This is a genomic window from Pseudonocardia benzenivorans CB1190, assembly GCF_000196675.2.
GTDB lineage: Bacteria > Actinomycetota > Actinomycetes > Mycobacteriales > Pseudonocardiaceae > Pseudonocardia > Pseudonocardia benzenivorans.
In genome coordinates this window covers 6,749,071-6,806,340 of record NC_015312.1, presented here as the reverse complement: position 1 = coordinate 6,806,340, position 57,270 = coordinate 6,749,071, and the positions used below count along the sequence as shown (strand labels likewise).

At 73.7% G+C, this 57,270-nt stretch carries 50 protein-coding genes (1 of these 50 only partly in view); 23 read left to right on the top strand and 27 right to left on the bottom strand.

Annotation, left to right across the window (positions count from 1 at the left end):
* From PSED_RS32275 to PSED_RS32265, 3 genes are all read left to right on the top strand, one after another.
* Positions 1-59, top strand: partial view of an ATP-binding protein gene (locus PSED_RS32275; protein WP_013678409.1) — the end only. 2,902 nt of this gene lie to the left of the window's left edge; only the last 59 of its 2,961 coding nucleotides appear in the window; its start codon lies beyond the left edge, outside the window; it ends in the stop codon at positions 57-59.
* 66 nt (positions 60-125) lie between these two features.
* Positions 126-1,526: an FAD-binding oxidoreductase gene (locus PSED_RS32270; RefSeq protein WP_013678408.1), complete on the top strand. Its 1,401-nt coding sequence runs from the start codon at positions 126-128 to the stop codon at positions 1,524-1,526.
* Positions 1,527-1,891: 365 nt separating this feature from the next.
* Complete coding sequence (locus PSED_RS32265) at positions 1,892-2,560, top strand: response regulator (RefSeq protein WP_013678407.1); 669 nt, start codon at positions 1,892-1,894, stop codon at positions 2,558-2,560.
* 34 nt (positions 2,561-2,594) lie between these two features.
* Here the strand turns inward: PSED_RS32265 and PSED_RS35565 are convergent, their stop codons facing one another.
* The 5 genes from PSED_RS35565 to PSED_RS32235 all read right to left on the bottom strand — a co-directional run bounded on the left by PSED_RS35565 (position 2,595) and on the right by PSED_RS32235 (position 9,740).
* On the bottom strand, positions 2,595-4,499 hold the full coding sequence (locus PSED_RS35565) for a patatin-like phospholipase family protein (RefSeq protein WP_013678406.1): 1,905 nt from the start codon (positions 4,497-4,499) through the stop codon (positions 2,595-2,597).
* A 1-nt stretch (position 4,500) separates the two neighbouring features.
* Positions 4,501-5,253 (bottom strand): MinD/ParA family ATP-binding protein, encoded by a 753-nt coding sequence (locus tag PSED_RS32250; RefSeq protein WP_013678405.1) that lies wholly within the window; start codon positions 5,251-5,253, stop codon positions 4,501-4,503.
* Complete coding sequence (locus tag PSED_RS32245; RefSeq protein WP_013678404.1) at positions 5,250-5,972, bottom strand: response regulator; 723 nt, start codon at positions 5,970-5,972, stop codon at positions 5,250-5,252. Before PSED_RS32245 ends, PSED_RS32250 begins: the two co-directional genes overlap by 4 nt.
* Positions 5,969-9,046: a hybrid sensor histidine kinase/response regulator gene (locus PSED_RS32240; RefSeq protein ID WP_013678403.1), complete on the bottom strand. Its 3,078-nt coding sequence runs from the start codon at positions 9,044-9,046 to the stop codon at positions 5,969-5,971. The genes PSED_RS32245 and PSED_RS32240 overlap by 4 nt, the downstream gene beginning before the upstream one ends.
* 139 nt (positions 9,047-9,185) lie before the next feature.
* Positions 9,186-9,740, bottom strand: coding sequence for a TetR/AcrR family transcriptional regulator (locus PSED_RS32235; protein ID WP_013678402.1), 555 nt, complete (start codon positions 9,738-9,740; stop codon positions 9,186-9,188).
* A gap of 265 nt (positions 9,741-10,005) precedes the next feature.
* Here PSED_RS32235 and PSED_RS32230 point away from each other — a divergent pair, with 265 nt between their 5' ends.
* Positions 10,006-10,797, top strand: coding sequence for a zinc-binding dehydrogenase (locus tag PSED_RS32230; protein WP_202946329.1), 792 nt, complete (start codon positions 10,006-10,008; stop codon positions 10,795-10,797).
* 45 nt (positions 10,798-10,842) lie between these two features.
* On the opposite strand, the gene PSED_RS32225 is transcribed toward PSED_RS32230, so the two are convergent.
* A complete protein-coding gene (locus PSED_RS32225; protein WP_013678401.1) occupies positions 10,843-12,345 on the bottom strand; it encodes an APC family permease in 1,503 nt (500 codons plus the stop codon).
* On the bottom strand, positions 12,342-14,351 hold the full coding sequence (locus PSED_RS32220; protein ID WP_013678400.1) for a primary-amine oxidase: 2,010 nt from the start codon (positions 14,349-14,351) through the stop codon (positions 12,342-12,344). Before PSED_RS32220 ends, PSED_RS32225 begins: the two co-directional genes overlap by 4 nt.
* Positions 14,352-14,545: 194 nt before the next feature.
* Here PSED_RS32220 and PSED_RS32215 point away from each other — a divergent pair, with 194 nt between their 5' ends.
* Complete coding sequence (locus PSED_RS32215) at positions 14,546-14,902, top strand: hypothetical protein (RefSeq protein ID WP_041760187.1); 357 nt, start codon at positions 14,546-14,548, stop codon at positions 14,900-14,902.
* Between the two features lie 186 nt (positions 14,903-15,088).
* Here PSED_RS32215 and PSED_RS32210 read toward each other — a convergent pair whose 3' ends face one another.
* On the bottom strand, positions 15,089-15,292 hold the full coding sequence (locus PSED_RS32210) for a cold-shock protein (RefSeq protein ID WP_013678398.1): 204 nt from the start codon (positions 15,290-15,292) through the stop codon (positions 15,089-15,091).
* A gap of 564 nt (positions 15,293-15,856) precedes the next feature.
* Between PSED_RS32210 and PSED_RS32205 the strand changes: the two genes are divergently transcribed.
* Together PSED_RS32205 and PSED_RS32200 are read left to right on the top strand one after the other, a co-directional pair.
* The gene (locus PSED_RS32205; RefSeq protein ID WP_013678397.1) at positions 15,857-16,543 is read left to right on the top strand and encodes a class I SAM-dependent methyltransferase; all 687 of its coding nucleotides are present in this window, start codon (positions 15,857-15,859) and stop codon (positions 16,541-16,543) included.
* An 89-nt stretch (positions 16,544-16,632) separates the two neighbouring features.
* Positions 16,633-17,088 (top strand): VOC family protein, encoded by a 456-nt coding sequence (locus tag PSED_RS32200; RefSeq protein WP_013678396.1) that lies wholly within the window; start codon positions 16,633-16,635, stop codon positions 17,086-17,088.
* Between the two features lie 75 nt (positions 17,089-17,163).
* Here the strand turns inward: PSED_RS32200 and zwf are convergent, their stop codons facing one another.
* From zwf to PSED_RS32170, 6 genes are read right to left on the bottom strand one after another with little or no spacing between them, the layout of a single operon-like run.
* Positions 17,164-18,552: a glucose-6-phosphate dehydrogenase gene (zwf, locus tag PSED_RS32195; protein WP_013678395.1), complete on the bottom strand. Its 1,389-nt coding sequence runs from the start codon at positions 18,550-18,552 to the stop codon at positions 17,164-17,166.
* Between the two features lie 16 nt (positions 18,553-18,568).
* Complete coding sequence (locus PSED_RS32190; protein WP_041760186.1) at positions 18,569-18,817, bottom strand: hypothetical protein; 249 nt, start codon at positions 18,815-18,817, stop codon at positions 18,569-18,571.
* 22 nt (positions 18,818-18,839) lie between these two features.
* Positions 18,840-20,192: an NAD(P)/FAD-dependent oxidoreductase gene (locus PSED_RS32185; protein WP_013678394.1), complete on the bottom strand. Its 1,353-nt coding sequence runs from the start codon at positions 20,190-20,192 to the stop codon at positions 18,840-18,842.
* Positions 20,189-22,051 carry a glycoside hydrolase family 15 protein gene (locus PSED_RS32180; protein WP_013678393.1) on the bottom strand — a complete coding sequence of 621 codons (1,863 nt, stop codon included), beginning with the start codon at positions 22,049-22,051 and terminating at the stop codon, positions 20,189-20,191. The genes PSED_RS32185 and PSED_RS32180 overlap by 4 nt, the downstream gene beginning before the upstream one ends.
* A 16-nt stretch (positions 22,052-22,067) precedes the next feature.
* Entirely contained in the window at positions 22,068-23,144 is a 1,077-nt protein-coding gene (locus PSED_RS32175) for a cytochrome d ubiquinol oxidase subunit II (RefSeq protein WP_013678392.1), read from the bottom strand.
* Positions 23,141-24,574: a cytochrome ubiquinol oxidase subunit I gene (locus tag PSED_RS32170; protein ID WP_013678391.1), complete on the bottom strand. Its 1,434-nt coding sequence runs from the start codon at positions 24,572-24,574 to the stop codon at positions 23,141-23,143. The genes PSED_RS32175 and PSED_RS32170 overlap by 4 nt, the downstream gene beginning before the upstream one ends.
* Positions 24,575-24,836: 262 nt before the next feature.
* Here PSED_RS32170 and PSED_RS32165 point away from each other — a divergent pair, with 262 nt between their 5' ends.
* Together PSED_RS32165 and PSED_RS32160 are read left to right on the top strand one after the other, a co-directional pair.
* Positions 24,837-26,120 (top strand): chloride channel protein, encoded by a 1,284-nt coding sequence (locus PSED_RS32165; protein ID WP_158511351.1) that lies wholly within the window; start codon positions 24,837-24,839, stop codon positions 26,118-26,120.
* A 234-nt stretch (positions 26,121-26,354) separates the two neighbouring features.
* Complete coding sequence (locus PSED_RS32160; protein WP_041760184.1) at positions 26,355-26,870, top strand: DoxX family protein; 516 nt, start codon at positions 26,355-26,357, stop codon at positions 26,868-26,870.
* A 106-nt stretch (positions 26,871-26,976) separates the two neighbouring features.
* On the opposite strand, the gene PSED_RS32155 is transcribed toward PSED_RS32160, so the two are convergent.
* Positions 26,977-28,071, bottom strand: a complete 1,095-nt coding sequence (locus PSED_RS32155; protein WP_013678388.1) for a sensor histidine kinase — start codon at positions 28,069-28,071, stop codon at positions 26,977-26,979.
* An 11-nt stretch (positions 28,072-28,082) separates the two neighbouring features.
* On the bottom strand, positions 28,083-28,814 hold the full coding sequence (locus PSED_RS32150; protein ID WP_013678387.1) for a response regulator transcription factor: 732 nt from the start codon (positions 28,812-28,814) through the stop codon (positions 28,083-28,085).
* Between the two features lie 89 nt (positions 28,815-28,903).
* Here PSED_RS32150 and PSED_RS32145 point away from each other — a divergent pair, with 89 nt between their 5' ends.
* Entirely contained in the window at positions 28,904-29,563 is a 660-nt protein-coding gene (locus PSED_RS32145; protein WP_013678386.1) for a M15 family metallopeptidase, read from the top strand.
* Positions 29,560-30,510, top strand: a complete 951-nt coding sequence (locus PSED_RS32140; protein ID WP_013678385.1) for an endonuclease/exonuclease/phosphatase family protein — start codon at positions 29,560-29,562, stop codon at positions 30,508-30,510. The genes PSED_RS32145 and PSED_RS32140 overlap by 4 nt, the downstream gene beginning before the upstream one ends.
* An 80-nt stretch (positions 30,511-30,590) precedes the next feature.
* Here PSED_RS32140 and PSED_RS32135 read toward each other — a convergent pair whose 3' ends face one another.
* Positions 30,591-30,866 (bottom strand): DUF4242 domain-containing protein, encoded by a 276-nt coding sequence (locus tag PSED_RS32135; RefSeq protein WP_013678384.1) that lies wholly within the window; start codon positions 30,864-30,866, stop codon positions 30,591-30,593.
* A 336-nt stretch (positions 30,867-31,202) separates the two neighbouring features.
* Between PSED_RS32135 and PSED_RS32130 the strand changes: the two genes are divergently transcribed.
* Positions 31,203-31,814, top strand: coding sequence for a hypothetical protein (locus PSED_RS32130; protein WP_013678383.1), 612 nt, complete (start codon positions 31,203-31,205; stop codon positions 31,812-31,814).
* A gap of 30 nt (positions 31,815-31,844) precedes the next feature.
* Positions 31,845-32,396, top strand: a complete 552-nt coding sequence (locus PSED_RS32125; protein ID WP_013678382.1) for a DUF5698 domain-containing protein — start codon at positions 31,845-31,847, stop codon at positions 32,394-32,396.
* Here the strand turns inward: PSED_RS32125 and PSED_RS35425 are convergent.
* Together PSED_RS35425 and PSED_RS32110 are read right to left on the bottom strand one after the other, a co-directional pair.
* Complete coding sequence (locus PSED_RS35425; protein ID WP_083845359.1) at positions 32,383-35,067, bottom strand: helix-turn-helix transcriptional regulator; 2,685 nt, start codon at positions 35,065-35,067, stop codon at positions 32,383-32,385. The two genes, PSED_RS32125 and PSED_RS35425, sit on opposite strands and share 14 nt — an antisense overlap.
* Entirely contained in the window at positions 35,039-37,711 is a 2,673-nt protein-coding gene (locus PSED_RS32110; RefSeq protein WP_013678381.1) for a helix-turn-helix transcriptional regulator, read from the bottom strand. Before PSED_RS32110 ends, PSED_RS35425 begins: the two co-directional genes overlap by 29 nt.
* Before the next feature lie 83 nt (positions 37,712-37,794).
* On the opposite strand from PSED_RS32110, the gene PSED_RS32105 reads away from it, so the two are divergent.
* The 6 genes from PSED_RS32105 to PSED_RS32080 all read left to right on the top strand — a co-directional run bounded on the left by PSED_RS32105 (position 37,795) and on the right by PSED_RS32080 (position 44,500).
* On the top strand, positions 37,795-38,004 hold the full coding sequence (locus PSED_RS32105) for a heavy-metal-associated domain-containing protein (protein ID WP_013678380.1): 210 nt from the start codon (positions 37,795-37,797) through the stop codon (positions 38,002-38,004).
* The gene (locus PSED_RS32100) at positions 38,001-39,044 is read left to right on the top strand and encodes a flavin-containing monooxygenase (protein ID WP_013678379.1); all 1,044 of its coding nucleotides are present in this window, start codon (positions 38,001-38,003) and stop codon (positions 39,042-39,044) included. The genes PSED_RS32105 and PSED_RS32100 overlap by 4 nt, the downstream gene beginning before the upstream one ends.
* The gene (locus PSED_RS32095) at positions 39,041-42,160 is read left to right on the top strand and encodes a heavy metal translocating P-type ATPase (protein WP_013678378.1); all 3,120 of its coding nucleotides are present in this window, start codon (positions 39,041-39,043) and stop codon (positions 42,158-42,160) included. Before PSED_RS32100 ends, PSED_RS32095 begins: the two co-directional genes overlap by 4 nt.
* A complete protein-coding gene (locus tag PSED_RS32090) occupies positions 42,157-43,020 on the top strand; it encodes an ABC transporter ATP-binding protein (RefSeq protein WP_013678377.1) in 864 nt (287 codons plus the stop codon). Before PSED_RS32095 ends, PSED_RS32090 begins: the two co-directional genes overlap by 4 nt.
* A 25-nt stretch (positions 43,021-43,045) precedes the next feature.
* Positions 43,046-43,795 (top strand): hypothetical protein, encoded by a 750-nt coding sequence (locus tag PSED_RS32085; RefSeq protein ID WP_013678376.1) that lies wholly within the window; start codon positions 43,046-43,048, stop codon positions 43,793-43,795.
* 114 nt (positions 43,796-43,909) lie between these two features.
* Complete coding sequence (locus PSED_RS32080) at positions 43,910-44,500, top strand: TetR/AcrR family transcriptional regulator (protein WP_013678375.1); 591 nt, start codon at positions 43,910-43,912, stop codon at positions 44,498-44,500.
* A 16-nt stretch (positions 44,501-44,516) separates the two neighbouring features.
* Here PSED_RS32080 and PSED_RS32075 read toward each other — a convergent pair whose 3' ends face one another.
* Positions 44,517-45,140, bottom strand: coding sequence for a TetR/AcrR family transcriptional regulator (locus tag PSED_RS32075; protein WP_013678374.1), 624 nt, complete (start codon positions 45,138-45,140; stop codon positions 44,517-44,519).
* Between the two features lie 126 nt (positions 45,141-45,266).
* Here PSED_RS32075 and PSED_RS32070 point away from each other — a divergent pair, with 126 nt between their 5' ends.
* From PSED_RS32070 to PSED_RS32060, 3 genes are all read left to right on the top strand, one after another.
* Positions 45,267-46,040 (top strand): amidase family protein, encoded by a 774-nt coding sequence (locus tag PSED_RS32070; protein WP_013678373.1) that lies wholly within the window; start codon positions 45,267-45,269, stop codon positions 46,038-46,040.
* A 638-nt stretch (positions 46,041-46,678) separates the two neighbouring features.
* Entirely contained in the window at positions 46,679-47,920 is a 1,242-nt protein-coding gene (locus tag PSED_RS32065; RefSeq protein ID WP_013678372.1) for an Acg family FMN-binding oxidoreductase, read from the top strand.
* On the top strand, positions 47,917-48,534 hold the full coding sequence (locus PSED_RS32060) for a hypothetical protein (protein WP_013678371.1): 618 nt from the start codon (positions 47,917-47,919) through the stop codon (positions 48,532-48,534). The genes PSED_RS32065 and PSED_RS32060 overlap by 4 nt, the downstream gene beginning before the upstream one ends.
* 4 nt (positions 48,535-48,538) lie before the next feature.
* Here the strand turns inward: PSED_RS32060 and PSED_RS32055 are convergent, their stop codons facing one another.
* The 6 genes from PSED_RS32055 to PSED_RS32035 form a co-directional block, all read right to left on the bottom strand.
* Positions 48,539-49,438 (bottom strand): alpha/beta fold hydrolase, encoded by a 900-nt coding sequence (locus tag PSED_RS32055; protein ID WP_013678370.1) that lies wholly within the window; start codon positions 49,436-49,438, stop codon positions 48,539-48,541.
* 500 nt (positions 49,439-49,938) lie between these two features.
* Complete coding sequence (locus PSED_RS32050; RefSeq protein ID WP_013678368.1) at positions 49,939-51,309, bottom strand: hypothetical protein; 1,371 nt, start codon at positions 51,307-51,309, stop codon at positions 49,939-49,941.
* 80 nt (positions 51,310-51,389) lie between these two features.
* Entirely contained in the window at positions 51,390-51,515 is a 126-nt protein-coding gene (locus PSED_RS35825) for a hypothetical protein (protein WP_379652786.1), read from the bottom strand.
* The gene (locus PSED_RS32045) at positions 51,497-51,832 is read right to left on the bottom strand and encodes a hypothetical protein (RefSeq protein WP_013678367.1); all 336 of its coding nucleotides are present in this window, start codon (positions 51,830-51,832) and stop codon (positions 51,497-51,499) included. Before PSED_RS32045 ends, PSED_RS35825 begins: the two co-directional genes overlap by 19 nt.
* Positions 51,833-51,894: 62 nt before the next feature.
* Positions 51,895-52,089 carry a hypothetical protein gene (locus PSED_RS32040; RefSeq protein ID WP_013678366.1) on the bottom strand — a complete coding sequence of 65 codons (195 nt, stop codon included), beginning with the start codon at positions 52,087-52,089 and terminating at the stop codon, positions 51,895-51,897.
* A complete protein-coding gene (locus tag PSED_RS32035) occupies positions 52,086-52,433 on the bottom strand; it encodes a hypothetical protein (RefSeq protein ID WP_013678365.1) in 348 nt (115 codons plus the stop codon). Before PSED_RS32035 ends, PSED_RS32040 begins: the two co-directional genes overlap by 4 nt.
* A gap of 188 nt (positions 52,434-52,621) precedes the next feature.
* Here PSED_RS32035 and PSED_RS32030 point away from each other — a divergent pair, with 188 nt between their 5' ends.
* Positions 52,622-55,501 carry a hypothetical protein gene (locus PSED_RS32030; protein ID WP_013678364.1) on the top strand — a complete coding sequence of 960 codons (2,880 nt, stop codon included), beginning with the start codon at positions 52,622-52,624 and terminating at the stop codon, positions 55,499-55,501.
* Between the two features lie 285 nt (positions 55,502-55,786).
* Here PSED_RS32030 and PSED_RS32025 read toward each other — a convergent pair whose 3' ends face one another.
* Positions 55,787-57,073, bottom strand: coding sequence for a M23 family metallopeptidase (locus PSED_RS32025; protein ID WP_013678363.1), 1,287 nt, complete (start codon positions 57,071-57,073; stop codon positions 55,787-55,789).
* Positions 57,074-57,270 lie beyond the last annotated feature (197 nt).

Sequence of the window (57,270 nt, the reverse complement as noted above, 5' to 3'; positions counted from 1 at the left end):
CCCGGCTGTGGGCGCCCGCCGCCCGTGACGTACTGGCCCGCGTTCCTGCCGACGACTGAGGAACGGCTGCGGAACGCCCGTCCTCGCATCCTGTCGCGCAGACGCAGAGCGAGGAGGCACCGACGATGACCGACACCACGACGAGCACCGGCACGCTCGACACGCTGCGCGCGGGCTTCACCGGCAGCGTGCTCACCTCGGCCGACGACGACTACGCCACGGCCCGGGCACCCTGGAACGGCGCCATCGCCGCCCGACCCGCGGTGATCGCCCGCTGCGCGACGCCCGACGACGTGGGCGCCGCGCTGGCGCACGCCCGGCGGGAAGGGCTGGAGATCGGGGTGCGCGGCGGCGCCCACTCCTATGGGGGCGCGCCGTTGCCCGAGGGTGGGCTGACGGTGGACCTGAGTCTGCTGCGCCACGTCGTCGTCGACCCGGCGGCCCGCCGTGCCCGCTGCGGCGGCGGCGTGACCCAGGGCGAGCTCGACGCCGCCACCCAGCAGCACGGACTCGCGGTGACGGGCGGGACGATCAGCCACACCGGCGTCGGCGGGCTCACCCTCGGCGGCGGAATGGGCTGGCTGACGCGCCGGTGCGGCCTGGCCGTGGACAACCTGCGGTCCGCGCAGGTCGTGCTCGCCGACGGACGCTGCGTGCGCGCCGCACCCGACTCCCATCCCGACCTCTTCTGGGCCCTCACCGGTGGCGGCGGCAACTTCGGCGTCGTCACCGAGTTCGAGTTCGCCCTGCACCCGGTGGGGCCGATCGTCCACTTCGGTCTGCTGTTCTGGGAGATCGACCGGGGTGCCGCCGCGCTGCGCGTCGCCCGCGACGTCGCCGACGCGCTCCCGCGCGACTGCGGGGCCCTGATCGCCGGCTTCAACGCACCGCCCGCGCCGTTCGTGCCGGAAGCCCGCCATCACACGCTCGGGATCGCCCTCCTGATCGCCGGCCTCTCCGATGCACAGCCGCAGGCCGCACCGCTCGCCGAGGCCCGCGCCGCGCTTCACCCGCTGTTCGAGGTCGGTACCGACATGCCCTACACCGCGCTGCAGCAGATTCTCGACGACGCCGCACCGTGGGGCATCCACGCCTACGGCAAGGCGCTCTACCTCGACGAGCTCTCCGACGCCGCGATCGACGTCATCGCGGGACGGCTGCCGGCGAAGGTGTCTCCGATGAGCCTGATGCCGATCTTCCCGCTCGGGGGCGCGTTCGCCGACGTCGCCGAGGACGACACCGCGTTCGGCGGGCGGCGCTCGGCGCGCTACGCCGTCAACATCGACGCCGCGACACCGGACCCGCGGCTGCTCCCCGCGGACCGCGAATGGGTCCGGTCGACGTGGGACGCGCTGCGCCCGCACGCCGGGGACAGCGGTAGCTATGTCAACTTCATGACCGAGTTCGAACCCGACCGCGTCGCAGCCGCCTACGGGCCGGTGAAGTTCGCCCGGCTCGCGGCGATCAAGGCGAGCTACGACCCGGACAACGTGTTCCACCGCAACGCGAACATCCCACCCGCGTGAGAAGGCCGCGACGGCGGGCACGGAGCGGCGTCGCCGCGACCGCCGCGGTGAGAGCGCCGCACCGTCGGGGGGCACCGGTCCGAACGGGCGGCAGCCGTGCTGCCCACTGCCGTCCCGCGACCAGCTGAGTCTGTAGTGGACGTTCTGCATCGACTGCCCCGCAAGGCAACGGGAAGGACGTGCTCGCGGGGTGATGTCGATTTCGTCCACATCTCCCTCGGTCGTTGCGAACCGTCCGCTGTGCGAGATTCGACGGAACCGGGAGGGAAGCCGTTCACCGTTCGGGACGGCACTAAGGTCGCACGCGCACGGGGACCGTTCCGGCGGTCCGCAGAGCTTGCGGCGGTCGTGGGACGGGAGGGCGGATGCTCGCCGACGTCACGAGCCTGATCAGCACGATCCTCTGGCCCGCGGTCGTGCTGGTCGCGCTGGTGTTGTTCAGGCGGCCGATCAGCAAGCTGCTCGGCAGCGACAACGTCACGGTCAAGGGGCCGGGCGGCTTCGAACTGTCCGCGTCGAGCAGAGAGCAGGCCGCGACCGCGCTCACCAAGGCGTCGGAGAAGCCCACGGCGACGACGCTCGGGCGGGCCGAGGCGCTCAGCCAGGTGGACGTCGCGGCCCGGACGATGCAGGAGATCGGGCAACGGGCCCGCGCGCTGTGGGTCGACGACCAGCCGGCGAACAACGTCTACGAGGCCGAGGCCCTGGAGGCCGTCGGTATCGACGTCGAGCTGAGCACCTCCACCGCCGACGCCCTCGCCCGGGTGCAGCGCAACCCGCCCTACGACGTGATCATCTCCGACATGGTCCGCGCCGACGACGAGCAGGCCGGGTACGACCTCCTCGACGCCCTCCGGTCCGCGGGCGACCTCACCCCGGTCGTGATCTACGCGGGCTCCCGGTCGGCGGAGCACTTCAACGAGGCGGTGCGCCGCGGGGCTGAGGGTTCCACGAACCAGCCGCAGGAGCTCGTCGGGCTGGTGCTGCGCGCAGTGCGGCGCCGACGGGACGCGGCGGCGAACAACCGCTCGTGATCGACGCGCCCGGACGCGATGTCCGGCCGCACGGTCAGACGGGTCCGAGGAGATCCGACCCGGAGAGCATGTCGTGGCTGTACCGGTAGGCCGGCTCGACGAGGGCAGGCCCCGCCTTGAAGTCGAGCAGCCCGCCGGCGCCGACGGGCGGTCGGAGCAGCACCGTCCCGGGACTTGCGGCGAGCCGGGTGCGGTCCCCGCGGGAACCGGCCAGCATGAGCCCGCGGACCAGCACGTCGGGCAACGGAGGTGCGTGCAGCGGTGCCCGCCCCCGGCGCAGGCGCTCCGCGAGCACCCGCCACCCCGACAGCGTCTCCCCGAAGACCGGCGTCGGGCCCGGGTCCTCCTCGGGCGCGAGGTCCACCGCGAGGAGCCGGCCTGCGCGCAGCCGGGTCCGCATGACGTCGACGGGGATGTTGTTGAGCACCCCGCCGTCGACGAGGAGGTCGCCGCGGTCGGGGACGGGCGGGTAGACGCCGGGCAGCGAGATGCTGGCCCGGATCGCCCGCCACGTCGGACCGCGGTCGTGGACGACCTCGCGGGCGTCGCGCAACGAGGCGGAGATGCAGAAGTACGGGAGCCAGAGGTCCTCGATCTCCCACTCGAAGACGGGCACCTCGCGCAGCAGCCGGGTGACCTTGCGTCCCGACGAGTAGGAGACCAACGGCAACGTGACGGGGACCATCGAGCCCTGCCGGACCATGGCGCCCACCGAGGTCTCGAGCCGGGCGTCGTGGTCGAGCCCGGCGGCGCGCAGGCCGGCCATGATGGCACCGATGCTGGTCCCCGCGACGGCGTCGATCTCGATCCCGAGGTCGTCGAGCGCCTTCATCACGCCGAGGTGGGCGAAGCCCCGCATCCCCCCGCCGCCCAGCACCAGCCCCCGGGCCACGCCGGCGACGTGGCGGGCGAGCCTGGCGAAGTCGGCCGCCCGGCCCTCCCGGACGTGGTGGTGGACCTCGATCCGCCGGGCCGCGAGCCAGCGGGCGGTCCCCGTGGGCCGTGCGGTGCCCGGCGGGTGCAGGAGGACGAGGTCGGCGGGCCGGTCGTCGAGCCCGGCGGCCGCCGCGCCCGCGGCCGGGTCCGCGCCGGCCCGGCCGACGACCAGCACCCGGTCGGCCTGCCGCAGGCAGCGGCGGGTCCAGGCGCCCGCGTCCGCGTCGGCCACGTAGACGACGAACCGGTGCCGCTGCTCGGCCTGCTGCAGCCGGGCGACGACGGCGCCGTTGCGCGGGTCGGCCGGCTCGACGTCGGCGGCACCCCGGCCGAGGGCGTCGTCGATGCGGTCGCGGGACAGCACGGCGACCGTGCCGTGCCGGGCCAGGGCTTCGACGAGCGCGGGCACGAAGTCGGCCGGGACCGGATCACGCCCGGCCGCGAGCACCGCGACGGTTCCTGCCGACCGGACGTCGGGCCGTGGCTCGTCGGTCCGAGCCGACAGCCGTACGAGCTGGCGGCACAACCCGAGCAGCGCGGCCGGCCGGCGCTGCGCGAACGCCTCGAACGCGGTGGCGGACAGGGCGAGCAGCATGGAGTCGCGCAGGGCTCGGACGCGGGTGCCCTCCTCCCGGCCGCCGAGGAGAGCCGCCGCGTCGACGACCTGGCCGGGGGCGCGTTCGGACCGTGTCCCGTCGCCGCTCACGACCTCGACCCGGCCGTGCCCCACGAGCAGCAGCGCCGACCCGGTCTCGACGTCGTCACCGGCCTCGACGTGCACCGGATCCAGGTGGGCGAGCAGGCTGCGCAGCGCCTCGCGGTCGAGGCCGCCGAACACCTCGGTGGAGGCCAGGAAGTCCAGCGCCGCACCGGAGTCGGGGCCGTCGGGGTCGGTGAAGCTCTCGACGAGGAAGAGCATGGTGCGCCGGCGGCGGCCCCGGCCGCGCCCGGACACGATGTTCTGACGGTCGAAGAAGTCCGTACCCGACGTCTCCGGATCCATGTCAGGACATCAGCTCGGCGGCGAGGCCGCGGTAGCGGTCGGTCACCGGGTGGTCGGGGTGGTCGACGGCGAACACGCCACCGCTGGAGAGCGCCATCAGCTCGTCCGAGTGCGGCACGACGGTCGCGACGCGGCAGTCGTAGGCCTTCTCGACCCGTTCGCGGACCTCGTCCTCGTCGAACACCGCGGGCGTCTTGTTGACGACGAGCACCATCGTCGGGACGGCCAGCTTGCGGGCCACCGTCACGGTCACCTGCGTGCCCTCGTAGTCCTGGTGGTCCGGCCGCAGCACGATCGCGAGGGCGTCGGACATCGCGATCGCGAGGAGCGTCTCCTCGTTGAGCCCCGGATGGGTGTCGAGGATCAGGACGTCGAGGCCCAGCTCGTCGATCAGGGTGCGGAACCCGTCGCCGAGGCGCCCGACGTCGTAGCCGTCGTGCATGACCCGCGCGATGTCCTGGGCCGCGACGCTGGAGGGGACCAGCCAGATCCGGCCGTCGCCGCCCAGCGTGGCCGGGGTGACCTCGTAGGCCGCCTCCGGCATCGTGCAGCGGCCCCAGAGATAGCTGTTGAGGCTGTTCCCGACCGCGTCCTGGTCGAGTCCGAACAGGACGTGGATACCGGGCGAGAGGATGTCGGTGTCGACGACCCCGACCCTGCGTCCCTCCGCCGCGAGCAGCGCGGCGACGTTGGCGGTCGTGTTGGACTTGCCGGTGCCCCCGCGGAACGAGTGGATGGAGACGATCCGGCTCACGTGCTCTCCGTCCCGCGCTCCCCCGAGCGCAGGCTCGCGGCCTTGCGCTGCAGGTCGGCGAAGTAGTCGGTCTCGGTGATCTCGGCGACGCGGCGCGCCGCGCGGGCCTGGTCGATCTCGATGCGCATGGCGCCGACCTGCCGTTCCAGCCGCTGCTCGCGGGCGCGGACCTCGCGCGCCATCGTCTGGAACGTCCGGGCCAGTCCGCCGAGCGCGTCGTCGCGCGTGGCCACGGTGTCCAGCGACGCCGCCTCGAAGGTCCCGGCCTCGACCTCGCCGGCTGCGCGGACCACCAGCCCGACCTGCTCGAGGTAGTCCTGCTCGACGTCGCGCAGCCACTTGCGCGACAGCCCGGCGCCGATGCGGGCACGCAGCAGGACCGGGTCGAACGGCTTGGGGAGGAAGTCGTCGGCCCCGAGCTCGATGCACCGCACCGCCTCGGCGGTCTCGTCCGCCCCGGACACGACGATGACCGGCACGTGCCGGAGCCGGGAGTCGGCGCGCATCCTGGCGAGCACCTCGTGCCCGTTCAGCCGTGGCATCAGCAGGTCCAGCAGGACCAGGTCGATGCCCGGCCGGGCGAGCCGCTCCAGCGCCTCGACCCCGTCGGCGGCCGTCTCGACCCGGAGCCCCTCCCGTTCGAGTCCGCGCCGCAGCAGCAGCCTGTTGGTGGGGTCGTCGTCGATGACGAGGACCGTCCCGGTCCGTTGCTCGCTCACGTCCTGCCCACCCTGTGCTCCTCCGTGCCGTGCTCCCGAGGTCCGGGCCCGGACGGGTCGACCGTGGCGCGCAGCGCGGCGACCAGTGGTGGGACCATCCCGGTGATCTCGTCGACCTGCGCTGCCGCGCCCTCGAGGTCGCCGTGCGCCGCGTGCTCCTCGAGTGCCGCGCAGCGGGCCGAGAGGTCCCGCGCCCCGAACATCGCGGTGTTGGACTTCAACGTGTGCGCCGCCCGCCGGACCCGTTCCGCGTCCGCCGCGGCCACCCCGTCCTGCAGGTCCGACAGCAGCACCGGTGTGTTGGCCGAGAACTCCGCCACCAGCTCCGCGACCAGCCCGGGACCGTCGTCGCCGAACGACGCGACCAGCCCGTCGAGCACGGTGCTGTCGAGCAGCGGCGCCGTGGGCGCCGGTCGCGACGGACGGGCGGGAGCGGCCGGCCCGGGATCCGGCCGGCGGGCCAGCGCGGCTTCGAGGTCGGCGAGGCGGACGGGCTTGGTGACGTAGTCGTCCATGCCCGCGGCGAGGCACTCCTCGCGGGCGCCCGCCATCGCGTTCGCGGTCAGCGCGACGAGCCACGGCCGCGTCCCGGGTGGGCGGGTCGCGCTGATCCGCCGGGCGGTCTCGAGCCCGTCGAGCTCGGGCATCTGGACGTCGAGCAGGACGACGTCGTACTCGCGCCGCTCCAGGGCCGCCAGCACCTCCAGCCCGGTCGTCGCGGTGTCGGCGTGATGGCCCAGCCGCTGGAGCAGGAGCAGCCCGACGCGGCGGCCGACCGGGTTGTCGTCGGCCAGGAGCACCCGGAGGTCGTCGGCCTCCGGCGCGGACGGCGGCGTGTCGACGGTCATGGTCCTGGGCAGAGGGGCGCCGAGCAGCCCGACCAGCGTCCGTTCGAGCACGCCGCGCCGGACGGGCTTGGTCAGCCACACGTCGACGGGGGCCTGCGGGTCGCGCGCGGCGCCCAACGACGACAGGCACACCGTCGGGATCCGGCGAAGGGCGGCCATCTCGGTGGCGAGTGCGGCGCCGTCGAGACCGGGCATGAGCAGGTCGGTGACGAGGACGTCGGCCTCCCCGCCGTCGCGGACCCACGCGAGCGCCTCCTCCGCCGCGGCGGCCGTGTGCGCGGTCATCCCCCAGGCGCTGCAGTGCGCGGCGAGGATCCGCCGGTTCGCCGCGTTGTCGTCGACGATCAGCGCGGTCCGCCCGCTCAGCAGATCCGGCCGGTCGTCGGCGGCGAGCCGGTCCGGTGGGCTCGCGGCCTCGCCGACCAGCGTCACGGTGAACACCGACCCGCGTCCGGGCTCGCTCGCGACCTCGACGGTCCCGCCCATCAGCTCGGCGAGCCGGCGGCTGATCACGAGGCCGAGGCCGGTGCCGCCGTGGCGACGGGTGGCCGACTCGTCCACCTGGCTGAAGGAGCGGAACAGTCGCGGGATCTGCTCCGCAGGAATGCCGATGCCGGTGTCGGCGACGGCGATGCGCAGTCGCCACCGGTCGTCGTCGGCGCGCACCGCCGACAACGTCACGACGACCTCGCCACGCTCGGTGAACTTGACCGCGTTGCCGACGAGGTTCACCAGGATCTGGCGCAGCCGGCCCGGGTCCCCGAACACCGCGGCGGGCGGGACGCCGTCGGCGGCCGCCACGAGCTCGAGGCCCTTCGCCGCGGCGCGCGGCGCGAGCAGGCCGAGCGCGTCCTCGATCACCTCGCGCGGGTCGAACGCGTCGCGGTCGAGCTCCAGCTTGCCCGCTTCGATCTTCGAGAAGTCCAGGACGTCGTTGATCACGGTGAGCAGCCCGTCCGCGCTCTGCGCGATGACGCCGGTGTAGTCCTGCTGTTCCTCGGTGAGGCTCGTCGCCGAGAGCAGCTCGGTCATGCCGATGACGGCGTTCATCGGCGTGCGGATCTCGTGGCTCATGTTGGCCAGGAAGGCACTCTTGGCCTCGTTCGCGGCGTCGGCGGCGGCCCGGGCCGCCTGGGCCTGCTCGAACAACCGCGCCCCGGTGATGGCACCCGCCAGCTGGCCGGCGACGGTCTCCGCCAGCGCCAGCTCGGCGGCGGACGAGCGCCGGTTCTGCTCGCCGGTGTCGAGCAGGACGACGCCGACGACCTCGTCCCGCGCCAGCAGCGGGGCCGCCACCAGAGCCCCCGCGACGCGCCCGCGGCCCATCAGCCTGCGCAGCAGCCCGTTCGACGTACCCGTCGCGGCCCAGACGGCGCGCCGGTCGGCGATCGCCCGCGCGACCGGGCCGTCGCCGTGCCGCGGGATCTCCGTCCCTGGTGCGGACCCCGGGCGCCCGCCGTGCTCGGCCCGCACCCGCAGCCGGCCGTCCTCCGGGTCGACCAGTGCCAGCACGACGGCCGGGACGCGGAACAGGTCGGCGAGATCGTCGGCCGCCCGCTCGAGCACCGAGCTCAACGTCGGCGCGGACGCGACGGTCCGGGCGACCCGGCCCAGTACGGCGAGCTGGCGCCGGTCCTGCGTGACGCTCTGCGCGATGGCACCCGCCACGCTCGCGATGATGCAGCCGATCCCCATCCGGTACGTGATCGACACGATCAGGAACGGATGCCCGTACACGACCGCCCCCACGGCCTCCCGGATCGTGTACACGACCGTCAGGGCGCCGATCGTCAGCATGGCCCCGCGGAGCTGGAACCGGATCGCCGCCTCCATCGGCAACACGTAGAGCACCGCCCAGATCGCGGTCTCGGTGTCGAACGTGTAGACGGCGACGAGGCCGACGAAGACCGCCCCGTTGAGCAGCAACGCGAGCACGCTGACCCGCCTGGCCCGGCGCAGCGTCGTCATCGACGGGATCGCCCACCAGAGCGCGATGTTGCCGACGGCGAGCAGTGCCGTCAGGCCCAGCGCCGCCTCGAGCAGGCCGGGCGGGTAGGGCAGGTAGTAGGTGAAGACCTGGACCAGGGCGAAGGCCACACCGCCCCACCGCACCCGCACCATGATCCGCTCGGCGCGGACCAGGCGGGCGAGCTCGGCGGTCTCGACGGTCTCGAACTCCGCGGCGTCGAGGGACGCCACCACGTCCGACCGCCGCAGCCTCGTCATGAGGAGATGAAATCAGGACTGCGGCACGCATGTCACCCGGTAGCCGGATATCGGCGTAGCCCTACCGGCGCAACGCGGACCGTCCGGTCGGCGGTCTCCTCTGCGCCCGGTGGTGACTGCCGCGAGTCGGCGGTCCGGCTCAGCCGAGCGAGCGTGCCTCGGCGGCCGACTCGGCGATGAGTCTCTCCAACTCGGAGGCCGATCGTCCGTCCCAGGATCCGAGCGCGTGGCCGAACGACGCCATGCCGATCCGGCCGGCGAGCAGCGCGCTGGGCCGAGGGAGGCCGCGGGCCGCGAGCGCCGTCGCGAGCGCCTCGGTCAGCGCGGCCGACTTCGCGTGTGCGCGTTCCTGGAGGGCGGGGGTGGCGACGATGATCTCCTGGCGACGTTCGGCCACGCTGCGTCCGGCGACGAACAGCGGGACGGCCGCCGTGAACGCGCGCGTGAGCACGGCCAGCGGCGGCAACTCGGGAGGTGCGGCGGCCACCGCGTCGACCAGGACCGTCCGGAGGTCGTCCTCGCCGTCGAAGAGCACCTCGCGCTTGTCGGCGAAGTGGCGGAAGTAGGTCCGCTCCGTCACGCCGGCGCGCTCGGCGATCTGTGCGGTCGTGGTCGCGTCGTAGCCGTGCTCGCGGTAGAGGTCGAGCGCCGCCTCGCGCAGTCGCCGGCGCGCGTCGGCACCGCTTCTCGGCATGAGCTCATCGTATGGATGCGTCAGTGACTGACGCAACCGTGGTAGCGTCAGTCACTGACGGAACTCGGTCGACGGGTTCCCGCGGTCGAGGAGGCCACATGTCCACCGTCCCGTCCCGGGTCATCCGCTTCCACGAGTTCGGCGAGCCGCTCGACGTGCTGGTCGAGGAAACCATCGGGATTCCGGACCCTTCCGAGCGCCGGGTCCGGATCCGGGTCGCCGCGGTGGGGCTGAACCCCGCGGACTGGGAGCTGTGCCGCGGTTCATGCCCGGGACCCTCCCGCGTGGCATCGGCTACGACACCGCGGGGACGGTGGACGCGGTCGGTTCAGGCGTCGAGGACGTCGCCGTCGGCGACCTCGTCGTCGGTGCCGCCGACTTCGCGGGGCAACCGAGTGCCGGGGCTGCCGACGTCGCGATCCTCGACTCGTGGACGAAGGTGCCCGCGGGGGTCGACCCGGTCGAGGTCGCGGTGCTGCCGATGGTGGTGCGGACCGCGGTGTGGACGCTGGTCGGGATGGGGGTCGGACCGGACACGACGCTGCTCGTGCACGGGGCCGGCGCCATGGCCGGTTACGCGGCGGTGCAGGTCGCACTCGGGCTCGGGGCCCGCGTCATCGCCACGGCCGGGCCGACCTACACCCCGGACCTCGAGGCGTTCGGCGCCGTCGTCATCCCCTACGGCCCGGGGATGGGAGAACGCGTCCGCGACATCGCCGGCGGTCCTGTCGACCTGGTGCTCGACACCGCCCCTCCACAGGAGGGCGTCGTCGCGGTGCTGCTCGGCGTGGTCGGTGCGGCCCAGGACGTCGTCACGATCAGCAACCACGACGAGGCCCGCGGGCTCGGCGCACGGGTCAACCTCGACATCATCGCGGCGGCGGGCGACCCGCTCGCCGACCCGCTGCCCGAGTACGTCGCGCGGGTTGCGGCCGGGAGCTTCCGCCTCTCCGTCGCCCGCGCCTTCCCCCTCGGTGCGTGGCGCGAGGCGGCGAAGCTCAGCCTGTCCCGGGCGCCGCGCGGCAAGGTGGTGCTGCTGCCGGCCGAGGATGCCTGAGGAGCCTCACCAGAGGCTCGACGCGCACCCCGGACCGGCGCCGCGTCACCCCGGCCCGTCGCCTCCCGGTGGCCTGCGTCCGGTCGAGCCCGGGTGCGGGTGCTCGGGGTGGACGGTCCCGGGCGGGACGGGTTCCTCCTCGAACGTGCCGACCTCCTCGGCCACCTGCGGTGTGCGGGCCCGTATCGCCGCGTACCACGCCAGCCCGATCAGGACGAGCGCCAGGAAGATCCAGGGCATCAGGTTGAGCGGGTACTCGGGCACCGGGATGACGTTCTTGTAGAAGACATAGACCAGTGCCGCGACGACGACGACCGCCAGCACGGCCGAGAGCGCGTTGAACTCGCCGCGCCTGCGCAGGAAGGCCGGCAGGGCGATGGCCATCAGCACGTAGCTCAGCATGTAGCCGAAGGTGCCGATCGTGCCGGTGTAGGTGATCATCTGCAGTGGCGTCACCCCGGTCGCCGCCAGGATGATCGGCACCACGAGTACCACCGGCGCGATGACGGCGATCGCCACGTGCGGGGTCTTGTGCGTGGGGTGCGCACGGCCCAGCGCCTTGGGCAGGATGCCTTCCTCGCCCATCGTGTAGAGGATGCGGGACGAGGCGTTGATGCAGGCGATCGTCACCGCGAAGAACGACGCGGTGATGCCCAGGTCGACGATCCAGGCGACGCCACCGAGCCCGTACTGGCCGGCGAGGTCGCTGATCGGCGCGGTGCTCTGGCCGAGGGTGTTCGGGTCGCCGAAGCCGCGCACCATCGTGTACGCGGCGAAGATGTACAGGATGCCGACGAGCACGGCGCTGCCGAGCACGGCGCGAGGGATGGCGCGGTGCGGGTTGCGTGCCTCCGCGCCGAGGCTGGCGGCGCTCTCGAACCCGACGAAGCCGAGCACCCCCAGCACGATCCCGAAGGCGACACCGTCGAACGACAGGCCGGAGAACGTGAACTGCGCACCGTTCGAGCCGGCGGGGTTCCCGGCCAGTACGGCGATCAGCACGAGGAGCACGGCGGCGACCGAGATGATCTCCAGCACGAGCCCCACCCGCGTGGAGATCCTGATGCCGATGATCGCGAACGCCGCGGCGCCGATCGCGACGATCGCCAGGATCACGCAGACCACGAGCGTGCCGCCGGCCGGTACACCCACTCCGGTGAGGAAGGCGCCGAAGTAGAGGCCGGCACCGACCACCCCGATCATCGCGATGAACCCGTAGCCGATGATCAGGCCCCATCCGGCTGCGAACGCGCCGGTAGGCCCGAGGCCGCGGGCCACGTAGCTGTACAGCGAGCCCGACGAGGCGAACCGGCGGCCGAACTGGGTCGCGACCAGGCCGACCAGGATGACGACGACGGTCGCGCACACGTAGGACAACCACGCGCCGTTCCCGGCGTACAGGGCGATAAGCGCCGGTGTGGTGGCCATCGCCGCGCTCGGCGCCATGCCCGCGACGGACTGCGCCAGCACGTCGATCTGCGTCATCGACCCGTGCGCGAGCCCGGTGTCGGAGTGGACCGGCCGCGGATCGGCCCCCTGAGCGCTCACTCGGCCACCCCCCGCTGCGGGACCGCGTGCCCGGCACCGTCGTGTGCTCCGGCGCCGTTGTGGCACGCCGCCACCGAGCGCGGCATGTCGAGCGCGGGGTTGCCGTCGAAGAACCCGACGGGCTTGAGCGTGAAACCGATGTAGGTCGCCGGCATGACCGGCCAGTCCTCGGGGCGGACCACGTGGTGCGCGCCGAAGCTGTACCAGACGACGACGTCCTCGTTCTCCAACGGCCGGTCGGCCTTCTGGTACTCCAGCAGCCCGCCGGGTGAGCCGTGCTGGTTTGGGTAGTCGCCCGCGGCGTAGCGCTCATGCGGGTCGAAGCGCGTCACCCACAGGTGCTTGTACGCGAACTGGGCGCGGGCGAACGCCTGCGACCCCTCCTGCTGCAGCGGCAGCACGTTGTCGCCGGGCATGAGCTTGTACGCGGTCGGCTGGCCGAGCTCGGTGATCTCGTTCGGGTTGACGACGTACCAGACCCGCGCGATCAGCGGATCGATCAGCCGTCGAGCCTCGCTCTCCCGTTCGAGCAGCGTCTTCTTCGTCACCCAGGCGTTGCCGTACGGGTTGTCCGGGCCGAGCGGCACCGCGGCTGCGTCGACCTCGTAGACCGAGTTGCGCTCCCCGTCGACCTGCATGTCCAGGCGCACGTTGAAGAAGTGCTGGTGGTGCGGCCCGTACAGCCCGGGCGCCACGACGACGCCGTGCCGCGGCTCCGCTCCGTCGGCCAGTGCACCGGTCGAGAGGACGCCGGTCAGCTTGACCTCGTACTGGATGCTGCCGTCGGTGTAGAGGTACCAGAAGAAGCCGTACTCGTAGTTGCCGACCGTCGCGACGCAGGAGATCACCAGCCGGCGGGAACGGCGGACCTCGACCTTCTCGGTGCGGAAGTCGGTGTGCTTCCAGCTGATCCCGTAGTCCTCCTCGTGCATGCAGATCGCGTTCGGGATGGTGACCGGCCCGCCGTCCTGGTCGTTCGCGGTGGCGTCGAAGTAGAAGATCTCGCCGAGGCAGTCGCAGCCGAGGGTGAGCGGGTTGAGCAGCATCCCCACCCCGTACTCGCCCTCGTCGAAGACGTTCTTGATCCGGTGCGTGGGAGCCGGGTCGCCGTACGGGATGTACATCTCCGACAACGAGGCCCGGTACAACACCGGACGGAGCCGGCCACGGTCCTCGTAGCCCACCTGGTGCAGGACCAGGCCCTCGCGCGGGGTGTAGCCGACGCGCAGCCGCCAGTTCTGCCAGCTCACCGCGTGCCCGTCGACGGTGAAGCTCGGCCCTTCCGGCTGGGTGATCTCCAGCGGCTTCACGTCGTCGCGCAGCGTCGTGAAGGCGGGCCGGTTGTCGTCGTCGAACATCAGCTCCGGCGCGTAGTTCCCGGCCTTGGGCGGCAACGGGACGACGCCGTGGTCGCAGACGTCGATGACCTCCATCCGGTCCATGTCGAGCAGCACGACCAACCCCTCGACGGGCCGCGCGTAACCGTTGTCGTCCTCGCGCGAGCGGACGAACGTCAACGGCCGCAGCAGCCGTCGTCCCGCGGGGTCATCGATGTCGTAACCGGCCGCCCACGGGTCGATCATCGCGAGCGAGAAGTCGGTCACCCCTCGTTTGCGCATCGCCTCCTGCCATCGCGGGTCGGCCCGGGTGATCTCCTCCGCGCTGAAGAACTCCTCGAGCATCACGCTGGGTTGCACGTCCTCGACGACCTGCCACGACGTCACGTCGCCGCTGGTCAAGGAGACGACGGCTTCGACCGTCCGTTGGTGCCCGCGGTCGTAGAGCACGACGAACGCGGCCCGCTCGGGAACCGGGCCGCCGTTGCGGTCGTGGTCGAGGACCTCGCGCTTGTCGGGCTCGTGCAGCGACACGGTCACGAAGCGGACCTGCTCGTCGAGCTGCCGCTGCTCGCGCAGAATCTGCGCCGTGCGCCGGACCTCGTCAGGGGCGAGCGGTTGCAGCGGGTTGGTCGTAGCGGTGCGGACCTCGGCTGACTGGACGGACACGAGCCCTCCTCCGGGACGCGGCGACAGGGGACTGACCTGCAGGCCTGCCAGAGGGGGGACGCTAGCGCTGCGCACCGGGCCGAACAAGAACACGAGTTCCCGCTAGTCGCGATGGAGTAATGGCGCCCGCGGGTCATGTGCACGGCGGGATCGTCCGTCGTGCCGGTGTTCGCGAATCGCTCTACGATCCCGATGTGGCCCTGAACGAGAACGATCTCGGCCGAACCGATGGCCTGCCCCTCACCGAGGAGCAGCGCGACGAGCTGGTCGCCCGACAGAGGCGGCTCGACGAGGCGCGAGCGGCGGTCGACGCAGCGCAGCGCGAGCGCGACGCGTACCTGATCGAACTGGATGATGCGGGCGTCGCGACGACCGAGCTCGCGAGGGCGCTCGGGCTGCACCGGGCCAACGTCGAGCACGTGCTGACGGATCATCGCAAGACCGAGGTCGCGCAACGCCTCGCGGAGGAGGCGCCGCGCGCCGCTACGCAGGCGGCACTCGACCGGGCGCAGGCACGCGTCGACCAGGCCTGGGAGGAACCGTCCGAGTAGACCGCCGCCGGGCCGCTCCTGGCTCGTCCGCGGACGTGCCTCCCGGGGCGCGGGCGGCCGAGGGGTGTGGCCGGTGAGCATCGCTCACCGGCCACGATCGGTGTGATCCGGTCCGATGCCGGACCGGACACGTCCGAGAAGCTCCCGAGGGGAGCAGGCTCCCACCGAACCCGGCGGGGAGGTGCGTCAGAGGGGCCGGACGCCGGTGGCCTGGGGGCCCTTCTTGCCCTGTCCGACCTCGAACTCCACCCGCTGGCCCTCGTCGAGGCTGCGGAAGCCGCTGGCGTCGATCTCGGAGTAGTGGACGAAGACGTCGGCGCCGCCACCGTCCTGCTGGATGAAGCCGAAGCCCTTCTCGCCGTTGAACCACTTCACGGTTCCCTGTGCCATGTGCTGCTCCTCGCAGGTCTTGGGCTCGTCCGCACGATGCGGGCCCGGCCGACCCTGGTGGCAGTGCACGACGTCCATGTCACGCCGTCCACAGCGCCACCGCGTGTTCTCGCGAGCGTGCAGGACACGGACCTCGAAAACCGAACGACCTGGACGTAGAACGTCGAACGGCGGCAAGAAGTTCCCGGCTGCGGGAACTTTCTCGACAGATCTTTCCCGGCCGCGGAACTTCCTTTCGCGATCCACCTTCGCGGCTGACCGACGACGGCAGCGTCTCCCTCGGCGAGCTGCTCGCCGACGCGCACGCCGCCCAACCCCTCACGCTCGCGCTGGACGCCGATCGCCGCGGCGAGATCGTCGAGGTCCTCGCCACGCTGTCGGACCGGGAGGCCCACATCGTGCGGATGCGGTTCGGCGGCGACTGCGGGGTTCGCCGGACCGCGCGGCACGACCCGCCGCGTGTTGTGCGTACAGTCGAGATCTCAGCACGTCCGTCGAGGCGCGTCGTCCGATCGCCCGACGAGTCCCCGCGCCGGCCGCCCCCACCAGGAACCCGAGGCCTTCATGCCCTCCGCCACAAGCGGATTCACCCTCTACGGCGACGCACCCGGCGCGGGCGCGGACGCCGACCCGCACGACGTGGGGCACAGCGTCGTCGAACTGCCGACCGGACGCATCGAGCTCGCCCACCCCCTGGACGCGCTCGACCGGATCTACCGGCTGAACTTCGGCAAGGACGGGACCGAGCCGCCGTACTGGGCCCAGCCGTGGCCGAGTGGGATCGAGCTCGCCTCGGTCGTCGCACGCCGGGACGTCGGCGGTGCGCGGGTGCTCGAGCTCGGCTGCGGCCTGGCCCTGCCCAGCCTCGCCGCGGCCCAGGGCGGGGCCAGGGTCCTGGCCACTGATCACGCGCCCGGCGCCCTCGCGTTCGCCGCCCACAACGCCGAGCGGAACGGAATTCGGCTGGAGGTGGCGCGGTGCGACTGGTCCGATCCCTGGTCGGCGGTCGCGGGGGCCCCGTGGGACCTGGTCCTCGCCGCCGACGTGCTCTACGACCACGGCTCACTGGTGGCGCTCGCCGACCTCCTGCCCCAGCTGGTCCGCGGCACGGGCGAGGTGTGGATCGCCGACCAGGACCGCCCGCCGGCCCGTGAGTTCCTGGACGCGTGCCGGCAGTGGGCCACGGTCAGCACGATCGACACCGCTCACCCCGAGGTCCGCGTCCACCGGCTCCGCCGGCGCGACTGCTGAGTGCGCGGGTCGGCAGCCGGGCGATGAGTTCCGTGGGCCCGGCCGGTCGTAACGGCGTACCCATCGAACCGTCTCGACTGGAGCCCATCATGGCCGTGCCCGCCCACCCCGGACGGATGCTGTTCGTCAACGTCCCCGTCGCCGACCTCGAGCGCAGCAAGGCGTTCTTCGCGCAGCTCGGGTTCGGCTTCGACCCCGCGTTCACCGACGAGAACGCCGCCTGCATGCTCGTCGGTGAACAGGCGTACGTGATGCTGCTCGGTCGCACGACCTTCGCGCAGTTCGCGAAGCTGCCCCTCGCCGATCCGAGGACGCACACGCTCGGCCTCTACTGCTTCAGCGTGTCGACGCGGGACGACGTCGACACGGTCTCGGCCGCGGCGCTCGCCGCGGGCGGCACCGAGGCGGACGGCGCCGAGGACCACGGCTTCATGTACTCGCGGAGCTTCTTCGACCTCGACGGCCACGGATGGCAGGTCATGTGGATGGACCCCGCGGCGCAGCCGTCCGCGGTCTCTGCTGCGGACAGCGCCGCCCCGGCCTGAACCGGCTGACGAGGGTCGTGGCGGCGCAGCGTCGGGTGCGCACCTGGCCTGCCGTGCTGCGCGGAACCCCGGGGATCAGCCGGTCGGGTCGTGCCACTCCTGCCCGTCGGGCAGCAGGGCGTCGGCCTCCTTCGGGCCCCAGCTGCCGCGTGGATAGGTGTGCACGGGCACGACGTCGTCGAGCACCGGGTCGACGACCCGCCAGGCGGCCTCGACGGCGTCCTGCCGGGCGAAGGGCAGCCGGTTCCCGTCCAGGGCCGCGCCGATGAGCCGGTCGTAGGGCCGCATGTCCGATCCGGGTTCCTCGGCGAAGGACAGTTCCTGCAGCTGCGGGACCCGGCCCGCGCCCGGCTTCTTCCCGGCGAGGTCGAGCGAGATGCGTGCCTCGGGCCAGATCCGGAACCGCATCGCGTTCGCCATCGCCGCGCTCCGGACGCCGAAGATGTCGTGCGGTGGCGGGCGGAACCGGATGGCGACCTCGGTGGCCGTGACCGGCATCGTCTTCCCCGCCCGGATGAGGATGGGGACGCCGGCCCAGCGCCACGAGTCCATCGTGAGCCGGACGGCGACGTAGCTCTCCGTCGTCGAGCCCGGCTCGACGCCCGGCACGTCGAGGTAACCCTCGTACTGGCCGCGGACCACGTCGGCGGGCGTCAGCGGGCGCAGCGCGCTGATGACCCTGGTCTTGGCGTCGAGCCACGAGTCGACGCCCTCCCCGGTCGGCGGGTCGGCGAGCACGCTGGCCAGCACCTGCAGCATGTGGTTCTGCACCACGTCCCGGATCGCGCCGGTGCGGTCGTAGAACCGGCCGCGGTCGGCGACGTCGAAGGCCTCGGCCATGGTGATCTGGATGCCGGCGACGTGGGTGCGGTTGAGGAGCGGCTCGAGGATCGAGTTGGCGAACCGGGCCACCAGCACGTTGTTGAGCGGGTCCAGCCCGAGCCAGTGGTCGACGCGGTAGACCGCGTCCTCGGGGAAGAACCCGCGCATCGTCTCGTTCAGCTGCCGCGCACTGGCCAGGTCGGTCCCGAAGGGCTTCTCCACCATCACCCGGGCCCCGTCCGCCCGCCCGGCCTCGGCGATCCCCTTCGCGATGCGCGCGAACAGGACCGGGGGCACCTCGAGGTAGAACAGCGCCCGGGTCCCGTCGCCGATCTCGTCCGACATCGCGGCGTAGGTGGCCGGGTCGTCGAGGTCGCCGTCGACGTAGCGCAGCAGCCCGATCATCTTCCTGGCCGCGGCGCTGTCCGGGTCCATGTCGTTGAGCCGCAGCGACGCGACGGCGTACTCGCGGAACCGGCCGACGTCCCACCCGCTCCTCGCGACCCCGATCACGGGCACGTTCAGCACTCCCCGGTCGACCAGGCCGACCAGGGCGGGGAACGTCTCCAGCTTGGCGAGGTCTCCGGTCGCGCCGAAGATGACCAACGCGTCCACCCGGTCCGGTCCGGCTGTGTTCGTCATGTGGGCGTCCTCTCCGTCATCCGAGTCGTTCGATCAGGTGGTCGCCCACCCGCAGCGCGTTGGCGATGGCCGTCAGTGACGGCATCTCCGGGGCGAGCCGCCCCGCCCGGTGCGGGGCGTCGGCCCGGATCTGCCCGGCGTCGGACTTGCCGCCGAGCGGGTAGTCGACGTCGTCGCTGCCCACGAAGTCGTCGCTGCCCACGAAGTCGTCGCAGCCCAGGGACCAGTCGATGAGGATCACGTCGTAGTGCCGGTCGTCGCTCACGCCCGTCCCCCCGTCCGTCGTCTCATGTCGTCGCCGCCGTCCGGGCCGGCCCGGGACGGTCCAGCGAGATGTGCGGGACGTCCTCGTCGTCGTCGCCCCAGGCGATCCGCCGTGGTGTCGTCGACACCTCGACGGTGGCGGCGTGGTCGCGGTCGAAGTAGTCCCAGGCCCAGGACAGGAACGCGTCGGTCCTGCTGTGGACGCCGCTCAGCAGCATGGCGTGGACCCCGAGCCACGCCGCGAAGGCGATGGGTCCCTCGACCTGGTGCCGATGCCTGCCGATCTCGGCGACGGCGGCGTTGCGGCCGATCATCGCCATGATCCCCTTGTCCTTGTACCCGAAGGGCTTCGTGGGTTCGCCCCGCAGCTCACGCAGGATGTTCTCCGCCGCCCACCGGCCCGACTGCTGTGCCACCGACCCGAGCTGCGGCAGCGCCCGCGCGTCCCCGTGCCGCGCCGGGATGTTCGCGACGTCGCCCACCGCGTAGACACCCGGGTGGCCGTCGACGGTCAGGTCGGGGCGCACGTCGATCCGGCCACCGTGGCCGACGACGGGCCCGAGCGCCTGCGCGACAGCCGATCCCGACTCGCCGCCACCCCACACGACGGTCCGCGCCGCCACCGTGGAGGAGTCGTCGAACTGGACCCGGTCGGGGTGCACCACGGTGACGCCGGCCCGGAGCTTGACCTGCACGCCGACGTCGGTGAGCTTCCGCAGGGCGTAGGCGTGGGCCTTGTCCGAGAACTGGCCGAGCAGCGTCGGCGAGCGGTCGACGAGGGTGATCGTGCCCGCGGGGTCGAGCCTGCCGGTGTGCTGCAGGGCCTGCATCAGCTCGGCGAGCGCGCCGGTGGTCTCGACCCCGGTCGGGCCCCCACCCACGACCACGACGTCGAGCGCTCCGGGCTCCGCGGAACCGCCGCTGTCGACGGCCGCCTGCAGCAGCCGCTGCAGGTGCAGCCGCAGCCGCTCGGCGTCGGCCACCGAGTAGAGGGGGAACGCGTGCTCGGCCGCGCCGGGTACGCCGAAGAAGTTCGGCCGCGCTCCGGCCGCCATCACCAGGAACGAGCCCGACAGGGTCTTCCCGTCGCCGAGCACCAGCGTCCGCCGGGACAGGTCGGCGGTGTCCACCTCCGCGGTCCGCAGCTCCACCGACGGGTAGTCCGCGAAGATCACCCGGTGCGGTCTGGCGACGTCCTCGGCGGGCAGCTGGGAGCTCGCCACCTGGTAGAGCAGCGGTTGGAACTGGTGGTAGTCGTTGCGGTCCACCAGCAGGACGTCGACCCCCTCGTCGCCGAGCGTGCGCGCGCACTCGACCCCGGCCATCCCGCCGCCCAGGACGAGCACGGGCGCGGTGACCGAGCGGGTGGTGCTCATCCCGACCACTCCTCGAGCCGGTCGGCGAGGATGATCCGGCCGGCGGCCTCGATGAGGGCGAGGTGGGAGAAGGCCTGCGGGAAGTTGCCGAGGTGGCGGGCGCGGTCGACCTCGAACTCCTCGGCGTAGAGCCCGAGCGGCGAGGCGACCCGCAGGAGGCGCTCCATGAGGTCGGTCGCCCGGCGCATCTCGCCGACCATGGTCAGCGCCGACACCAGCCAGAAGCTGCAGATGAGGAAGGTCCCCTCCTTCCCCGAGAGCCCGTCGTCGGTCTCGTCGGTGACGTAGCGCAGGACGAACCCGTTCTCGGTCAGCTCCGAGGAGATCGCGTCGACCGTGTTCCGGATCCGTTCGTCGCTCCCGGGAAGGAAACCGAACAGCGGGGCGAGCAGCGTGGAGGCGTCGAGCGCGTCGGTGTCGTAGTGCTGACGCAGGACGCCGCGGTCGCTGACGCCGTTCGCGAGGATGTCGGCCCGGATCTCCTCCGCGGTCTCGTGCCAGGACGCCTGCAGCTTGTCGTCGCCGCGGATCCCCGCCAGCTTGGCGGCCCGGTCCAGGGCGACCCAGCACATCAGCTTCGACGACACGTAGTGCTGGGGCTTGCCGCGCGCCTCCCAGATCCCCTGGTCCGGGTCCCGCCATGCCGCGACGGCACCCGCCGCCTGGGACTGCACGAGCGGCCACAGCCGCCGGGGCAGGTGCCGGCTGCGGCGGGTGTGCAGCAGCAGGGAGTCGAGCACCGCGCCGTAGACGTCGTTCTGGCGCTGGTCGAAGGCGCCGTTGCCGATCCGGACCGGGTGCGCGCCCTCGTAGCCCGACAGCTCGTCGCGTGTCGACTCGGTGAGGTCCCGACGGCCGTCGATCCCGTACATGATCTGCAGGCTGCCGTCCTCGGTCGGTTCGACGTCGGCGACGAACTGCATGAACTCGTCGGCCTCCCAGTCGAGCAGGAGGAAGTGGAGTGCCTGCAGGGTGAAGGTGCTGTCGCGCATCCACGTGTAGCGGTAGTCCCAGTTGCGCTCGCCGCCGGGCGTCTCCGGGAGAGAGGTCGTCAGCGCCGCGACGGTCGCGCCCGTGGGCATGTAGGTCAGGCCCTTGATCGTGAGCGCCGCCCGCTCGACGGGGTGCCGCAGCGAGTGGTCGGGAATTCGCGCCCTGGCGAGCCAACTGCGCCAGAACCGCACCGTCGTGTCGATGCGGGCGCTCGCGTCGTCGGTGTCCGTCGGAGCGGCGAGGCCCTCGGCCCACGACAGGGAGCAGAAGGCGCGCTCGCCCTGGGTGAGGACGTGCCGGGCCCGGGCCGATCCCTGTTCGATCCCGATCGACAGATCGGTGCTCAACCGGATCGTCGACCCGGCTCCGGTGGCGTCGGCGGCGTGGCCGTCCCCGTCGATCAGCGTCCACTCGGCCGGCTCCCGGCCGTAGTCGAACGCCGGCTCGCAGACCAGTTCGATCTCGACCGAGCCCTCGAGGCACTCGACCGTCCGCACGAGGAGGTGCTCGCCGTCGTCGTCGGTGGGTGGCCTGGTGTGCGGCGTGACGGTGTCCGGTCCCCGGCGCGGCCCCATGGTCAGGGCGTCGTGGACGAGCAGCCACCCGCCGGGTGTGTGCCAGGTCGTGGTCATCACGTTGGTGCCCGGTACGTAGTTCCGGGCGGTCGGCACGTTGATGCCGTAGGGCCCGAACCGGAAGGAGCCCGCGCCGCGGTCGAGGAGGTTGCCGAACACGCTCGGTGAGTCGAAGGCCGGCACGCACAACCAGTCGACAGAACCGTCCGGGGCGACCAGCGCGCCCGTGTGGCAGTTCGACAGGAACGCGTAGTCGGCGATCGGCGGGAAGGGCGAGCTCGTGAGGCTCATTTCCTGACTCCTTCGATCATGCGCCGTCGTGACCGGACGAGTGGGTCCGTTGGCGGGGGCGCTCTTCCAGGACGTCGTCGGCCTCGTCCTCGAGTCCCTCGGCGGGCAGGAGGCCGCGCCGGTCGAGGACGAACAGCAGCACGAAACCGGGCACCACGACGACGACGGCGAGCACCGCGGCCACCAGCACCGCGGTCAGCGTGCCGGTCGGAGCCGCCGCCGCGGAAAACGTCAGGCTCTCGGGCAGGACGTACGGCGACTGCGCGAGACCCCATGCGGCGACGGCGGCGGCCACCGCGACGACGCCGAGTGCGCGGGCGCCGCGGGAGGCGTCCCGATGCAGCAGGACGAGGGCGCCGACGCCGCAGACGCCGCTGACGATCACCGCGGGCAGGGCGCGCGACGTCAGGCCGTCGAACAGGTGGCCGGCGTCGGCCCGGAGCACGAACGCCCCGGCCGCGGCGATCACCGCCACCGCGACCGCCGACACGAGCGCCCGGCGGCGGAAGTGCTGAGCCATGTCCGGCTCGTCCAGCCTCCGGGCGTCCTGTACCAGGTAGACCGCGGCCAGGTACGCCGCCGCGGCCACGGCCAGCACCCCACCCACCACGGACGTCGGGTTGATCCAGCTGCGCGCGGGATCGCCCGCGACGCCTCCGGCCGGTACCCGTCCGGACGCGATACCGCCCACGATCGCCCCCATGCAGTACGGGACCAGTACCGACGAGGCGGCGAACGCCGCACCGAAGATGCGCCGGTATCGCAGGGCGACGACCGTCTTGCGGAACGCGAAGCTCGCTCCCCGCAGCACGATGCCGAGGGCCGCGATCATCATCGGGACGAACAGGGTCAGGGTGATCGAGGCGTAGGCCTCCGGGAACGACGTCCACAGGATGACCAGAATGAAGATCAACCAGACGTGGTTGGCCTCCCAGACGGGCCCGATCGCGCGCTCGACGAGGTCGCGCGGACGCGCGCCGCGCTGCGGGCCGCCCGCCGTCAGGTCCCAGAAACCGGCCCCGAAGTCCGCGCCGCCCAGCACCGCGTAGGCGATCACCGCCACCAGCAGCACCACGGCGACCGCGGTGCTCACCGGACCTCCTCCTGCTCGGGCACCGAGGGCGTCGGCGGTTCGCTCGGTGCGTACGGCGCGTCGTGGTCGACGAAGCCACCCGCCCTGCGGAACCGTCTGCTCATCGCGCGCAGCACGAGGACGGTGGTGATGCCCACCGCGAGGTACACGAGGGCGATCACGATGAACGAGAGCCAGACCCCCGTGTTGCCCGTGACGGCGTCCTCGACCTTCATCAGCCCGTAGACGATCCACGGTTGGCGGCCGACCTCGGTCACGATCCAGCCGGCTTCCATCGCGATCACGGCGAGCACACCCGACGTGGCCGCCGCGACCAGGAACAACCGGCTCCTCGGCATTCGGCGCCGGAAGAGCCAGGTCAGGCCGTACCAGGCGGCCAGCAGGAAGAGCAGCGTCCCCAGCCCCACCATGACGTCCCAGCTCAGGTGGACGATGTTGACCTGGCCGACGGTCGGTCGCGCGTCGGGGGGCACGGTGTCCAGCCCCTGCACCACGGTCGCACGCCCGGTGCTCGGGTCCGACAGCCACGACGCCAGCCCGGGGATCGGGATGCCGCCGCTGACCGTTCCGTCCGCGTCGAGCCGGCCGAGGAGCGTCTCGGGGACGTCGCTGCTGGTGGTGGGTACCAGTTCGATCGCCGCGAACTTGACCGGCTGGTTGTCGTACACCCAGCGGGCGAGCGAGTCGCCGACGCCCATCTGGATCGGTGCGGCGACGGCCGCGACGCTGAACGAGATGAGGAAGGCCGACCGGTGGTACCGGTCGGTGCGGCCCCGCAGCATGGCCGTGGCGTACACGGACGCGACGAGGAATCCCCCGACGAGGTAGGCCGCGACGAGCATGTGCGCGGCCTGCAGCGGCATGGAGTCGTTGAAGATCACCCGCACCGGGTCCACCGCGACGACGCTTCCGTCGGAGCCCGTCGTGAAGCCGGCCGGCGCATTCATCCACGCGTTGGCGGCGACCACCGAAATGCTGCCGAATATCCCGGCGACGACAATGGGAACGCCCGACCAGAAATGTGTCCACGGGGTGAGGCGCCGCCATCCGTAGATGTAGATGGCGATGAAGATCGCTTCGGTGAAGAAGAAGATTCCCTCGAACGCGAAGGGGACGCCGAAGGCCTCGCCCCACTGGTCCATGAACCGCGGCCACAGGAGGCCGAATTCGAAGCTCAGCACCGTACCGGTGACCGCACCCACCGCGAAGGTGACCGCCATGTACTTCGACCAGCGCTGCGCCAGCATCAGCGCGTCCCGGTCGTGGTGCTTGAGGGCCCGGTAGTTCGCGATCAGCGTCATGAACGCCCACGACACCCCGAGCGGCACCAGGACGATGTGGAACATCAGGGTGAGCGCCATCTGCGCGCGGGCCCATCCGAGCGGGTCGAGGGCCGTGATCGCGAGGGGGTCGAGCGACGTCGCGAGCACGTCCGGCCGCCTCCCCGTGGCTCTTCTCCGAAGGACGTTCGACCGTCACCAGAGCCGTCGTGAGACGCATCACCCGCACCGGGTGAGCCCTCCGTCCGCGTGTCGACCCACTCTTGTGGCCGCGGGCAGCCGACCGAAAGTCGACTGCACCATTCCGGGGCTGCCGGAAAACGTCCGGTGCCGACAAGGGCCCGCCCGGGAATCTGACCGACGCCGAAGGAGCCGAGCGCGATGACATCGGGTAAGGTCCGCGATGAGTGCGATGTCTGATTCCGTGCCGGCGCCGCCGTTCACCCAGAATCGCGAGTTCTGGGTCCTCGTGGGATACGGAATCGCGCTCGGCGTCTTCGGTGCGTTCGTCAGCCTCGTGTTCATGGGTGTGATCGATCTCGGGGGGCGCTGGTACGACGATTCGAATCACGGCTGGTTCGGGGGCCACTGGTGGTGGGTGGGGGTCACCGCGGCGGCCGGGCTGGTCGTCGGCGTGCTGCGCCGGCTACTGCGGCTGCCCGAGCAGCTCCCCGGTCTGATCACCGACCTGCAGGAGGGGAAGGTCGACCCGCGACTGGTACCGGGGGTCACGCTCGTCTCGGCCGTGTCGCTGATCGGCGGGGCGAGCCTGGGCCCGGAGAAGGCCCTCGGCACCATCGGGGGCGGGGCGGGGAGCTGGATCTCCCGGCGACGCCGGCTCAACGACGAGGACTCGCAGCTCAACACCCTGTCCGGGTTCGCAGGAGCCTACGGCGGGCTGTTCTCCAGCACGGTCATCGTGGTCATGTTCATCATGGAGCTCGCCCGCCCCGGTGGGCAGCGGTTCGGCAAGGCACTCGTCGGGCAGATCGTCGCGTCGAGCGTCTCGTTCGGCGTCTACTTCGCCATCGCCGGTGCGGTGTTCCTGGACGCCTACCGGGTGCCGCAGTACGGGTACGAGGACTGGCAGCTGCTGGCCGGGGTCGCGCTGGGCCTGTTCGCGGTGGTCGTCGTTGCGCTGCTGGTGGCGATCATGCAGCTGGTCTCGCGGGTGTTCGAGACGGTGAAGCTCCCCGGCGTCGTCCGGACCACGCTCGGCGGGACCCTCTTCGGGGTCGTCGGTGTGATCCTGCCGCTGACGATGTTCACCGGCAGCGACCAGCTCGGGACCGTGCTCGACGGTGCGGGGACCCTGGGCATCGGGCTGCTGATCGTCCTGGTCCTCGCCAAGCAGTTCACGTTCGCGGTGAGCCAGGCGAGCGGGTTCATCGGGGGGCCGATCTTCCCGGCGTTGTTCATCGGCGGAACCGCCGGGGTCCTCGTCCACGAGGTGCTGCCGGGCATGCCGCTGGGCCTGACCTTCACGTGCCTGCTCGCGGCCGTGCCGGGTGCACTCGCACCGGCCCCGTTCTCGATGGTGCTGCTCACCGCGTTCGTGACACAGATCGGCGCGCTGCAGACCGCGCCGGTCCTGATCGCCGTGGTCACCGCGTTCCTGGCGACGGAAGCGGTGAAGTACGTCGTCGCCCGCCGCCGGGCCGATGCTGCCGAGGGGAGCCCGCCGACGGCCACGTGAGCTTCGGGGGCGCGCGAGCGGTGCGCGTCGCTCACCTGGGCCGACGTCGAGCACCCGGGCCCGACCGCTCGGCCGCGTGACCACGGTCCACCGGCCCGTTGCTGCGCGCACGCGCCCGTCCGGTCCGACCACGCGGTGTGACGCTCGCGACGAACCCGGTCGTCCGGTGGTGGAGGTCCTGACAACATGGATCTTTCGCCCGACCGGGCGGACGACGAGAGCGTGAGGACTTCGATGGGCGCTGGGCATGTGCGTGCTGTGGGTGGCGACGTCGCGAGCGCGGTGTTGCGGGTGGCGATCGGCGGGACCATGATCGCCCACGGGTACAAGCACGGGACCAGCCTCGAGGGCACCGCACGGTGGTTCGGGTCGATCGGCTTCCGGAACCCCGCGCTGCAGGCGCGCGCCAGCGCGGCCGTGGAGATCGGGTCCGGTGCGCTGCTCCTCGCGGGCGCGGCGACGCCGCTCGCGGCTGCTGCCGTCGTCGGGACGATGGCCGTCGCGGCGCGCAGCGTGCACGCGCGCAACGGCTTCTTCATCACCGCCGAGGGCTGGGAGTACGTCACGAACCTCGCCGCGGGTGCCGTCGCACTGGCCGGGATCGGGCCGGGACGGCTCAGCGTCGACCATGCCGTCGGCCTCGACCGGCGGGTCGGCGGCGGACGGGCGGCCGCGCTCGCGGCGACACTCGGGCTGGCCGGGGCGGCCACGCAGCTGGCCACCTTCTGGCGGAAGCCGGAAACTCGGTAGCCCGCGCCGCACGCGGCGCACGCGGCGCACCGCCCCGTCGGCGACGGGCGGGGACCCCGTGCGGCCCGGGTGACCGGCAGCGGTCCCGGGCGCCGTCGTCACGGGATCACGCGGCCCTCGCGGGTAGCCGTACCGCGACGCGCAGCCCGCCGGCGGCCAACGGGACGAGCGTGAGCGTGCCGCCGTGCGCGTCGCAGATGCTCCTGGCGATCGCGAGGCCGAGACCGACGCCCGGGTGGTCGGCGCGGACGCGTTCGGTGCCGCGTTGGAACGGCTCGGTGAGAGTGGACACCAGGTCGGGGGCGAGCCTGTCGCCGGTGTTCTCCACGGTGAGCGTCACCCCGTCGGGCTCGGCGCGGGTCACGACCTGCACGCTGCCGTGGGCGGGCAGGTTGTGGACGATCGCGTTGTGGACGAGGTTCGTCGTCAGCTGCAGCAGGAGCGCGGGGGAGCCCGTCGTCGGGGCGGCCGCGGCGTCGGCGGTGACGGTGACGCCACGCTCGTCGGCGAGGGGCAGGAGCGTCTCGACGGCTTCCTCCGCGACGAGCGACAGGTCGAGGGGTTCGTCGTCGAAGGACCGCTGGTCGGCTCGGCTCAGGACGAGCAGTGCCTCGGTGAGGTCGATGGCCCGTGCGTTGACGGCGTGCAGCCGGTCGACGAGCAGACCCGTGTCGTGGTCCGGGTCCTTGCGGGCCACGTCGAGGAGCGTCTGGGTGATCGCCAGCGGGGTGCGCAGCTCGTGGGAGGCGTTGGCCGCGAACCGTCGCTGTTCGGCGACGTGCGCGTCGAGCTGCGCGACCATCGCGTCGAACGCGTCGGCGAGGTCGCGGAACTCGTCGCTGCGGCCCGGTAGCCGGATCCGGTGCGAGAGCGATCCGCGCGCCACCGCGCGGGTGGCCTCGGTGATCCGGTTGAGCGGGGCCAGCATGCGGCCGGCGAGCACCCACCCACCGACGAGGCCGAAGACCAGCAGGAACGCCATGACCGCGGCCGCCGCGGTGCCGAAGACCGCGGGACCGAAGCTGGCGGGCTCGATGATCCGCGGCAGGTTGTCGAGGTTGGGCACGAGGAAGCGGAGGCGGACGTCCCGCAGCAGGAAGATCCACACCACCCCGAGGAGCAGGACACCCGCGAGCACGAGGAACGCCGCGTAGCTCAGGGTGAGCTTCAGACGAACGCTGAGTCCCGGCGTCCTCTGCATACCGCGTCCCCTCAGCTCCGGGTGTCGTCTGCTCGCTCCGGCAAGCTGCGCTCGGTGTCGTCTGCTCGCTCCGGCAAGCTGCGCTCGGTCCCGATCCGGTAGCCGACGCCCGTGACCGTGGCGATGATCGGCGGGTCGCCGAGGCGCTTGCGCAGCGCCGAGACGGTGATGCGGACGGCGTTGGTGAACGGGTCGGCGTTCTCGTCCCACGCCCGCTCCAGCAGCTCCTCCGCGCTGACGACGCCGCCGTCGGCGGAGACGAGGACCTCGAGCACGGCGAACTGCTTGCGCGTGAGCGCCACGTAGCGACCGTCGCGGAAGACCTCGCGCCGGAACGGGTCCAACCGCAGCCCGGCGACCTCCCGCACGGGCGGCCTGCTGCGCGTGCGCCTGCGGTCGAGCGCCCGGAGCCGGAGCACGAGCTCACGCAGGTGGAACGGCTTCGTGAGGTAGTCGTCGGCACCGAGGCCGAAGCCGCTGGCCTTGTCGTCGAGCCGGTCGGCGGCGGTGAGCATCAGGATGGGCGTGCCGCTCCCGGAGGCGACGATGTGCGCGGCGACCTCGTCGCCGGAGCGGCCGGGGACGTCGCGGTCGAGGACCGCGATGTCGTAGGCGTTGACGCTGAGCAGCTCCAGGGCGGTGTCGCCGTCCCCCGCGATGTCACCGGCTATCGCCTCCAGGCGCAGACCGTCGCGGATGGCCTCGGCCAGCAGGGGCTCGTCCTCGACGATCAGTACGCGCACAAGATCCCGATGCTACGAGCCGGGACGTATCGTCGGCATATCGAGATCCGGATACGCGCCGGCAACACGACGCGGTCTTGCCTGGAGGCATGACCTACCCCGGACCCGCACGAACATCCGAGCGCCCACCCCGGCCGGGGACCGTCACCGCGGCCATCCTCGTCGTCGTGGTGGTCGTCCTCGGTGTCGTGTCGCTGGTCGTGACCGACGGCGCCGCGTCCGATGCGTCCGCGCGACCGTCGCGTGCCACCGGCCCCGTGGCCGACGTCCCGCGCGGGTCCCCTCCGGACGCGGCCGCCGACGAGGACGACGGCGTCGTCCCCGACGGCACGACGATCTTCGACGACGTACCGGCGGTCGCGAGGCTCGATCCGGGGCTGCTCGCGTCCGTCCGGCGGGCGGCGGCGGACGCCGGGCGCAGCGGGATCGGGTTCTCCGTCAACAGCGGCTGGCGTTCACCGCGGTACCAGGAGCAGCTGCTGCGCGAGGCCGTCGCCACGTACGGTTCCGAACGGGAGGCCGCGCGGTGGGTCGCCACCGCGGACACCTCGCCGCACGTGTCGGGCGACGCCGTCGACATCGGCCCGGCCGAGTCCGCGGCATGGCTGTCCGCGCACGGCGCCGGGTACGGGCTGTGCCGGGTCTATCGCAACGAGCCGTGGCACTTCGAGCTGCGTCCCGCCGCCGTCCACAGTGGCTGCCCGCCGCTCTACGCCGACCCCACGGACGACCCGAGGATGCGGGAATGACCGCCGTCCTCACACGCAGCGCCGGCGGGACGTGGCGACGCGGCCGGGTCGTCGCGACGCTCGCGCTGCTGCTGGGTCTCGTGCTCATGCTGCACGCGTGGGTGCCGAACCGGGTGGGGAACCTCGGCAGCCTGGTGGAGACGTTCCTGCCGTGGTTCGGGCTCTTCGTGCCCCTGCTGGCGATCGGGGCGCTGCGCGCCCGATCCGCCGCCGCCGGCGTCGCCCTGCTGCTCCCGGTCGTCGTGTGGCTGAGCCTCTTCGGCGGGTTGCTGATCGACAAGTCGCACCCGGGCGGTGGTCTTCGGGTCGTCACGCACAACGTCGACGCCGCCAACACGGACGCGGCCGGCACGGCCCGTGACCTGGTCTCCTCGGGCGCGGACCTGCTGGCACTCGAGGAGCTGACCCCGAAGGCGCTCCCCACCTACGAGCACGAGCTGGCGGCGGCGTACCCGTTCCACACGGTGCAGGGCACGGTCGGACTGTGGAGCAGGCTGCCGCTGTCGGACGTGCGGCCGGTCGACGTCGCCATGGACACGACCCGGGCGCTGCGCGCCACGGTGACCACGGACCACGGCCCGCTCGCCGTGTACGTCGCGCATCTCGGGTCGGTGCGGGTGTTCCCCCGCAACGGCTTCTGGACGGAGAGCCGCAACGCCGGTGTACAGACGCTCGCCGAGGCCGTCGCCGCCGAGCCCGACCAGCGGGTGGTGCTGCTCGGGGACCTGAACGGCACAATGGACGACCGCGCGTTCGCCGGCCTCACCTCACGGCTGCGACCGGCCCAGGAGGCCGCCGGACAGGGGTTCGGCTTCACGTGGCCGTCGGCGTTCCCCGTCGTGCGGTCCGACCAGATCCTGGTCCGTGGTGTGACGGCGCAGGCGTCGTGGGTGCTGCCGTCGACCGGCAGCGACCACCGGCCGGTCGGTGCCGAGGTCGCGTGGTGAGTCCTCGGCCGCAGGCCGCGCACGGACGGCAGGGCCGGGTCCGGTCACACGTCGGGTGACCGGTCCCGGCATCCGCGCCGTCACTCCGTCGCCGTCGCCGGCCCGAACCGGTCGGCGATCTCGACGACGACGTCCGCCGGGAAGCCCCCGCGTCGCGCGTGCTCCCGCACGGTCTCGGCGTCCTCGGCCTCGTGCACGCAGTAGATCTTGTCGCCGGCCACGTAGCTGAAGTTCCACGTGTAGTCGGTGTCCAGACCGTCCACGACCGCATTGGACGTGCGGGCGATGTCGCGCGGCTGCTCGCGCGTGAGCTGTGCGGCGCCGGGGATGTTGCGCTCGATCAGGAAGGTGGGCATGACGGGCTCCGTCCTCTGGGTGTCGGGTGGGTTCGTGAGCAGGCCGGATGGTCCAGCCGTGAGCGGCGACCGTCGCTGTGGCGACCATCGCCGCTCACGACCAGAACGGTAGGAGCGCGACCCCCGCGGCCACGTCGGAGGATCTCCCCATCCTTCGTCGCGGACCACCTACGTCCGGGCCGGGTCCCTACCCCCGGCCCGGGAACCCCTCCCGGCATGGGTGGTCCCCGACGAGATGGGGGTGTCCTTCCCGACGAACCCCGGGGTCGGCGCTCCTAGCGTCCCGGACATCGCGACCCGCGCCACGACGGGTCGACCGAGCCGAGGAGAACGACGATGACCCCGACGACGACCCCGACGACGACCCCGACGACGACCGACACGATCGACGACCGCGCCCTCAAGGCGCGCCACCGCGCCATGTGGGCGCTCGGTGACTACCCCCGGGTCGCGGCCGAGCTGATCGCGGAGCTCGGCCCCGCGATGTTCGCGCCGCACCATCAACAGGCCGTGGACGAGCTGGTCAGGGCGTGCCGCCCCGGTGGCACGATCGCCCTGCTGAACTGGACGAGCGACGGGTTCGTCGGAGAGATGTTCCGCGCGCTGGGGCCCTACGCCGCGCCGCCGCCGACGGGTGCGCTCTCCCCGGTCCGGTGGGGCGACGACCGCTACGTCCGCAGGCTGCTCGGCGACCGCGTCACCGACGTCGCGGCGACGCCGGGGGTGCTCCGCGTCGACCGGTTCCCGACCCCGCAGACCTGGCGCGACCACTGGAAGACCGTCGACGGGCCCACCATCGCGACCTACCGTGCGCTCGGCGCCGACCCCGACGAGGTCGCGGCGCTGGACCGGGACCTGGCCGCGGTCGCCACCCGCTTCGACCGGGGCACGTCCGGAACGGTCCTGCCGTGGGAGTACCGCATCCACACCGCCCGCAGGGTCGGCTGACCCCGCCCGCGGCGGGGGGAGGAGATCGACATGTGGACCACGGTAGGTCAGCCGGTGCTCATCGCCGTGCTGGTCGTTCTCGAGGTGGGTGTGTGGCAGGTCCGGATGACGGTGGCGGCGCGCGGACGAAAACGGGCGGCCGCGGCGCTCGGGGCGCTCAACGCCGTCATCCAGGTCGTCGCGCTCGGTCAGGTGGTCACCAACCTCGACCGGCCCGCGAACATCGCCGGCTACGCGATCGGTGTCGCGATCGGTGTCTACCTGGGCGTGGCGGTCGGTGGCCGGCTCGCGGGCGACCCGGTCGAGCACCGCGTCGTCGTCCCCGGCGACGGCGTGCCGCTCGCCACCCTGTTGCGCGACCGCGGCTGGCCGGTGACGATCCAGCCCGCGCTCGGGCACGACGGCCCGGCCGCCGCGCTGACCGTGGTCGTGGACGGCCCGCGGTCCACGGAGGTCGAGCGCGACCTCGCGCGGATCGGCCACGACGGCCTCCACACGAGCAGCCTGCTGCGGACGGCCCGGTGGGTGCCGTCGCCGGCAGGGCGCGGTACGTCGGGCGGCGCGCGACTCAGGTCCGCGTGACCGCCGGCCCGCCGGCGATGCCCAGCCGGCGGGCCGCAGCCGCCGCCTCGGCGCGGGAGCCGACCCCGAGCTTCGCCAGGATCGCCGACACGTGGTGGTCGGTGGTCTTCGGCGAGATCACCAGCCGCGACGCGATCTGGCCGTTGCTCAACCCGTCGACGAGCAGTTCCAGCACGTCGAGCTGGCGGGCGGTCAGCCCGGCCGGGTTGGCACGGGTGGCCGGCAGCCGGCCGCGCGGGACGCTGCTGACCCCCGAGGCCCGCAGCCGGGCCCTGACCAGCGCGGCGACCGGCTTGGCCGCCAGCTCGTCGAGCAGCGGGAGCGCGGCGAGCAGGTCGTCGGTCGATCCGGCGTCCCACAGCTCCAGCGCGCGGTCGTACGGCCGGTCCGCATCCGCCGGCTGCGGCGCCGCGGCCGGGACGTCCCCGCACTGCTGCACGTCGCTGTCGGCCAGGCGGCGTGCCCACAGCCCCACCGCGGACAGGGTGGTCGGCCGGCCGGTGTACTCCCGGGTGAACAGGTCGGTGACCAGAGGGTCCCGGAGCCGGTCGTCGGGTCGGCGCGTGATCCAGGCGTTCTCCATCAGGGCCGCCGCGGCCGGCGCGACCATGTTGGGGCTGTCGAGCCGGCGCACCAGGCGCCACAGCTCGTCGAGGTGCGGGTTGGCCGCCGGAGCGTCCCGCCGGGCCAGGAGCAGCGCCAGCACCAGGTGCGGCCAGAGCTGGCTGAGCGGTAGGTCGAAGGAGCGCAGCACGGTGCGCGCGTCCTGCTCGGCCTCGTCCCACCGGCCCTGCAGCAGGCGCAGCCTGGCACGCACGCCCAGCTGGTACGCCGTGCAGATCGGGGTGTCGCGCTGCTCGCTGATGCGCAGCGCGTCCGCCACCGATTCCTCGGCCACCGCGAGGCGGCCCTGCTCGACGTCGAAGCTGCACAGGTTGCTCATCGGGGTGGTCGCGAGGTCGTCGAGCCGGTGCCGCAGCCCCACGTCGGTGGCGGCGAGCAGGTCGGCCCGGCCGCGGACGTCGCCGTCGACGAGACGCGCCACCGCGATCCCGACCGCTGCGGTGCTGCTGAGCACCGGGTCCCCGCCGAGCTCGGCGGCGATCTCGGCGGCCTGCGCACCGGAACGCCGCGCCGCGACCGCGTCCCCGCGCCACGCCGCGAGGAACGCCTGGCGGGAGAGCGCGAAGCCGAACGCGCGACGGTCGTCGACACCCGCGAGGATCTCGATCGCGGCCTCGGCGTGCCGCTCGGCGAGCGCGCGGTCGGCCGCGTACCAGGCGTACCCCGCGAGCGCGGTGTGGCCGATGCCGACCGCGACCTGTTCACCCAGCTCGCGCCGCACCTCCAGGGCCTGCTCCCTGGCCGCGATCGCCTCCCGCAACCGGTCGGTCAGGTAGAGGTCGAGCGAGATGCTCTCCAACAGGGCCGCCCGCACGACCGCCTGCTCCGGCCCGGTGTGTGCGAGCGCGGCCTCGTAGAAGGCGACGGCCTCGCGGTGCGCCCCGGACCGCGACGCCTCGGTGGCCGCGGCCGGCGCGTAGCGCAGCACCCGTTCGACGTCACCGGCGGCGACCGAGTGGTGCGCCAGCGCGCTCGCGTCGCCGTCGACGGCCTCCAGCGCCGCGATCATCTCCGCGTGCAGCGCCGGCTCCGTGCCCGGGACGGCCGCGTCGAGCACCGCGGAGCGGGCGATCTCGTGGCGGAACGCGACGCCGCGCCCCCGCCGGTCGACCAGACCGGTCGCGGCGAGGCCGGCCACCGTCGCCGCCGACATCCCCAGCGCGGTGAGCACCTCGCCGCTCACCGGCTCGGGCGCGCACGAGAGCAGCTCGAGGCAGTGCCGGGCCTGCGGATCCAGGCCGGCGGCCCGCGCGAGCACGGCGTCCCGGACGTTCTCCGGCAGCGGTGAGTGCGGCTGGGCGAGGATCTGGCTGACGAAGAACGGGTTGCCCGCGGTGCGGCGGTGCACCCCGGCCGGGTCGAGGCCGTGGCCCTCGACGAGCTCGGCGACGGCGGCCCGGGTGAGCGGCGCGAGCTGCAGCCTGCGCGTGCCCGGGGCCGAGACAAGATCGCCCAGTACGGCGCTCAGCGGATGGTCGACGCCGAGCGAGTCCCGGTAGGAGAGCACGAGCACGAGCGGCAGCGCGCGGATCCGGCGGGCGAGGAACCGGACGAGGTCGAGTGTCGCCTCGTCGGCCCAGTGCAGATCCTCGACGACGAGGACCCGCGGCCGCGTCCGCAGCGCCTCCAGGACCGCGGCGAAGATCTCGTGCTGGGCGGCGCTGCCGCGCAGCAGGGCGGGCAGCGCAGGGTCGAGCTCGCCCGCGACGTCGCGCAACGGACCCAACGGCCGGGGTGTGCTCAGCGAGTCGCGCATCCCCCACAGCACCGGCAGCGCCCGGGTCCGCTCGGCGAAGGCGCGCAGCAGGACGGTCTTGCCGATCCCCCCGTCGCCGGCGACCAGCACCACCCCACCCCACCCGGCCCGGACGGGTCGGGGCGCGCTGCCTCCTCGAGCACCGCGAGGAGGTTCTCGCGCTCCAGGAGTCGCATCCGGCCAGCGTACGAGGGTCGGGCCCGGTCCGGAACACGATCGTGTCGACGCGACCGCTCCTCCCCGGGCAGCGCGGGGGACGTGCTCAGGACAGCGCCAGGCCGCCGAGCTCACGGCGCGAGCTGATCCCGGTCTTGGTGAAGATGTTGCGCAGATGGAAGTCGACGGTTCGGGGGCTGACGAACAGCTGCGCGGCGACGTCGCGGTTCGCCATCCCCTCGGCGACGAGCTTCGCGACCTGGAGCTCCGTGGGGGTCAGCCGGACGGTCTCGGCGCCGGTCCGCCGGCGCGCGGTCGCACCCGAGGCGCGCAGCTCGCGCCGGGCGAGGTCGTACCAGGTCCGCGCGCCGAGGGCGTCGAAGGCCTCCATGGCGGCGCGCAGGTGCCCGCGGGCGTCGACCCGCCTGCCCGCCCGGCGGAGGTGTTCGCCGTAGGCCAGCCGGGTGCGGGCGGCGTCGAACGGCCGGGTGGACCGTGCGTGCAGGTCGACCGCCCGGTCGAAATGGGCGGTGTCTCCCGTGAGGAGGGCGCGGCCGTGGGCGGCGACGGCCGCGGCCCAGACCGAACCCGTCCCCTCGGCGAAGTGCTCGAGCTCGGCGGTCCACTCGGCGAGCGGGCCGTCGGCGGCCGAGGCGGCCTCCAGCCGGTCGACGGCGGCGCTGCGCGCGACCATGCTCGGGCCCAGCCGGCCGAGCCGGGCGAGCGCCGTCGGGGTGCGGACGCCTGCCAGCTGCGCGCGGGCCCAGTCGAGCAGGTCCCGGACGGTGGTCGCCACCGTCCCGAGCGAGAGGGCTGCGGCGGTCTCGCCGATCCGGTCGAGGTCGGCCTCCGAACCGTTGCCGCACAACGCGTCGAGCAACGCGAGCTGGGCCTCGGGGAAGCTCTGCAGCTCGGGGCGTCCGGTGGCCCGCGCGATCTCCACGGCCTCGGACAGCGAGGTGCGGGCGGCGGTCCAGCGGCCCGCCGGGACCTCGGCCAGCGCCCGCCGGGTGAGCGCGTACAGCACGATGACCGTGGCGCCCGCGCTGCGGGCGTCGGCCAGCAGCCGGTCGTGCAGGCGCAGGGCGTCGTCGTCGGCCTGGAGGTGGAGCGCCGCGATCCCGAGGTTGGGCAGGACGTCGACGTCACCCGGCGGTATCGCGTGGGCGAAGCCGATCGCGGTCTGCAGCGCGGGGGCGGCGCGGCCCCAGTCCGCCGCGGGGATGGCGTGCAGGCCGTTCAGCAGCGCGTCGACGCACCGGTCGCGGGCCGGCGCGTCCGGGGCGGCACCGGGCACGACGGTCGTGGGGTCGATGCCGGAGTGCGCGCCCACCGTCGCGAGCCCGGCGCCGAGCACGGCGAGCTCGCGGGCCCGGGACGGGTCGAGGTCCGCGAGGCCCTGCGCCGCCTCCAGCACCATGCGCTGTCCGACGTCGAGCGACCCGGTGTTCCATTCGGTGCGGGCCCGGGCGGCCAGGGTCTCGGCGTGCAGGACCGGGTCGTCGATCTCGGCCAGGGCCCGGTCGGCGAGGTCGGCCGCGGTCTGCGGCCGCCCGGCGAGCCACGCCGCCAGCGCGGCCTTCGCCCGCCGGGCACCACGGACGGCGGGATCGGGGGTCAGGTCGGCGGCACGGGCGAACGCGGCCGCCGCCCCGCTGTGCCCACCTCGGGCGCGGGCCCGCTCGCCGGCCTCGACCAGCGCCGCGGCGGCGGTCTCGTCCGTGCCGTCCGCGGCCGCGGCGAGGTGCCACGCCCGGCGCTGCGGGTCGGTGACGACCTCGGCGAGTGCGCGGTGGGCCCGACGACGCTCGGTGGCCGTCGCGCCCGCGTAGACGGCGGACCGGACCAGCGGGTGCCGCAGCACGATCTCGCCGGCCGCCGTCGTGAACAGCCCCGTCCGCTCGGCCGCCTCGAACGCCGCCGCGGGAAGGCCGGACCGGGTCGTCGCCTTCTCGACCACGGCCACGTCGCCGGTGTCGTCCGCGGCGACCAGCAGGAGGACGGCGGCGGCGTCGGGATCCAGGTCGCGGGCCCGGTCGAGGAACGCCGCCTCCACCCGGGCCGACAACGGCAGCAGTCCCGGGAGGTCGGTGGCGCCGGAGAGCTGGTCGGGGCCCAGCGTCGTCGGCAGCTCGGCGAGGGCCAGCGGATTGCCGCCGGTCTGGGCGAGCACGACGTCGAGCACCGCGTCGGGCACCGGGGCCCCCGCGCGCTCGGCGAGGACGGCGGACGCGGCCGCGCGGTCGAGGCCGGCCAGGGGCAGCACCGGGAGCTCGGCGGGATCGAACCCGGACTGCTCGCGGGCGGCGAACAGCAGCGCCACCGGGTCGTCGGCCAGCCGGCGCGCGACGAACAGCAGCGCGGCGGCGGTCTCGTCGTCGAGCCAGTGCGCGTCGTCGACCACCAGCAGGAGCGGCTGCTCGGCGGCCGCCTCGGCGACCAGGCTCAGCGCACCGAGGTAGACCAGGTAGGGGTCGGGTGCGTCGTCCTCCTCCCCGAATGCGGCGCGCAGCGCGCGGGCCTGCCGGGCGGGCAGCCGGCCCATGTGGTGGCGCAGCGGGCGCAGCAGCCGGTGCAGGGCGGCGAAGGCCAGCGGCGACTCCGCCTCGACCCCCTGGGTGCGCAGCACCCGCAGCCCGTCCAGCGGGCTCGCGGCCAGCAGCGCCGACTTGCCCGCGCCCGGCGCTCCGAGCACCACCAACGCCCCGCCGCGGCCGGCGAGCGCGTGCTGCTGCAGCTCGGCGAGCGCGGCCTGCTCGTCGTCCCGGCCGTACAGCACCTGGCGAGCTTATCGCCGGGTTCGTCCGATCCCGGCGATTGCACCGGCGCGATGCCGGTGGTGCGGGCGGCAGCGTTGGCCGCATGACGACGAGCACCACCCTCCATATCGACGGACTGAACTGCGCCAACTGCGTCGCCGCCGTCCGGGCCGAGCTGCTGGCCGTGCCCGGCGTGCTCGATGTCGAGGTCGACCTGCCCACGGGGCGGGTCTCGGTCATGGCGACCGGCCCACTCGACGCCGACTCGGTCGAGGTGGCGGTCTACGAGGCAGGACACGAGGTGGCCCGGTGAACCCGCTGGACGTCGCCGTCGTCGGCGGTGGGCAGGCCGGCCTCGCGATGGCCTGGCACCTGCGCCGCCGGGGCCTCAACTGCACCGTCCTCGACGCGGGCGAGCCCGGGGGGAGCTGGGCGGCGCGGTGGGACTCGCTGCGCCTGTTCACCCCGGCCCGCTACGACGGGCTGCCCGGGATGCCGTTCCCCGGCGACCCCGACCGGCACCCGACGAAGGACGAGGTCGCCGCCTACCTGCGGAGCTACGCGGCCACGTTCGACCTGCCGGTCCGCTCCGGGCACCGGGTCACCGAGCTGCGCCGCGACGCGGCCGGGTTCGCGCTCGACGGCGCGGGCGAGACGATTCTCGCCCGCCAGGTCGTCGTCGCGACCGGCCCGTTCCAGACACCGTGGGTCCCCGCCCTCGCCGAGGGCCTGTCACCTCGGGTCGCGCAGCTGCACAGCGCGGAGTACCGCCGTCCCGACGATCTCCGGGACGGCCCGGTGCTCGTGGTCGGCGGCGGCAACTCCGGCCGTCAGATCGCGCTGGAGCTGGCCCGTACCCGGCGGGTGGACCTGGCCGTCGGGAGCCGCGCCGCGGTGGTCCCGCAGACCGTGCTCGGCCGCGACCTGTTCTGGTGGCTCACCCGGTCCGGGCTGGTCACGGCGTCCGGCGACTCCGTACTCGGCCGCCGGATGCGGGCCCGCGGCGAGCTCGTCGTGGGCACGTCCGACGCCCGGCTCCGGGAGGCCGGGGTGACACTGCGCGGGCGGGTCACCGGCGCGGCCGGGACCGCGGTCACCGTCGACGACACCGTGCTCGAGGTCGACACCGTCGTGTGGGCGACCGGCTACCGGCGCGACGACTCGTGGATCACGATCCCCGGCGCGCTCGAGCACCGGCGGCGGGGCGAGACCGCGGTCCCGGGGCTGTACGTGCTGGGGCTGCCGTGGTTGCACAGCCGCGGCTCGGCGCTGCTCGGGTTCGTCGGCGCCGACGCCGCGCACCTCGCCGAGCGGATCGCCGCCCGCGACGCCCGGACGGGGGTCCCCCGGTGAGCGCGCCGACCCTCGCCGTCGAGACGCTCCGCGTCACCGGCATGACCTGCGCGTCCTGCGTCGGGCGGGTCGAGAAGGCGTTGCGCCGGGTGGACGGGGTGGCCGACGCGCGGGTGAACCTGGCCACCGGCACCGCGACCGTCGAGCACACCGCCGTCGACCCGGCCGCGCTGGTCGCGTCGGTGGAGCGGGCGGGGTACGGCGTCGCGGTCGCCGATCCGCGGCCCGCGCAGACCGAGCCGGACGGGCCCGAGCCCGCCCTGCCCTGGGTGGTCGCCCTGACCGCCGGGCTCGCGCTGATGGTCCTGATGTACGTCCCGCTGTCCGTCGACGCGATGGACCCGCTGATGCCGGCCCTGCTCGCGGTCGCGACGGTGGTGCAGTTCTGGGTGGGACGGCCGATCTACCGCGCCGCGGTCGCCGCGGCCCGCCACCGCACCGTCACGATGGACACGCTCGTCGCGCTGGGCACCCTGATCGCGTACGGCTACAGCGCCTTCGTGACGCTGTGGCCCGGCCAGGCCGAGCGGTGGGGCCTCCCGCTGCACGTGTACTTCGAGACCTCGCTCGTGGTCGTGGCCCTCGTGCTGCTCGGCCGGTGGCTGGAGGCCCGCGCCAAGGGCCGGACCGTCGCCGCCGTCGCGGCACTGACCCGGCTCGCCCCGCCGACGGCTCGGGTCGTCAGGGACGGCCGCGAGTTCGAGGCCCCGGTCGCCGACGTGGTCCGCGGCGACGTCGTCCGGGTCCGGCCGGGGGACCGGGTGCCGGTCGACGGCGTGGTCGTCGAGGGCGGGTCGAGCGTCGACGAGAGCATGCTCACCGGGGAGAGCAGGCCTGTCCCGAAGGCCGAGGGCGACCAGGTCATCGGCTCGACCCTCAACGGCACCGGGACGCTGCTCGTCCGGGCCACCGCGGTCGGGTCCGACTCCACGCTCGCCCAGATCGTGCGCCTGGTCGAGGACGCGCAGGGCTCGTCGGCGCCGGTTCAACGGCTCGTCGACCGGGTGGCGACGTGGTTCGTCCCGGCGGTGCTGCTGGCCGCGGCCGCGACCTTCACGGTGTGGGCGCTGACGGGCCCGTTGACCCTCGCCATCGGCACCGGGATCGCCGTGCTGATCATCGCGTGTCCGTGTGCGCTCGGGCTGGCCACTCCGATGGCGGTCATGGTCGCCGCGGGCCGGGCGGCGGAGCTGGGCATCCTGGTCTCGGGCGCCGAGGCGCTGGAGACCGCGACCCGGGTCGACACGGTCGTGCTCGACAAGACCGGGACGATCACCGAGGGCAGGCCGGTCGTGACCGAGGTGCGGCCCGTCGGCAGGACCGCCGACGAGCTGCTCGCGCTGGCCGCGGCCGTCGAGACCGGTAGCGAGCACCCGCTCGCCGCGGCGGTCGTCGCCGCACACGACGGGCCCGTCCGGCCGGTCGTCGGGTTCGAGGCCGTCCCCGGCTGCGGGGTGTCGGGGACGGTCGACGGCCGGCACGTCCGGATCGGCACGGCCCGCTGGGTCGGGGTGCCGGCCGAGCAGACCGAGGGGACCGCGCTGCACGTCACGGTCGACGGGCGGGCCGCCGGCACGATCGTCGTCGCGGACGCCGTGCGGCGCGGCGCGGCCGAGGCCGTCGCGCAACTGCGGGCCCTCGGTCTGCAGGTCGTCATGCTGACCGGCGACTCCGCCGCGGTCGCGCAGGCGGTCGCCCGCGAGGTCGGCATCGACCGTGTGGTCGCCGAGGTGCTGCCCGCCCAGAAGGCGGACCGGATCGCGGCGTTGCAGGCGCAGGGGCGCGTCGTCGCGATGGTCGGGGACGGTGTCAACGACGCCCCCGCGCTGGCCACCGCCGACCTCGGTGTCGCGATCGGCACGGGCAGCGACGTCGCGCTCGCGGCCTCCGACGTGACGCTGGTCGGCGGGGACCTGCGCGGGCTGGTCTCGGCGATCGCCCTGTCGCGGCGCACCGTCGCCACCATCCGGCAGGGCCTGACCTGGGCGTTCCTCTACAACGTGGCGCTGATCCCGGTGGCGGCCGGCGCGCTGTACTGGGCGGACGGGCTGCTGCTCGACCCGGTACTCGCGGCCGCGGCCATGGCGATGAGCTCGGTCAGCGTCGTCACCAACGCCCTGCGGTTGCGCGGGTTCCGCCGGCCCGGGTCGGCACAGGAGATCCTGCGGCCGTCGCTGCGGGAACGGACCGGCCGGTGGAGCCACTTCGCCGCCGTCGCCGCCGTGGCGCTGCTGGTCGGCGCGGGGCTCACGGCACTCTCCCGGACCGACGCCGCCCGCCGCGGCATGAACGGCACCCTGGCCTGGAGCCAGGCGGTCGGCATGCCGATGCGCACCGACATGAGCGTGATGATGGCGGCCGACGTCGAACCGGTCGACGCGCACCGCGCCGGGCTCGACGTGGACATCAGCGCGCCCGGGGCCCGGGCGGGCGTCCCCACGCGGGTGACCGTGCGGGTCACGGCGGACGGGGCGCCGGTCGACGACATCGCGCTGAGCCACGAGGCCTGGACGCACCTCATCGTCACCCGCTCCGACCTGGGCACCTTCGCGCACGTCCATCCCGTGCCGACCGGGGTGCCCGGCGAGCTGGCCGTCGACGTCGTGTTCCCGACCGGCGGCAGCTACGCGCTGCACGCCGAGTTCCGCAGGCAGGGCGAGCTGGCGTCGGTCCTGGCCCGGTCCGAGGTGGACGTCGCCGGGGACCCGGTCGAGCAGGAGCGGGTGCTCCCGGGGCCGCGTGAGACCGTCGTCGACGGGGTCCGCGTCGGTCTGCGCGGGGACGTCGTCGCCGGCGAGGCGAGCGACCTCACCGTGACCCTCGCCGACGCCGCCACCGGCCGGCCGCTCGACGACCTGCAGCCCTACCTGGCGGCGCCCGCGCACGTCGTCACGCTGCGGGCCGACGGCCGCGGCTTCGCGCACGGCCACGCCGAGGTGATCGACGCCGACGGGGATCCCGTCCTCGCCACCCCGGGGACCCGCTACGGGCCGGAGCTCGGCTTCCACCCCCGCCTGCCCGCCCCGGGCACCTACCGGATGTGGGTCCAGGTCCGCGTCGCGGACGGCCGCGTCCTCACCGCCCCGTTCACCGTCACCGCCGAGGAGCACCGATGATCACCGTGCAGGGACTCACCAAGAGGTACGACGACCGCACCGTCGTCGACGACGTCACCTTCCGTTGCGAGCCGGGCACCGTCACGGGGTTCCTCGGCCCGAACGGTGCCGGCAAGAGCACGACCTTGCGAATCCTCGCGGGTCTGGCCGCGCCGAGCGCGGGGACGGCGTCGATCGACGGCCGGACCGTCCGGCAGCTGCCGAACCCGGCCGCCGTGGTCGGCGCCCTGCTCGACGCCTCGGCGGTCCATCCCGGACGCACCGGCCGCGGCCACCTGCGGCTGCTGGCCGAGGTGATCGGGGTGCCGCGCGGGCGGGTCGACGAGCTGCTCGACGTGGTCGGGCTGACCGGAGCCGCCGGCCGCCGGATCGGCGGCTACTCCCTCGGCATGCGTCAGCGGCTCGGGATCGCCGCCGCCCTCCTCGCCGACCCGCCGGTGCTGATCTTCGACGAGCCCGCGAACGGGCTCGACCCCGAGGGCATCCGCTGGCTGCGCGGGTTGCTGCGCGGCCATGCCGACCGCGGCGGCACCGTCCTGCTGTCGAGCCACCTGCTCGCCGAGGTCGAGCACACGGTCGACCACCTCGTCGTCATCGGGGGCGGGCGGCTGGTCGCCGACGCACCCATCGACGAGCTGCTCGCCGCGGACGTGACCGTCGTCCGCGCCGTCGATCCCGCCGCCCTGGCCACGGACCTGCGGCGGGCCGGCCATCCCGTCGAACGCGACGGCGACCGGCTCACGGTCGGCGGCACCCCCGCCGAGGTCGGCGCCGTCGCGGCCCGCTGCGGGCACGCACTCGTCGACCTGCGGCCCGCCGGCCGCGACCTCGAAGACCTGTTCTTCCAGCTCACCGCCTGATCACCTGTCCGACACGGAGGACCTGATGGCCCTGCAGACCCTCGCCCGCCCCGATGCCCGCCTCGCCGGCTCCGCCCCCGGTCTCGGCCGGCTCGTCCGGGTGGAGCTGGGCAAGTCCCTGTCGACCCGCTCCGGAAAGGCCGTTCTCGCCGCGACGGCGCTCCTGGCCCCGCACTGGGTGCCCGTCCTCGTCCTGACCGGCGGGGACGTCTCCGACCCGCCCCGGCTCCTCGCCGAGCTCGGCGCGTTGACCGCCCTGCTCGTGCTGTCGCTCGGGGTGCTGAGCAGCGCGGGCGAGACCACGCACCGGACGGCGCTGGGCACCTACCTCGCCGTGCCGCGGCGGGGACGGGTCCTCGCGGCGAAGACGCTCGCGCTCGCCCAGCTCGGCGCGTACGCGACCGCCACGGGCGTCGTCACCTCGGCCGCGATCCTCGCCGTCCTCGGCGTCCCGGTCCCGCTCGGGCCGACCGCGGTGGTCGCGGCGGTGGCGACCCTCGGCGGCGCGGCGTTCGCCGTGACCGGGGTCGGGATCGGTGCCGCGATCGCCCACACGCCCGCGGCGCTGACGGGCAGCTACCTCGTCCTGTTCCTCACCCCGCCGCTGCTGCACGGCGTCTGGCCCGCGGCGGTCGAGGCCGTGGACCCGCGGCAGGCGGTCATCCTGCTGGCGACCACGACACCGTCCGCCGGGCCGCTCGTCACCCTGCTCGCGTGGGTCGTCGGGCCGCTGGCCGTCGGGTTCCTGATCCTGACGCGGCGCGACATCGCCTGAGTCCGCTCGGGCCGCTCGGGCGGTGCCGGTGCGACCGTGTTCGCGGACGAGCCGCCGCATCGCGCCGGGACGCCCTACGCTGCACGTGGAAGCTCTGCGCTGGGGGTAGGTCGCATGACGGCACGAGACGACCGTGGCCGCAACGGCACCGAGCGGATCCGTGAGGCTGCGTACGAGCTGTTCACGCGCCACGGTGTCCGCGCGGTCGGCGTCGACACGGTCGTCGAGCACGCCGGGGCGGCGAAGATGACGCTGTACCGCAACTTCGCCTCGAAGGAGGAGCTGATCCTCGACTTCCTCCGGCGCCGTGAGGAGATCTGGACCGAGAGCTGGCTGCAGGCGACGACCCGGTCACGGACCGAGCTGCCGGGCGGTCGTCTCCTCGCGATCTTCGACCTCTTCGACGAGTGGTTCGGCCGCGACGACTTCGAGGGGTGTTCCTTCCTCACCACCATGATCGAGGTGCACGATCCCCGCGACCCCGTCCACCAGGCGAGCGTCCACCATCTCGCCCGGATCCGCGCGTACCTGCGTGAGCTCGCGGCGGCGGCGGGTATCGACGACCCGGACACCTTCGCCCGCCAGTGGCACATCCTGATGAAGGGCTCGATCATGGCGGCCCACGAGGGCGACCGGGGAGCCGCCCGGGCGGCTCGGGAGGTCGGCAGGACGATGTTGGTCGCCCACGGCGTCGCCGTCGAGTGACGCGCGGAGACGACGGTCAGCCGGAAGACATCCCGCCGACGGCGTCGTCGATCAGTCTCACCGCGAGTTCGCGGGCGTCCTCGAACGGGTGCGCGTCGTTGACGGACGTGGCGAGGGCGCGCGCGCCCTCGAAGAGGACAGCGAGTTGGCGTCCGAGGGCCTCGGGATTCTCGGCTCCGGCGGCGTCCGCGGTGGCGATGAGATTCGCGATCAGTTCTCGCTTGTGACGCTCGACGAAGGCGGCAGCGTCCGCCATGCCGCCCGCCGCCTCGACCGCTGTGTTGTGGAACGGGCACCCGCGTAGCACCGGCCCGGCCAGAGCATCTCCCGCGGGCGTGGCGAACAGCGCGATCAGACGGTCGCGTGGCTCGAGGTCGTCTCGCGTGAGGACGGTCTCGATCTCGGCAGGCCCGTTCGGATCGGACTCGAGTCGTTCCAGATAGGCGCTGACGAGAGCTTCCTTGCTCGGGAAGTGCTGGTACAGGGTGCGCGTGGAGACGTGCGCGACCTCGGTCACCTTCGCGATCCCTGTCGCATGAATGCCGTCACGGGCGAAGAGCTCGACACTGGCCTTCAGGATCCGTTCCCGCGCCCCGCGCCCACCTCGCTTCGTGGGCCCGGCCTCCGGCGTGGCGCTCATCGCCTAAGTATAGCGATCGCTGTACTTTGTGGCCAGCTCCCGATACGCTCCAAGTACAGTGATCGCCTTACTTTAGCGACGGTCGGTCACGTTCCCCGACATCCATGTCACGGACGGAGTAGGCCGATGACCCGCACCAACCCCTCGTCCGCCGAGAGCAGCGGAAACTCGCAGCTGACCGAGCTCGGCGTCGCGGCCGCGGCCGCTGCGATCCGCCGCGGTGACGTCACCGCGGAGTCGTACACCTCCGCCCTCCTCGACCAGGCACGCGCCCAGTCCGAGATCCATGCCTTCATCACCATCGACGAGTCGGCGGTACTCGCTGCCGCTTCCGCCGCCGACGAGGCACGCGCGGCAGGAGCAACCGCACCTCTGCTCGGAGTCCCGCTGGGCGTCAAGGACAGCTACCAGACCCGGGACCTGCCGACATCCCTCGGCCTCGGCTCACTCACAGGATTCACCCCCAGCACCGACGCCGAGATCGTCACGGCCATCGAGGGCGCGGGCGCGATCGTGTTCGGCAAGAACAACCTCGTCGAGATGTCCTACGGCGTCACCGGCCACAACGCCGATCACGGGCAGGTTCTGAACCCCTACGACCAGGGTCGGCAGCACCTCCGTGGCGAAGTAGTCCAGCAGGTGGTCGCCGCCGCGCGCCGGTGCGGTGCCCCCGCCGCGCAGCGCCAGAGCGGTCAGTTGCAGGCCCGCGGCCCAGCCCTCGGTCCGTCCCCACGCGGTCGCCGCGACCGTCCCGTCGAGCGGCGCCCCGCAGACCCCCTCGACCAGGGCGGTCGCCTCGTCGAGGGTGAAACGCAGGTCGGCCGCGCGCAGCTCGGTGAGCTCGCCCCCGGGCGCGCAGCCGCGCGAGCGGTAGCGGCGGGTCCGTCCGGCTCGCCATGACGACCCGGGTCCGCGGGGGCAGGTGCGTCACCAGGAACTCGACGCCCTCGTGAATCCGGAGATCGGTCAGCACGTGGTAGTCGTCGACTACCAGCACGTGCTCGCGGGTGCTCGCCGCCAGTTCGTTGACCAGCAGCGCCAGCGCGACGTCCGGCGCCCCGTGCAAGAGCTCGTCCAAGGGCTCGCGGCCGATCTCCGCGTCGGTCACGCCCAGTGCGACGAGCACGTAGCTCCAGAACCGGACCGGATCGTCGTCGCTCTCGTCGAGCGAGACCCAGGCGACCGGGGTGGACCGGGCGCGCGCCCATGCGACGAGCAGGCTCGTCTTGCCCCACCCCGCCGGGGCGACGACCGTGGCGAGCCGGCTCGTACTCGCGTCCAGCGCGTCGGTCAGCCGGGCGCGGTGCACCGCCGTGGGGCGTGCCGGGGGGACCGCGTGCTTCACGGTGAGCAGCGGCCGGGCAGGTCCGATGGCGGTCATGTCCCTCCCGTCCCGTGCGCCGGGGCCGTACGAAGTGTGCCCGCCGTCCGCTTCACCCGGAAGGACCCACCCCGGGTGGGCACGGGCCCGGGGTGGTGCGGCGCTACCCGGGCCGTCGGTTGACTCGGCGTTCTCCACCGACGGCAGGAGCGCTGACGTGACGCCGCCTTCATCGACCTCGCCGGGTGCTCCGACGTCGCCGACCGTCCCCGCGTCGGCGCCGCCGCAGCCGCCCGCGCACGCGTTCTCGCGCCGATCCCTGCTGCGTGGCGTCGGTCTCGGCGCGGCGACGGTCGCCGTGGCGGGCACCGGTCTGCTCGGCTACCGCGTCTACGACAGCGCGGTGCTCGACCCCGGCGGCGGGCCGGCGTTCGCGCCGTGGCGGGACTGGCGCTCGGTGCCCGGGCCGCTCGGCGCGGTCGCCGCAGCGGTCCTCGCCGCGAGCCCGCACAACACCCAGCCGTGGTCGTTCGAGATCGGCCCGGCCGGCATCGACGTGTTCGCCGACCCGGCGCGCACCACGGGGACGGTCGACCCCTACTCGCGGGAGCGCGACGTCGGCCTCGGCTGCGCGGTGGAGAACCTGGTGATCGGCTGCGGGCCACGCGGCCTCGCACCGTCGGTCGAGCTGCTGCCCGACGGCGCCGGCGGCGCGCGGGTCGCGCACGTGGCGCTCGTCGCCGCCGCGCCGCGGACGGACCCGCTGCACGACGTGATCGACCGCCGGCACACCAACCGCGGCCCGTTCCTGACAGGGCCCGTCGACGTGTCGGCGCTCGCGGTGCCGCCCCCGCCCGGTCTCGCGCTCCACTGGATCACCGACCCGCAGCCGCGCGCGGCGCTCGGGACGCTCCTCGTCGACGCGGCCGAGGCCCTGTGCAGGGACGAGCAGCAGTCGATCGACAACTTCGCCTGGTTCCGCGCGACGAACGACGAGGTCCAACGCCATCGGGACGGCCTCGTCCTCGACGGCCAGGGTCTGAGCCCCGTGGAGCTCGGCGTCGCGAAGCTCCTGCCGGCGTCGTCGCGGACCGCGGGCGACCGGTTCTGGATCGACCGGACGCGCGACGTCCACACCGCGACCGCCGCCGCGTACGGCGTGATCACCGTCGCCGACCCGGACGACCGCCGCATCCGCCTCGACGCGGGCCGGCTCCTGCAGCGCGTGCACCTCCGCGCCACCCTGGCCGGGATCGGCCTGCACCACATGAACCAGGTCACCGAGCGGATCGACCGCGAGGCCGCCACCGGCGCGACGCCGACCTTCGGTCCGCGGTTCGCCGCTCTCCTGCCGGCCGGCGGCCACCCGCTGCTCACCTTCCGCGTCGGGCGTCCCGTCCGCGACGGTCGGCCGACGCCGCGCCGTTCCGTGGCGATGGTCGCCGCGGTGACGTCGTGAGGCGCCGCGTCGCGGCCGGGCTCGGCCTCGCCGGCGGCGGGCTTCTCGTGGCGGCGGGGATCGTGCAGGCGACCCTCGGCACGGTGATCCCGGACTGGACCGGGGACAAGCTCGCGCCCGTCGCGCTGACGGTGGGACTCGGCGTGATCGCCCTCGTCTCCGCGCGGTGCCTGCGGACCGGCTCGGCGCTGTGGGCGCTCGGCCTGGTCGGGCCCGGCCTGCTGAGCCTCTCGACGGTGGGTCGGCTGGCCTGGCTGCCGGCCGCGGTGCTGATCGTCGCGACGGGATTCGCCGCCGCCGACGGCGGGCGCGACGCGCTGCGGGTGCTGCGGGCCGAGCCGGTCCGCGTGCTGCTGACGGTGCTCGCCGCCACGGAGCTGCTGATGGCGGCGGGCGCTGCGCCGGTGCCGATGATCGTCGGCGCGCTGGGTGGGCTCGCCCTGCTCGCGGCGACCTGGTTGCGGCGGCTTCCGCGCGGCCCGCGCATCGGGCTCGCCCTGCTCGGCGTCCTGCCGTTCGCGGGCGTCGGCTGGACCGCGCTGGTCCCCGTGCTGCTGGCATTGGTGGCGGCACCGCTGCTGGTCGTGGCCGTCCGCCGGCCGCGCGTCGGGTGAGGGATCAGCGTTCGGCGCCCGCCAGCAGGAACTCGACGACGTGGGTCTGCGCCGCGGCCGCGTCGGGGTGGGTGTAGAGGGCGAGATGGGTGCCGGTGTCGAGGCTGAGCAGCTCGGCGCCCGGGATGGTCCGGGCGGCGTACCAGCTGTGCTCCGGCGGCAGGTCGGCGTCGGCGGTGCCCTGCACGACGAGGGTGGGGACGGTGATCTTCTCGAGCTCGAGGGTGGTGATCTCGGCGAACCGGTCGAGGTCGTTGCGGTAACCGGCACGGCGCCTGCCGTCGGGCAGGGCGGTGGGGCCGAGGTCGGTGACGAAGCGCTGCTTGGCGGGGTCGGCGAGGATCTCGTCGACGCGCTGGGCGACCTGGTCGGGCGTGAGGTCGCCCTCGTCGGCGATCACGCCCTGGGTGTACTGCCTGCCGCCGTGGGCGGCGAGCACCCGCAGCAGCCACTGCCCGGGGGCGGTGGTGAACATCAGCCGCGTGGCGAGATCCTGTTCGGGCAGCCGGTAGGCCTGGCTGCAGGCGGCGTTGGCGACGAGTGCGGTCACCCGGTCGGGATGGCGGACGGCGAACCGGTAGCCGGCGGGGCCGCCGCCGGACCAGGTGTAGACCCCCGCGCGGGCGATGCCCAGGTGGTCGAGCAGTGCGGCCATGAGGTCGGCCTGTGCGTCGACGGTCGTGCGGCCGTCGAGCGGGGTGCCGAGGTACCCGGGGCGCGAGAGCAGGATGGCGGAGACCCCGTCGCGAGGCAGGATCCGGGCCATCAGCTCGGCGGCGTCGATGCCGCCCGGGGTGCCGTGGACGACGAGCACCGGGGCTCCGGTGCCGACGACGGCGAACTCGATCGGGCCGAGGGCGGTCTCGGCGACGGTGGCCTCGTAGGCGGTCTCGTGGACGAGCACGTCGGTCTCCTGGTTCCGTGGTGGCCGCTGACGGCCGGGCAGCGGTCGGCCGCCCGGGGTCGTGGACACCGACACCATGACGGCGCCGTTTCCAACTTCGCTCCAACTGCGCGAGTATTGCGTCCGGTCGTGCGCTCACGCACGAGCCTCGTCGCGGGCCGACGGGAGAGTCGGGGACGGCGAGCCGGACGCCCGCTTCGTGGACGCCGTGTGGGGTGACCGGGCCACGGCCGCGTCGATGTCGATCCTCCAGGCGCCCGCCTGCTCGTACCGCCCGAACAGGCACTGGAGCCGCACGCCCATCTCGCCGAGGCCGCCGAGATCCGCTCGGCGGCGGGCAACCGGGAAACCTCGTGATCGACCACCTCGACGAGGCCCTGCGCTGGGTCGAGCGCGGCGTAGAGTCCGCGACCGTTCGCTGACCGGAGGTGGCCGCGCCCGGTCGGCAACCCGGCCGCGCGGCGTCTGCGGGGCGCGCGGCCGGGGCCATGTTCCGGGGCTCAGGTCGTCGTGATCTCCCTGCCGCGGACGAGCGGCCGGAAGACGCTGAACGCCAGGGGATAGAGGTTGCAGCCGAACTCCGGAACGCCGCGCCACCGGCAGATTCCCGGTGTGCGGTCGATAGGCTCGAACGACAACGGTCCATCGGTCTCGCCCGCCGGGAGCACCTCGCCGACGAAGTCGAAGAACCGTGCCGCCTCGACGAGCTCGGGGAAGGCGTGCGCGACGGCACCGCCCTCCACGAGGTTCGCCCCCACCTCGTCGGCCCGCAGGTCCGCTCGGGCCTCGTCGGGCGAGGTCGGGTCGTCGAACCGCTGGCCCCAGCGGGTGAACCACGCCGCGTACGGCGCGTCGCGGTGGGCCGAGTCCGGTCCGGTGGGCACGGGGGCCGGGAAGACCGCGAGGATCGGGGAAACCCGGATCCCGAACAGCTCGAACTGCCGCCGCCACCCGATCCTGGTCTCGACGAGCACCGGTGCGTCGAGCCGTCCGGCGTAGGTCGCCGGCTGGGGTGTGAAACGAGGCAGGGATGCGGCGTAGCTCTCGGGGGTCAGGCCCAGCTCGGCCGCGACGCCGGCGGCGACGAGCCGGTCGACCTGGCGCCGCCACTCCGCGTCCAGGTCCACCGCGCCCCGCTGGGACACGTGCACGCCCCGGGCCGGAGCAGGCGGCTCGGCCGGTAGGGTCCTGGCCCGTTCACTGCGGGCCACCCCGAACGAGCGCCCTCCGGTGTAGGGGGCCCGGAAGTCGTGGTGGAGGTCGTAGGCGGTCAGCAGGGCTCCCGGCTGCGGCGGTTCGTCGCCCAGTCCCTCGGCCATCTCGTCCCCGTCGAACCGCACACAGACGATCCGGCCCGTGACCCGGATCCCGATGCGGGGCCACGTGCGTCGCTCGTCGAGGTAGTGCCCGGTGAACAGCCTGCTGTCCTGCGCCGCGACGATGTACTGGTTCAGGCTGATCAGCTCGCGGCCGTCGGCGGCGACGCGCTGCAGGAGCTCGGCCTCCGTCGTGTCGCCGTAGGGTGCGTCGATCGCGGCCTCGTAGTCGAACCAGCCCGGCCGACTGACGATGTTCTCCACCTCGTTGTCGGGCTGGAGGCTGTAGCAGTCCATCGCCGGGAACATCGCGCCGAGCACGTGCCTGGTCGAGCGGGTGGCGACCTCGGGTGGGAGGTACCCGACCCGGCGGCCCGCACCGTCGAGAGCGGCGAGCTCGTCGACGGTGTAGGGGCACGGCGGCACCGTGACGTCGAGGCCGACCCGGTTCCCGCGTTCGGTCCAGATCGTCTGGTGGAGCTGGGTGAGCACGTCCGGAGTCAGGGCCGCAGCACGCGGCTCTCGCAGCGATCCGGGGGAGCCGGCTTCGTCCATGCGACTTCCTTGCCCTCGATGGCCTCCAGGAACTGGATCCTACGACAGGATAAATGGATACAACAAGTCCTCGGGTCCGGTCAGGCCCCTGCAGGCGCGGGGAGGGCTCCGATCTGGCTCAGGAGGGTGAGGTCGTCGAGGCGGTTCCAGCGTTCGACGCACCGATCACCGACGAACCGCAGGACGGTCAGCCCCTCGACGTCGATCGCCGCGCCCGACCCCGCGACCCCGAGCAGCTCGCGCGCCGGCGATCCCCGGCCCGTGCCGACGCGATCGCGGCGGGGACCGCGAGGGTGATCCGGCAGCCCGGGCAGGTCTCCAGCGGGCTGCGCACGGCGCGCTCGGCCTCCTCGACCCGGGCCAGCGCGACGGCCGGGTCCCCCGCGGCGGCCGGGTCCCCCGCGGCGGCGATCCGCGCACCGTGGATGCGGTCGAACAGATGGAATCCGACGTCGGACTCGCGCGCGACGGCGAGCGCCTCGTCGAGCAGGTCGGCCGCCGCGGCCGGGTCACCCCGGTGCACGGCCACCTCGGCGCGGCGCTGGACGGCCGGCGCCTCCCCGACCGCACCGCCGCCGGTCCGGCTCAGCTCCGTCGCCAGCCGCAGGTCGTCGTCGGCGGCGTCGAGGGCACCGAAGAGCAGTTCGCCTCCCCGCGCAACGTCAGTGCGAATGCCCGGCCGCGGATGGCTCCCGGTCGCTCCGCCTCGGCGAGGAAGGAGTCGGCGAACGCCACGACGTCCGGGTAGGGGCGGGCGCCGTGGAGGAGCCGTTGGGTCATGCAGAGGTGCCCGTCGAACACACTGATCGCCAGTTCGCGCAGCGCGTGCGTGTCCAGGAGGTCCTCTCAGATGCTGCGTGCAGGTCGTCGCGTTCGTGTGCGGCGGCTGCCTGGGCCCACGACGCCACCACCAGCGTCGACCGCTCGCCCGTGGCCAGGGCGAGCGTGCGGCACTCCGCGGCCTTGACGGTGCCCAGCGCGGGATCGGCGAACCCCATCCCCGCGGCACCGCTGAGGGCGAGGGCCTGCGCGAGCCGGCCGGGCACCGACACCGGCTGCAGGCCGTCGAGGGTCTGCAACGCGCGCGCCGGGTCGCCCTGCTTGATCTCGGCGAGTGCCTGCATCGCGCGCAGGTCGTGGGCCTCCTCGAGCCCGACGACGGCGGCCGCGGCGGCGTAGGCGGCAGGGGCGCGCCGGTCGCCGCGGTCCGCGGCGGCGCACCCGGGCCTTCCGGCCGGTCGGAGCCCTGCGGCCCTGGTGGGGCCGGGCCCGGCGGCGCTAGGGTCCCCGGCCCGCCCTCAGGAGGCACGCGATGTCCGTCGTCGGCTCGGGACGTCCCGGACTGCTGCAGCTCGCCGCTCCGGTGGTGGCGCAGATGGCGCTGTGGCGGTGGCGTACCTCGCCCGATCTGCTGTGCACCCCGGGGCCGGTGTCGCGGCGTGCGACGGGGGTGCGTCTGGTGCGGGCGGCCCGGGCGGGGGCCGACCGCGCGGTGGTCGGCCTCGACACCTCCGAGGGGCGGTCGGAGGACTCGGTCCCGCCGGCCACCGCGCTCGGCGGCCGGCTCACCGCCGACGCGTCCGACGGGCTGGGCGAGCTGCTCGACTGGTTCGACCTCGAGCTCGACGGGCTGGCGACGCGGGTCGTCGACGACGGGCGCGCGCTCGCGCTCGGCCTCGGGTTCGACGGGGTGTCCGAGGACCGGGCGGCCTGGGACGGCTTCGACCGCTCGCTGCTGGCCGACGCCGACTGGTCGTTGACGCTGGACGGCGCCGTGCTCGCCCGACGGCTGAGCGAACGGTTCGCCGCGCGGGCCGCGCAGCTGGGGGCGACCCTGCACGCCGGATCGCCCCGCGTCGAGTGGGGCGAGCGCATCTACGTCTTCGCCACCGGCGACTTCACCGTCCCGGGGTACGGGAGCCACAACTTCGAGCTGGTCGTCTGGTACCGGTTCGTGTTCGAGCGGGGCATGCTGCGGGTCCGCCGGTCGCCGCTGGCCAGCGGCGACGCGAGCGCCGACCGGCCGGGATGGTCGTCGGACTACGGGGTGGAGAACTTCGGGCGCGAGCTCGCCGACGCCGCCTTCGACGCCGCGACCGACCCGGACGAGCTGTTCCCGCCGATCCGGCTCGCGTTCGATCTCGGCGGCGGGCACCTGACGGCGCGGTCGCTGATCCACGGCGCCCGCACGTTGCGGATCAGCGGCGATGCCGACGTGCCGGCCGAGGTCGTCGCGCCCCGCCTGGAGGTCGACCAGTCCACCCGGACGTTCCACGAGGAGGCGTTCTCGCAGTGCGGGACCGACCGCGCACCGGCGTTCTCGCTGCAGCGGGTCGAGCTGCGTGCCGGTCCCGGTGGCGTCCGGCTGTGCGGTGCCGTCGTCGAGGGCGCCGGCGGGCTGCGCATCCTCACCGTCGACCGTGACGCCCTCCATCCCGCACCGGACGGACGGTCGCTCGCCGACACCCCGGCCGAGCTGGCCCCGAACTCGTCGACCACGCTCATCCTCGGGTACGTCGGTGACCGTGCCCCGGCCCACGGCGGCCTGCGCATCGTGTCGACCGACCCGCGCGGCCTGCTGCGTACCGTCCCGTTGCAGCTGGTCGCCGGCGGGCGGGCTGCGGCCGAGCTGCATCCGGACGTGCTGGACATCGTCGTCGGCAATGCGGCCGACGGGCGGCGCGCGACGCTCGGGTCCGACTGCTTCCCGATCGAGACGACGCCGGCGCCGTCCCGCCCCGACGCGCCGGACGGTCGTCTCGTCCTGGAGAACACCGGCGAGGCGCCGGTCGCCGTCTGCCAGGTCCGAGCGGAGCACGACCCGGCGGACCCCGCGTCGCGCTACGTCTTCGACGCCTCGTGGTCGGGGAACTACGTGGTGCTGCCGCGCCACAGCGGCACCGTGGAGATCCGGTTCTACCCGCCGCAGCCCCGGGGCTGGACCCCGCGCGACCTGACGACGCCGCCGCGGGTGACCGACCACGTCTTCCGGGCGACGATCGTCGTCGAGCTGGGCGGCGCGTTGCGCGGGCACCCGTTGCGGGCGCAGGTCACGGGCCGGGTCGAGCCTCGGCCCGTCACGCGCGAGATCCCGGCGCGCGGCGGCGGGATGCGGGCCGGTTTCGACCCGCGCCGCGACGCCGTCTGCATGCCGAGACCCGACGTCGACCTGTGCGATCTCGAACGGTACTTCGAGCCCGTCGGCCCTCCGGAGGCGCTCGTGGTCGCGGACGTCCGGGTGCGCGGTGCCGCCGACGGCGCCGTCGTCACGCTGCTCGACCACGACGACGGCGTCCACGTCCGTGATCTCGGCGAGGGACCGGAACGCCGGTTCGACGTGGGCCCCGGCCCGACCGGGCGCCGCGCGTGCACACCGCGTGTCGACGGGGGACGGTCGCCGCGGATCGAGGTACGCCATGCGGTCGTCGCGCCCGGACCCTCGGCGCCGGTGCCGAACCCGCGATGCGTGGTCGAGCACGCCGGGCGCCTCTGGGTCGGAACCCGCAGCGGTCTGGTCGTCCTCGACGTGGACGAGCTCGCGCCGGGCACGGAGCAGGCGATGGGGCCGGTCCATGGCCTCGCCGCCGCGGGCGGGCTGGTCTGGGCGGCGCTCGACGACCGGCTCGTCGCGATCGATCCGGCCCGCCCGGACCGGATCGTCACCTCGGTCGAGCCGGGTGCCCGGATCGGCGCGGTCGCCGCGTCGCCCGCCGGTCTCGTCGTCGCCACCGGGAGCGAGCTGCGGACCGTCACCCTCGATGCGGAGCCGGCGTTCGGCCGGCCGACGGTGCTGCCCGAGCCCGCGCGCTGGCTGGTCCCGGTGCCGGCCGCGACGGTCGCCGTCGGCACGAAGTCGGTCTCGGTCGCGCGCGCGGGCCGGGCGCTGCGTACGCACCCGACGACGTTCCCGATCACCTCCGTGAGTGCGCTCGGCAGCCGGGTGCTGCTCCACGGCGACGGGATCGCGCTGGCGGTCGTGGCCGACGCCGCCGTGGTGCGGCCGGTCGCCGAGTACCCGCTCGGACACTGGCAGGCCCCGTTCGCCCCGGAGCCCCGCGGCGGGCTGTACGAGCTCACCGACGAGGGGCTGCGGCGCTGGGAGATCGGGCGCCGCCGCCTCGACGCCGCGGTGCTCCCGGAGGCCTACGCGCCGCGCTACCTGCGGATCCGACCTGACGGCCTGGGAGAGTGAGCCGAGTGCTCTCGGACGGTGTCGCGGACGGGTAGGCCTCGGCGGTTCGCGCAACGCGCGGCAGCTCGACGTCCTGCCCGCACAGCTCGTACTCCGACTCGACGTCCACGAACGTCGCACGCGCGTCCCCTGAGTTCGTGATCCTCGCGGTGGCGCCGGCCGACGACCCGGCCCGGCTCACGTGGGCGGCCGCTCGGTTGCAGCACCACCTCGACCGTGCACCGGTCCGGATCATGCCGAATCGACGTCGACCGGCCGGGCGGGACTCGACCGCGTAGACCCGGCCTAACCGAGGTCGACGACCTCGAGATTCAGTGGGAGCTGTCCGGTGTGGGCGCCCGCGAGTCTGGACGTGTCCACCGGGACGACCGGCGCCTGGGCGGGAAACGGCGCGATGATCTTGCTCTCGTCGGTGACGACGCCGGTCCCGGTGAACCGGGTGAGCACGAACGGCAGACCGTTCGACTCGAGCGGCGACGGCCCATCCATGATGTGGAAATGCAGGTGGGGGGCGTCGGTGTTGCCGGTGTTGCCGAGCAGCCCGAGGACGTCCCCGGTCTTGACGCGATCGCCCACCTTGACCTTGAGCGAGCCGGGCTGCAGGTGGGCGTAGAAAGCGTACCGGCCGTTGCCGATGTCGACGACGACGTAGTTGCCGTCCGCGCTCTGCAGCGTTTGTCCCTCCGGCAGCTTCCCGGGGATCTGCTCGGGGTTTCCGTCCAGGACCCGGACGACCGTCCCGTCCGCGGCCGAGTGGACCTGCACGCCGAAGAAGGGGAACGACGTGTTGCTTGCCGGGTCGCCGGTATAGAGGGTGCCGGTGGGTCCGATCTGGACGAAGTCGATGGCGAAACGCTGCGCGACGCGGATGGTGCCGTCGACGGAGAGGGTGGCGCCGCGGTGCGCGGTGATCGCGTCGCAACACCCGTTACCGGCGACCCAGCCGCCGCCCTGCAGAGGCGGCGCGACCTCGACCGCCTGCTGGTCGGAGACGTCCACGGAGACGCCGGTGAAGGTCAGGTCGGTCGGCGGCGCGGGCGGCGGGGCGTCCCCGGAGGGGCCCGCGTCGGTGGGCGGGGTCAACGTCACCGTGAAGCGGTGCTGGACCGAACGCGGAACCGTGGACCCCGCGGGCAGGGTGGCGTCGAGGAACAGGTCGCCCGCCTGACCGCCGGCGAGGCCGTCCCCGCCGCTGCCACCGGCGGCCCGGAACACCTTGCCGAGGTCCGCACCCTTCAACGAGGTGATGACCGCGCCGGACGGGTCGAGCGTGTCGACACCGGTGAGAACCGCCCGAGCCCGGCCCTGGTTGATGATCTGCAGCTCGTAGGCCAGGTGGATGCGGTTGTCCGCGCCGAGCACCGGGGCGATGTCGGACAGCGGGGAGATCGCGAGCGGGGCGAGCGCCGCGTTCGCGTCGGAGACCGCCGGCGGCGCGACCGAGGTGGCCGGCGCGCCGGACGCGGCCTGCGACGACGAGCATCCCGTCAGTGCCAGCACCGCCGCGACGACCGCGACCGGCCCGAGCCTGGCCCACGGGCCACGTCGGACACCGAGCTCGGGCACATTCATCACTGCCTCCGGCATACCGTTCGACGTCGGGGCCCCGTGACGGCGGCGGACGAGCGAATTCTGTGCGCCGCTAGCCGGTCGGGGAATCGGCTTGGGCCCAGCCCGGGACATGGACCCAGGTCCACACCCGGCGAGTCCGACGCGGTCTGCGGCGTCCCGCTGGACCGGCGCCGACTTGTGGACGACGATCCACCGCG

What these genes read in the sequence shown, in the direction of transcription:
- PSED_RS32270 (WP_013678408.1), top strand. Translation starts at nt 126, where the DNA reads ATGACCGACACCACGACGAGCACCGGCACGCTCGACACGCTGCGCGCG.
- PSED_RS32265 (WP_013678407.1), top strand. Translation starts at nt 1,892, where the DNA reads ATGCTCGCCGACGTCACGAGCCTGATCAGCACGATCCTCTGGCCCGCG.
- PSED_RS35565 (WP_013678406.1), bottom strand. Translation starts at nt 4,499, where the DNA reads ATGGATCCGGAGACGTCGGGTACGGACTTCTTCGACCGTCAGAACATC.
- PSED_RS32240 (WP_013678403.1), bottom strand. Translation starts at nt 9,046, where the DNA reads ATGACGAGGCTGCGGCGGTCGGACGTGGTGGCGTCCCTCGACGCCGCG.
- PSED_RS32235 (WP_013678402.1), bottom strand. Translation starts at nt 9,740, where the DNA reads ATGCCGAGAAGCGGTGCCGACGCGCGCCGGCGACTGCGCGAGGCGGCG.
- PSED_RS32230 (WP_202946329.1), top strand. Translation starts at nt 10,006, where the DNA reads ATGCCCGGGACCCTCCCGCGTGGCATCGGCTACGACACCGCGGGGACG.
- PSED_RS32210 (WP_013678398.1), bottom strand. Translation starts at nt 15,292, where the DNA reads ATGGCACAGGGAACCGTGAAGTGGTTCAACGGCGAGAAGGGCTTCGGC.
- PSED_RS32205 (WP_013678397.1), top strand. Translation starts at nt 15,857, where the DNA reads ATGCCCTCCGCCACAAGCGGATTCACCCTCTACGGCGACGCACCCGGC.
- PSED_RS32200 (WP_013678396.1), top strand. Translation starts at nt 16,633, where the DNA reads ATGGCCGTGCCCGCCCACCCCGGACGGATGCTGTTCGTCAACGTCCCC.
- zwf (WP_013678395.1), bottom strand. Translation starts at nt 18,552, where the DNA reads ATGACGAACACAGCCGGACCGGACCGGGTGGACGCGTTGGTCATCTTC.
- PSED_RS32185 (WP_013678394.1), bottom strand. Translation starts at nt 20,192, where the DNA reads ATGAGCACCACCCGCTCGGTCACCGCGCCCGTGCTCGTCCTGGGCGGC.
- PSED_RS32180 (WP_013678393.1), bottom strand. Translation starts at nt 22,051, where the DNA reads ATGAGCCTCACGAGCTCGCCCTTCCCGCCGATCGCCGACTACGCGTTC.
- PSED_RS32165 (WP_158511351.1), top strand. Translation starts at nt 24,837, where the DNA reads ATGTCTGATTCCGTGCCGGCGCCGCCGTTCACCCAGAATCGCGAGTTC.
- PSED_RS32160 (WP_041760184.1), top strand. Translation starts at nt 26,355, where the DNA reads ATGGGCGCTGGGCATGTGCGTGCTGTGGGTGGCGACGTCGCGAGCGCG.
- PSED_RS32155 (WP_013678388.1), bottom strand. Translation starts at nt 28,071, where the DNA reads ATGCAGAGGACGCCGGGACTCAGCGTTCGTCTGAAGCTCACCCTGAGC.
- PSED_RS32145 (WP_013678386.1), top strand. Translation starts at nt 28,904, where the DNA reads ATGACCTACCCCGGACCCGCACGAACATCCGAGCGCCCACCCCGGCCG.
- PSED_RS32140 (WP_013678385.1), top strand. Translation starts at nt 29,560, where the DNA reads ATGACCGCCGTCCTCACACGCAGCGCCGGCGGGACGTGGCGACGCGGC.
- PSED_RS32135 (WP_013678384.1), bottom strand. Translation starts at nt 30,866, where the DNA reads ATGCCCACCTTCCTGATCGAGCGCAACATCCCCGGCGCCGCACAGCTC.
- PSED_RS32130 (WP_013678383.1), top strand. Translation starts at nt 31,203, where the DNA reads ATGACCCCGACGACGACCCCGACGACGACCCCGACGACGACCGACACG.
- PSED_RS32125 (WP_013678382.1), top strand. Translation starts at nt 31,845, where the DNA reads ATGTGGACCACGGTAGGTCAGCCGGTGCTCATCGCCGTGCTGGTCGTT.
- PSED_RS32105 (WP_013678380.1), top strand. Translation starts at nt 37,795, where the DNA reads ATGACGACGAGCACCACCCTCCATATCGACGGACTGAACTGCGCCAAC.
- PSED_RS32090 (WP_013678377.1), top strand. Translation starts at nt 42,157, where the DNA reads ATGATCACCGTGCAGGGACTCACCAAGAGGTACGACGACCGCACCGTC.
- PSED_RS32085 (WP_013678376.1), top strand. Translation starts at nt 43,046, where the DNA reads ATGGCCCTGCAGACCCTCGCCCGCCCCGATGCCCGCCTCGCCGGCTCC.
- PSED_RS32080 (WP_013678375.1), top strand. Translation starts at nt 43,910, where the DNA reads ATGACGGCACGAGACGACCGTGGCCGCAACGGCACCGAGCGGATCCGT.
- PSED_RS32075 (WP_013678374.1), bottom strand. Translation starts at nt 45,140, where the DNA reads ATGAGCGCCACGCCGGAGGCCGGGCCCACGAAGCGAGGTGGGCGCGGG.
- PSED_RS32070 (WP_013678373.1), top strand. Translation starts at nt 45,267, where the DNA reads ATGACCCGCACCAACCCCTCGTCCGCCGAGAGCAGCGGAAACTCGCAG.
- PSED_RS32050 (WP_013678368.1), bottom strand. Translation starts at nt 51,309, where the DNA reads ATGGACGAAGCCGGCTCCCCCGGATCGCTGCGAGAGCCGCGTGCTGCG.
- PSED_RS32040 (WP_013678366.1), bottom strand. Translation starts at nt 52,089, where the DNA reads ATGACCCAACGGCTCCTCCACGGCGCCCGCCCCTACCCGGACGTCGTG.
- PSED_RS32035 (WP_013678365.1), bottom strand. Translation starts at nt 52,433, where the DNA reads ATGCAGGCACTCGCCGAGATCAAGCAGGGCGACCCGGCGCGCGCGTTG.
- PSED_RS32030 (WP_013678364.1), top strand. Translation starts at nt 52,622, where the DNA reads ATGTCCGTCGTCGGCTCGGGACGTCCCGGACTGCTGCAGCTCGCCGCT.
- PSED_RS32025 (WP_013678363.1), bottom strand. Translation starts at nt 57,073, where the DNA reads ATGAATGTGCCCGAGCTCGGTGTCCGACGTGGCCCGTGGGCCAGGCTC.